Raw genomic sequence first — 56,377 nt, 5'->3', positions numbered from 1 at the left:
GTAGGTCCAGCGCTGGGCCTTGGCGACGAGAAAGTCGCGAAACGCCTGGACGCGGGCGACGGTGCGCATCTCCTCGGCGTAGACCAGATAGCTTTCCATGTGCGGCATCTCGGTCTCGCGCATCACCTGCACCAGCCCGGCCTGACCCTCCGCCGCGTAGTCGGGCAGGATCCCGATGCCGGCGCCGGTGTCGATGGCCTGCTGCAGGGCGGTGATGTTGTTGACCGTGAAATGGATCGTCCGGCGCTCCTGGCCCTCGCGGCCGACGGTGGAGAGCCAGTGCGTCGCCAGCAGGTAGGACGGCTCGTTGCCGCCGAACGAGACCAGGCGGTGATTGTCGAGGTCGGCGATGGATTTCGGTTCGCCGAAGCGCTTCACGTAATCCTGCGACGCGAAGGCGTGGTAGTGCACCGTGAACAGGCGCCGCTGGATCAGGTCCGGCTGGGCCGGGCGCCGCATGCGGATCGCCACATCGGCCTCGCGCATGGCGAGATCGAGCTCCTCGTTGGTGAGGATGAGCTCGACGCGTACGTCCGGGTAGAGGTCGAGGAATTCGGCGATGCGCTGGGCGAGCCAGGCAGTGCCGAGGCCCACCGTGGTCGTCACCTTGAGATCGCCGGTCGGCCGCTCGCTGGTCTCGACCAGGCGGGCCTTCGTGTTCTCCAGGCGCAGCTTCATGTCGCGGGCCGCGCGGAAGAGCAGGTCGCCCTGCTCGGTCAGGATCAGGCCGCGGGCGTGGCGGTGGAACAGCGGCGCCTTGAGCTCGCGTTCGAGGGCGCTGATCTGCCGGCTCACCGCCGACTGGCTCAGGCCGATGTCGTCGCCGGCCCGCGTGAAGCTGCCGGCTTCCGCGACGTTGAGGAAGATGCGGATCTTGTCCCAGTCCAAGGCGTCCACTCCCGTACGCAACCCGACGCCGGCTGACCGGGCTTCCCGTCGCGCCGAGCCGCGATCCGGACGTCCCCGCCAGGCCCGATCGACCCGACCTTTCCGGCACGCGCGGGACGCGGGACGGGCGAAGGGAGTCATGCGGGTGACGCCGACGGCGCATGCCGTCAGCGCTTAGGTTAGGGGTTCGACCTTGCGATTGTCTTGACGCTGCGCGCAAGACGCATGGCGCCGTCGTCCGCCGGAATCTTCTTATTCGGCGGCCGCTTGCTGGGGTGTTTCGCCGACTTCCAGCGCGGCTAAGTACTTCTCGGCGTCGAGGGCGGCCATGCAGCCCATGCCGGCCGCGGTAATCGCCTGGCGGTAGACGTCGTCGGTGACGTCGCCCGCCGCGTAGACGCCGGGGATCGCCGTATGGGTGGTGCCCGGCGCGGTGTCGATGTAGCCGCCGTCGCGCATGGCGAGCTGGCCCTCGAAGATCCCGGTGGCCGGCTGGTGGCCGATGGCGATGAAGACGCCATCGGTCCTGCGCTCCGTGATCTCGCCGGTGCGGGTGTCCTTCAGGCGGACATGGGTCACCGAGGGCGGCTTCTCGCTGCCGCAGATCTCCTCGACGGCGTGATGCCACACCACCTCGACGTTGGGGTGCTTGAACAGGCGCTCCTGCAGGATGCGCTCGGCGCGGAACTCGCCGCGGCGATGGACGACGATGACCTTGGAGGCGAGGTTGGCCAGGTAGAGCGCCTCTTCCACGGCGGTGTTGCCGCCGCCGACCACCACGACCTCCTTGCCCCGGAAGAAGAAGCCGTCGCAGGTGGCGCAGGCCGAGACGCCGAAGCCCTGGAACTTGGCCTCGGAGGGCAGCCCGAGCCACTTCGCCTGGGCGCCAGTGGCGATGATCACCGCGTCGGCCGAGTAGGTCTCGCCGGAATCGGCCTCGAGTTGGAAGGGCCGCACGTTCAGGTCGACCTTGGTGATGTACTCGGACACGATCTTGGTGCCGACATGCTCGGCCTGCAGGCGCATCTGCTCCATCAGCCAGGGGCCCTGGATCGCCTCGGCGAAGCCCGGGTAGTTCTCCACGTCGGTGGTGATCATGAGCTGGCCGCCGGGCTGGAAGCCCGAGATCATCAGGGGCTCGACCATGGCGCGGGCGGCATAGATCGCGGCCGTGTAGCCGGCGGGACCGGAGCCGATGATGATGAGTTTGGAATGGGTGTGCGCCATCGCTCTCGTCTCCTTCAGGCCCATCGCGCGCGGTGATCGGCATAGGCCTTGGCCATCGCGCCTGCGATGACGGGTGTCGCATCCAGGGGCTGGTAGTGAAGTTCCTCCAGGCGGCCGACGAAGGGCTTCAGGGCCCCCGCCATCGCGAGGCCGGCGAAGAGCCGCCTGTGACGGATATAGGTCTTCGGCAGGTCGAACAGGAGGACGGGGACGCCCGTGCTCACGGCCTCGCCCACCATGTTGGCGGAATCCGATGTGACGACGATCGAATCGGCGATCGCCAGCATCGGAACATAGGGATTGAGGCTGCCGCCGTCCCAGAAGAAGCCGCCCTTGGTGGCCACCATGGTCCGCAGGGCGTCGCGCAGATTCTGCGGGGTGCGCCGGGACACCGTCACCATCAGCGAACAGCCGCCGTCGGTGAGCTTGTCGAGGTCGCTCAGGAGCCGGCGCATGTCCGCCGGGCGGTAGCTGAGATGCCGGCTGTCGCCGCCGATCAGCACGGCGATGCGCGGCCAGGGCAGGGCGGACAGGCGCGGGTCCGGGTTGGCGCGGGCCTCGGCCAGGCGCTCCGGCGTGACCTGATGCGGCGGCGTCAGGGTGGTGAAGACGTTGGGGCCGCGCAGGTCGTCGTAATCCGGCACCCAGACGAAGTTCGCCGCGTCGTGCCCGATGCGCGGGTCCTTCAGGAAGGCCGTGAAGGTACGGTCCCGCGAGGCGGCGCGCACCGCCCGCAGGTAGGGCACGGACCGGCGGCCGGAGGCGATCAGCAGGTCGGGGAGGGGGCCGGCGAGGATCCCACGGGGGTTGCCCGGCCGATCCCGCGGATCGGTCGGCCCCCAGGGCGCCATCCAGCCGAAGGGCGGACGGGGTGCGATTCGACGGAGCTCGAACGGCAGGCCGAGGGTCTCGGCGAGGCCGATGCACTGGTTCTCGTCGCCCGCCTTGCCGTCGGTGACGATCCAGGTCCGTGCCTGGGTGAGTTCGGGAAGCGGCGCGGAGGCGCCGGTGGGGGAAGGCATCGCGGACGCTGCCGACATCAGGTGATCCAGGTCAATCCTCGAGCGGAATCATCCGCGGGGCCGTCCACTCAATCCTGGGGGAGGGCACGCCGCAGCCAGCCTGCATAATGCTGGGCGATGGCGGTCACCCGGCGGCGCTCGGAGGCCGGGTCGTACCAGGCGCCGCCCGAACTCGACGGCAGGGCGGAGAGCTGGGGGTGGCGTGCGAGGATCTCGCCCCGGCGCCCGACGAGCAGGGCCTCGCCGTCGAGGTAGTCGCTCTGGGTTCCACCGCCGAGGCGGCCGCGTCCCCCGTCGCCGCCGGCATAGGGATTGATCGACAGGCCCTTGATCCGCACCACCAGGACGGGACCGCGGCCGCCGAGCCGGTCGGCGAACTCGGTGCGCAGGGCGGCGAGCAGGTCCTCGCGCAAGTCGAGAGCCGGATTGCCGCCGCCGAGGGCGATCAGCGGCCGGACATCGACCTGGATGCCGGAGAGGCGCTCGCCCCCGAGACTCGGGAGGCCCTCGGCCCGGGCCGCGCCGGGCAGGGCGACGAGACCGAGCAGCGCAACCGCCGCCCGGAGAAGGCCCGGCCGCACCGGAACCTCAGCCGCCGTACTGGACGGCGACGACCTCGTAGGACTTCCCGCCACCCGGCGTCGTCACCTCGACCGTGTCGCCGACGCCCTTGCCGATCAGCGCGCGGGCGATCGGGGAGGTGATGGAGACCAGGCCGGAGCGGACGTCCGCCTCGGGCTCGCCGACGAGCTGGTAGGTCTTCTCTTCCTCGGTGTCCTCGTCGAGGAGCTTCACCGTGGCGCCGAACTTGATCTTGGTGCCCGAGAGCTTCGAGACGTCGATCACTTCGGCGCGTGAGATCATGCTCTCCAGTTCGAGGACGCGGCCCTCGTTGTGGGACTGCGCCTCCTTGGCGGCATGGTACTCGGCGTTCTCAGACAGGTCGCCGAGGGCGCGGGCCTCGGCGATGGCCTGGATGATCCGCTGGCGCTCCACCTGCTGGCGGTGCTTCAACTCCTCCTCCAGCGCTGCGTAACCGCGCACCGTCATCGGAACCTTGTCTATCGTCATCGTCTCGCGCCACAATGAATAAGCCCGGGCAGGAGCACGCCGCTCCTTCCGGGCCAGAGTAAGTTACTCCTGAACCGCCAACAACACGGCTCCCGATCGACACGGGAGCCGCGTGAGACTTCAGGCCGCGAAGTATTCCTGCAAGGCGCGGACCTTGAGATCGCCTCCGAGATAGGCCTTGATCCCTTCGGCCGCAGCCATCGCTCCTGCAAGAGTGGTGTAGTACGGCACTTTATGCAAGAGGGCGGCGCGCCGGAGGGAGCGCGAGTCCGACAGGGCACCCGCCCCCTCGGTCGTGTTGAAGACGAGCTGGATGTCGCCGTTCTTGATCGAATCGACGACGTGCGGCCGGCCCTCCAGCACCTTGTTCACCCGCTCCGTCGCCACGCCCTGATCGGCCAGGTAGCGCTGCGTGCCGCCGGTGGCGATGATGGTGAAGCCGAGCTCCGAGAGCAGGCGGATCGCCGGCAGGATGCGCTCCTTGTCGGCATCGCGTACCGAGACGAAGACCGCCCCGCCCTTCGGCACCAGGGTACCCGAGCCGAGCTGGCTCTTGGCGAAGGCGACGCCGAAGCTCGAATCGAGGCCGATCACCTCGCCCGTCGAGCGCATCTCGGGTCCGAGCAGCACGTCGACGCCCGGGAAGCGGGCGAAGGGGAACACCGCCTCTTTCACCGCGATGTGATCCAGCACCTTCGCCTTGAGGTCGAAGCTCGCGAGCGACTCTCCGGCCATGACGCGGGCCGCGATCTTGGCGATCGGGTCCCCGATCACCTTGGCGACGAAGGGCACCGTGCGCGAGGCGCGGGGGTTCACCTCCAGCACGTAGATGGTCCCGTCCTTGATCGCGTACTGCACGTTCATCAGGCCGCCGACCTTCAGGGCCAGGGCCATGGCCCGGGTCTGACGCTCGAGCTCGGCGATGATCTCCGGCGAGAGCGAGCGCGAGGGCAGCGAGCAGGCGGAGTCGCCCGAGTGGATGCCCGCCTCCTCGATGTGCTCCATAATGCCCGCGATGAAGACGTCCTTGCCGTCGCAGATGGCGTCGACGTCGATCTCGGTGGCATCCGACAGGTAGCGGTCGAACAGGAGCGGGTTCTTGCCCAGCACCGTGTTGATCTGGCCCGTCTTGTCGTTGGGGTAGCGCGCCTTGACGTCCGACGGGATCAGGCTCGGCAGGGTGTCGAGGAGGTAGTCGGCGAACTGCGCCTCGTCGCGGATGATCGCCATGGCGCGACCGCCCAGCACGTAGCTCGGGCGCACCACGAAGGGCAGGCCGAGGTCGGAGGCGATCAGGCGGCTCTGCTCCACCGAGTAGGCGATGCCGTTCTTCGGCTGCTTCATGCCGAGCTTGTCGAGGAGGCGCTTGAACTGGTCGCGGTCCTCGGCGAGGTCGATGGCATCCGGCGAGGTGCCGAGGATCGGCACGCCGGCGGCCTCCAGCGCGCGGGCGAGCTTCAGCGGGGTCTGGCCGCCGAACTGCACGATGACGCCGTGGAGCGTGCCGGCCTGGCGCTCGGTCTCGATGATCTCGAGGACGTCCTCCTGGGTGAGCGGCTCGAAATAAAGCCGGTCGGAGGTGTCGTAGTCGGTCGAGACCGTCTCCGGGTTGCAGTTGACCATGATGGTCTCGTAGCCGGCCTCGGACAGCGCGAAGCAGGCGTGACAGCAGCAATAGTCGAACTCGATGCCCTGGCCGATCCGGTTCGGGCCGCCGCCGAGGATGATGACCTTCTTGGCGTCGGTGGGCCGCGCCTCGTCCACCACCGTGCCGGCGAAGGGCGCCACGTAGGTCGAGTACATGTAGGCGGTGGGGGCCTGGAACTCGGCCGCGCAGGTATCGATGCGCTTGAAGACGGGGCGAACGCCGAGCGCCCGCCGAGCGGCCCGCACGCTGTCCTCGTCAGTTTTCGCGAGCACGGCGAGGCGGGCATCCGAGAAGCCAGCGGCCTTGAGCTGGCGCAGTGCTCCGGGGGTGTTCGGGATGCCGTGCGCCTTGACCCGGTTCTCGAGGTCGATGATCGCCTGAAGCTGTTCCAGGAACCACGGATCGATCTTGCAGGAGGCATGGACCTCCTCGTGGCTGACGCCGAGGCGCAGCGCCTGTCCGACCTTGAGCAGGCGGTCGGGGGTCGGCGTGCCGAGGGCGGCCTTGATCGCGTTGTGGTCGTCGCCCTTGCCGAGTCCCTCGATCTCGATCTCGTCGAGGCCGGTGAGGCCGGTCTCCAGGGAGCGCAGGGCCTTCTGGAGCGACTCGGCAAAGCAGCGGCCGATCGCCATGGCCTCGCCCACCGACTTCATGGCGGTGGTGAGTGTCGGCTCGGCGCCGGGGAACTTCTCGAAGGCGAAGCGCGGGATCTTGGTGACGACGTAGTCGATCGAGGGCTCGAACGAGGCCGGGGTGGCGCCGCCCGTGATGTCGTTGGCGATCTCGTCGAGGGTGTAGCCGACGGCCAGCTTGGCCGCGACCTTGGCGATGGGGAAGCCGGTGGCCTTGGAGGCCAGGGCCGACGACCGCGAGACGCGCGGGTTCATCTCGATCACGATCATCCGGCCGGTGGCCGGGTCGATGGCGAACTGCACGTTCGATCCGCCGGTCTCGACGCCGATCTCGCGCAGCACCGCCAGGGATGCGTCGCGCATCACCTGGTATTCCTTGTCGGTCAGCGTCAGGGCCGGCGCGACGGTGATGGAATCGCCGGTGTGGACGCCCATCGGGTCGATGTTCTCGATGGAGCAGACGATGATGCAGTTGTCGTTCTTGTCGCGAACGACCTCCATCTCGTATTCCTTCCAGCCGAGGACGCTCTCCTCGATCAGGACCTCGTTCGTCGGCGAGGCGTCGATGCCGCGCTCGACGATGTCCAGGAACTCCTCCCGGTTGTAGGCGATGCCGCCGCCGGTGCCGCCCATGGTGAAGGAGGGGCGGATGATCGCCGGCAGGCCGACCTCGGCCAGCGCGATCAGGGCCTGCCCGATGGCGTGCTCGCCGTAGCGCTTGCGCCGCTCGGACTCGCCCCGGTGCCAGGTCTTGTCGAAGGCCGCGAGCGCCGCGGTGCGGGCCTCGCCCTCGTTGGCCGCCTCGATGCGGGCGATCTCGGCGAGGTACTTCGCACGGTCGGCCTTCTTGGCCGCCGAGGCGTTGGCGAGCGCCGATTTGGGCGTCTCCAGGCCGATCTTGGTCATCGCGTCGCGGAAGAGGTGGCGGTCCTCCGCCTTGTCGATCGCCTCGGTGGTGGCGCCGATCATCTGGACGTCGAACTTCTCCAGCACGCCCATCTTCTTGAGCGACAGGGCGCAGTTCAGTGCCGTCTGGCCGCCCATCGTGGGGAGCAGGGCGAAGCCGCCCGGAACGACGTGGCGCTCCTTCTCGATGATCTTGGCGACGATCTCGGGGGTGATCGGCTCGACATAGGTGGCGTCGGCCATGTCCGGATCGGTCATGATCGTGGCCGGGTTCGAGTTCACCAGCACGATCCGGTAGCCCTCCTCGCGGAGCGCCTTGCAGGCCTGGGTGCCGGAATAATCGAACTCGCAGGCCTGGCCGATGACGATCGGCCCCGCACCGATGATCAGGATCGAGGATATGTCGGTGCGTTTCGGCATCGGGCGCCTTGGCTGCAAGCACGCGCGCCCGGCCAGGGCCGGTGCCGGAGAAGCGGCACGGGTCTGGGGGCGCTGGCGGCGTGGATTATCGTTGATCTTGGCACTTACACGCAGCCCGCGGCCATTGGAAGGGCGCGGGCGGACGGTGAAGCGTCGGCGGGTCTCAGAAGCCCAGGTACAGGGCCGAGACGGCGCGGTCGATGGACAAGTAGAACACCCCGAAGGCGACCACGGCCGCGGCGGCGAATTCGAGGGCCGCGTTGGAGAGGGTCTGGCTGCGGCGCAGCATCTCGCGGCCGAAATACAGGCCGATCCAGGCGAGCGTCATGACCACCGGCAGCGCGAACAGGAAGGACCAGGTGCTCTCGACGCGGTCGAGGCCGGTCATAGGGTCGATCAGCGCGCGGATGTTGCGGACCCAGGGGGCGTAGCAGGCCGAATACAGGGCGGTCATCCACGCGAGGCCGACGGCCACGCCGAGATGGAACGTGAAGAGGCGATGCAGGCGCGAGAAGTCGTCGCGCGCGTCGTCGAACGTCATGTGGAAATCCCCGGCCAGCGTCGGAATCGGCTCGGCGGCGATCTTCGAACGCCGTCCTTAGCGAGCCGTTAACGATGCCGGGATGCCCGGAAATGCCGGATTTTTTGTGACGGCAAGGGAACCATTTCGCGGTTTGCATCGCCTGCGTGCAGGTCTGGCCTGCAGGTGCCGCGACGGGCGGACGGGGTGATGGGCCCCGCCGGCCGCCGGGGATCAGTCGGCCGTGGTGACCAGGGTCTCGGGCTTGCCGGCCTTCATCAGGGCGACGAAGCGCTCGAACAGGTAGTGGCTGTCGCGCGGGCCGGGCGAGGCCTCCGGATGGTGCTGCACCGAGAAGGCCGGGCGGTCCGTCAGGGTGAGGCCGCAATTCGAGCCGTCGAACAGGGAGACATGCGTCTCGAGCGCGGTTTCGGGCAGGCTCGCCGGGTCGACGGCGAAGCCGTGGTTCATCGAGACGATCTCGACCTTTCCGGTGGTCTTGTCCTTCACCGGATGGTTCGCGCCGTGGTGGCCCTGGGCCATCTTCACCGTACGGCCGCCCAGCGCCAGGCCCATCAGCTGGTGCCCGAGGCAGATGCCGAAGGTCGGTACCTTCTCCTGCAGCAGCGCCCGGATCACCGGGACCGCGTACGCGCCGGTGGCGGCCGGGTCGCCGGGGCCGTTCGACAGGAACACGCCGTCCGGCTTCATCGCCATGATCTCCTCGGCGCTCGTCGTGGCGGGTACCACGGTGACGTCGCAGCCGGCCTCGGCCAGGAGGCGCAGGATGTTGCGCTTCACGCCGTAGTCGATCGCCACGACCTTGAGGCCGGTGCCGGGCCTGCGGTCGCCGTAGCCGGTCTTCACGCCCCAGGTGGTCTGCGACCATTCCGAACGCGCCCGGCTGGTCACCGGCGGCACGAGGTCGAGGCCTTCCATCGGCGCCAGCGCCGCGGCGCGGGCCTTCAGGGCCTCGCGGTCGAAGCGGCCCTCCGGATCGTTGGCGATGACGGCGTTCGGCATGCCGTGGTCGCGGATCAGCGCGGTCAGCGCCCGGGTGTCGACCCCGGTGATGCCGACGATGCCCCGGGCCTTCAGCCAGGAATCGAGGTGGCTCGACGAGCGCCAGTTCGACGGGTTGGTGACGGCGGAGGCGATCACGGTGCCGCGGACACCGGAGGCCGGCGCCGCGTCGAGGCTCTCGAGGTCCTCGTCGTTGGTGCCGGTATTGCCGATATGCGGGAAGGTGAAGGTGACGATCTGGCCGGCATAGGACGGATCGGTCAGGATCTCCTGGTACCCGGTCATCGCGGTGTTGAAGCAGACCTCGCCATCGGCGATTCCGGTCTGGCCGATGCCGAATCCCTCCAGCACGGTCCCGTCCGCCAGGACCAGGAGCGCGGTGGCCAGGGGCTCGGCCCAGGGAGCGGGGGGCGCGGGCACGGCAGGCGTGTGGACGCCTTCATCTTGCAGCATCGGCGTGATCTCGCTTATGTCCGGCCGATCCCGGCGCCGTGAGCGGCGCGTGCGGGCGGCTTGTCGTGCGGCGCTCATAGCGAGCGCGCCGCGTTAGGGTCAATGTGGCCCTCGCGTCGGCGCGTCTCAAGAACCCCGGTTCGCGCAGCAATTCGCAGACCACGCCATCGATCCGCCGTCCGGAATCCCGCTTTTCCCGGGATCCCGCATTTTCCAGGAGTCACACCATGCTGCGCGCCCGTCTCACCACCGAGATGAAGGAAGCCATGAAGGCCGGCGACAAGGCGAAGCTCGCCACCGTCCGGATGATCCAGGCCGCCCTGAAGGACAAGGACATCGAGGCACGCGGCCTCGGCAAGGAGCCGGCCTCGGAGGAGGAGATCCTCGCGCTCCTCCAGAAGATGATCAAGCAACGCAACGAATCGGCTGCGGTCTACGACCAGGGCGGTCGGCCCGAGCTCGCCGAGAACGAGCGCAACGAGGTCGCGATCATCGCCGGCTTCCTGCCCCAGCAGATGGACGAGGCCGAGACCCGCGCCGCCATCGAGAAGGCCGTGGAGGAGACCGGTGCGGCCGGGCCGAAGGACATGGGCAAGGTCATCGCCGCCCTGAAGGGCGCCTATGCGGGCCGCATGGACTTCGCCAAGGCGAGCGGCCTCGTGAAGGAGACGCTCAACGCCAAGGCGTGAGCGCGTCCCGGCACTGCGCTCCGGCGTTGGGGACTCCTTAAGCTGAAGCCGCTAGGATGGATGGCTGCAGAGGTCCGGTTCTTGCCGTGCGTTACCCGCCCCACATCCTCGAAGAGATCCGTGCGCGCCTGCCCGCATCCGATATCGTCGGGCGGCGCGTCCGGCTGAAGAAAGCGGGCCGCGAGTGGCGCGGCCTGTCGCCGTTCAATGCCGAGAAGTCGCCCTCGTTCTACGTGAACGACCAGAAGCAGTTCTACCACTGCTTCTCCTCCGGCAAGCACGGCGACGTCTTCACCTTCCTGATGGAGACGGAAGGCCTGAGCTTTCCCGAGGCCGTGGAGCGCCTGGCGGCGGAGGCCGGCGTGTCCCTGCCGGCGCCGAGCGCCGATGCCCGCGAGCAGGAGACTCGGCGCGCCGGAGCCTTCGAGGTCATGGAGATGGCCGCCGCCTTCTTCGAGGAGCAGCTGCGCGGCCGTGCCGGCACGGAGGCCCGCGCCTACCTCGACCGGCGCCAGCTTGGGCCCGAGACGCGGAGCCGCTTCCGCCTCGGCTACGCCCCGGGCGACCGCTATGCCCTGCGCGACCACCTCGCCGCCAAGGACGTCGACCGGGATCTGATGATCGAGCTCGGCCTGCTGGTGGCCGGCGAGGACATCCGCGTGCCCTACGACAAGTTCCGCGACCGGGTGATGTTTCCAATCTGCGATTCGCGCGGGCGCGTGATCGCCTTCGGCGGCCGGGCGATGCAGAAGGACGCCAAGGCGAAGTACATGAACTCGCCGGAGACGCCGCTCTTCCACAAAGGGCAGCTGCTCTACAACCTGCACCAGGCCCGCAAGCCCGCCCATGACCGCGGCGTGATCATCGCGGTCGAGGGCTATGTCGATGTCATCGCCATGACCCTGGCCGGCCATCCCAACGCGGTGGCGGGCCTCGGCACGGCGCTCACCGAGGAACAGATCGGCCTGCTCTGGCGCAACGCCGACGAGCCGATCCTCTGCTTCGACGGCGACGGCGCCGGCCAGCGCGCGGCCTTCAAGGCCCTCGACGTGGCGCTGCCCGGCCTGACGCCGGGCAAGTCCCTGCGCTTCGCCATGCTGCCCGAGGGCCAGGACCCGGACGATCTCCTGCGCGCCGAGGGCAAGTCCGCCATCGACCGGGTTCTCGATGCGGCCCGGCCCCTCGTGGAGGTACTGTGGTCGCGCGCCACCGATGGTGCGCCCCTCGATACGCCGGAGCGGCGGGCCGGCCTCGCCAAGTCGCTGCGCGAGATGGTCGCCTCGATCCGCGACGAGACGGTGCGGGGCTTCTACCGCGACGAGATCGAGGGCCGCCTGCGCGCCCTGTCCCCGCAGGCCGCCTCCGGACGTCGCGGTCCCTGGGAACCGCGGACGACCTCGGCGCGGCCCGCCTTCCAGCGTCAGCCCCGTCCCGGCGATCCGCCGCCCTCACCGCGAATCACCACCAAGTTCAACCCGCTCTATGCCGGCGAGACCAGCGCGTCCGGTCCGGTGGCGTTCCGCGACCGGGAGGCGATGATCGTCTCCAGCCTCCTGGTCCACCCCGAGCTGCTCGGGATCGAGGCGGAGGATCTCGCCGAACTCGAGCTCGGAGACCTGGATGCGCAGGCGCTGCGCTCCCTCCTGCTCGACAGCCACGCCGATGCGGACCGGCCCGGCCTCGAGGTTCTGGAAAGCCGGCTCAAGCGCGCCGGCCTCACCGAAGCAGCCGCCCGACTGGCCAGCCACGTGCGTCCCGGAGACCGATGGACCCTTGACGCGCATGCCGATCCTGTGCGTCTCGAAGACGCATTGCGTCAGGCCGTGATCTTGCACCGCAAGTCTGGAGCGCTAAATAGCGAACTCCGCTTGGCTGAAAGGGCCCTGGTCGAGGACGAGACGGAGGCGAACTTCGCTTGGCTGTGCGACGTGAAGGCCCGTATGGCGGTCATCGCCGGTGCGGAGGCGGACGAGGCGGTGCCGGATGCGGATGAGGCATCGACACCCTGAAACGTGCGCCGCGAATGAATTCGGCCGCCATTGGCGGCTCATGGTTAACAATCGGTCAAGCGTCTCGCTTGCATACCGGGATCTGACATCGACGCGGCTGTCACTTCGACGGTCCGCACATCACATGCATTTCGGCGTCGATGACGCGGAGTGAGCGACACGCTCCCGCGCGACGCTGACACGACAACCATAGGCGGACCATGGCGACGAAGGCAACGGAACGGGACGAGACGGATGCTGCTCCGGAGCAACAGACCGACGGGCCGCTCCTCGATCTGACGGATGCCTCCGTCAAGCGGATGGTGAAGCTCGCCAAGAAGCGCGGCTACATCACCTACGAGGAGATCAACGAGGTTCTGCCCGACGGCCAGTCCGACCCCGACCAGATCGAGGACGTGCTGTCGCAGCTCTCGGAGATGGGCATCAACGTCGTCGAGGCGGAGGAGACCGAGGAGACGACTGAGGCCAAGGCTAACGGCGAGGCCGACGACGAGGACAGCGCCGAGGGGACCGAGGTCGCCGAGATCGCGCCGACCAAGCCCGTCGCCCTGCGCGCCGAGACGACCAAGGAGCCCACCGACCGCACGGACGATCCCGTGCGCATGTACCTGCGCGAGATGGGCTCGGTGGAGCTCCTGTCCCGCGAGGGCGAGATCGCCATCGCCAAGCGCATCGAGGCCGGCCGCGAGGCGATGATCGCGGGCCTCTGCGAGAGCCCGCTGACCTTCCAGGCCATCATCATCTGGCGCGACGAGCTCGTCGACGGCCGGGTGCTCCTGCGCGAGATCATCGACCTCGAGGCCACCTATGCGGGCCCCGACGCCAAGAACGCGATGCAGATCGCCGAAGGCGCCGAGGAGGGCGAGGAGAGCGAGGGAGATACGCCGACGCCGCCCGAGGGCGACGACGAGGACGACATGGAGAACAACGTCTCCCTGGCGGCCATGGAGACCGAGATCAAGCCGCGCGTCCTCGAGACGTTCGACAACATCGCTAACAACTATCGCAAGCTGCGCAAGCTGCAGATCGAGCATGCCGAGCTCAAGGCCTCGGGCGGCACCCGCACGGCCGCACAGGAGCGCAAGCAGGACGAGCTGAAGGACGCCGTCGTCACCGACGTGAAGTCGCTCTCCCTCAACGCCAATCGCATTGAGGCCCTGGTCGAGCAGCTCTACGACATCAACAAGCGCCTCATCTCCCATGAGGGCCGCCTGATGCGCTACGCCGAGAGCCACGGCGTCGCCCGCGACGAGTTCCTGCGCCACTACCAGGGCTGGGAACTCGATCCGAACTGGATGGAGCGCGTCGGCAGCCTCGGCGGCCGCGGCTGGAAGAACCTCGTCGAGAAGGGCTCGAGCGAGGTCGCGCGCCTGCGCGAGCAGATCCTGACCCTCGCCTCGGAGACGGGCCTGGAGATCGGCGAGTACCGCAAGATCGTCAACATGGTCCAGAAGGGCGAGCGCGAAGCCCGCCAGGCCAAGAAGGAGATGATCGAGGCCAACCTGCGCCTCGTGATCTCGATCGCCAAGAAGTATACCAACCGCGGCCTGCAGTTCCTGGACCTGATCCAGGAGGGCAACATCGGCCTGATGAAGGCCGTCGATAAGTTCGAGTATCGCCGCGGCTACAAGTTCTCGACCTACGCTACCTGGTGGATCCGCCAGGCGATCACCCGCTCGATCGCCGATCAGGCCCGCACGATCCGCATTCCGGTGCACATGATCGAGACGATCAACAAGATCGTTCGGACCTCGCGCCAGATGCTGCACGAGATCGGCCGTGAGCCGACCCCGGAGGAGCTGGCCGAGAAGCTCGCCATGCCGCTGGAGAAGGTGCGCAAGGTCCTCAAGATCGCCAAGGAGCCGATCTCGCTCGAAACCCCGATCGGCGACGAGGAGGATTCGCACCTCGGCGATTTCATCGAGGACAAGAACGTCGTCCTGCCCATCGATGCGGCGATCCAGTCGAATTTGCGCGAGACCACCACGCGCGTGCTCGCCTCGCTCACGCCCCGCGAGGAGCGGGTGCTGCGCATGCGCTTCGGCATCGGCATGAACACCGACCACACCCTCGAGGAGGTCGGCCAGCAATTCTCGGTGACGCGCGAGCGCATCCGTCAGATCGAGGCGAAGGCCCTGCGCAAGCTCAAGCACCCGAGCCGCTCGCGCAAGCTTCGGAGCTTCCTCGACAACTGAGGTCTTCGAACGCGCCGGTTCGTCCCGGCGCGCCGTTCTTCCGGAAGAGCCGGCTCCTCTCGGGGGCCGGCTCTTTCGTTTCATGATCTTCGACGTCGCCGACACAGGAACGGGGTAGCATCCGACGGTGCGCGGGCGCTGGATACGCCTCCCGGCAACCAGTCGTCGACGGAACAGGGGAGGCGCGTCGCGCCACGTTGGCGTCGGTGTTCGACGCCTGGTCTGCGCGGTTGAAGCGGTCACGCCCGCACGATACTCACGAAACCCGAACGGTCGCCGTTGCCGGACGCCGCTTCTCAACCCACCTTGGCCATATGCTTGATCGAGGCCCGCCCCAGCCTTCTCCCACCGCCGAAGCCGATGGCTCCGAGGCGGCCGATGTCCCATTCGGCGCGCTTCAGGAATGCGTGGCGCTGCGCGACTGGCTGCTGAGCGAGGGCGCGCGGATGCCCAAGGCCGAGGAGCTGCTCTCGGGACTTGCCGAGCGCCTGATCCGGCTGGACGTGCCGGTGGATCGCGCCACCACGGCCATCGACGCCCTGCATTCCGAGTATTCCGGCGTCGGCCGGTTCTGGACCCGGGAGGCGGGATCCTCCGTCCGCCTGTTCCCGCACGGCGAGGCTTCCGACAAGGCCTACCGCGAGAGCCCGTTCTTCCGCGTCCACGAGACCGGCGAGTGGCTGATCCTCGACCTCGCCGAGACGCCGGACGACGCCTTCGCGGTGATCCCTAACCTGAAGGCCGAGGGCTATCGGCACTACATCGTCGCGCCGCTGTTCTTCACCAACGGCACCCGCAACGGCATCTCGTTCGCGACCCGGTCCGAGGTCGGCTTTCGCGGCGAGGACGTGGCGATCCTGCGCTTCATCATGCCGACCCTGGCCGCCGTCGTGGAGATGCGCAGCGTCAACAAGCAGCTCGACCACGTCCTGCGGATCTATGTCGGCGACGAGCCGCACAAGGCGATCCTCGGCGGCTCGATCCGGCGCGGACACGTCCAGCGCATCCGCTCGGCGATCCTGTTCGCCGACATGCGCGACTATACCCGCATCTCCGCCGACATGACGCCGGAGGAGGCGGTCGACCTCCTGAACATCTTCTTCGATTGCCTGGTGCCGGCCATCGAGCGCGAGGGCGGCGAGGTTCTGAAATATCTCGGCGACGGCCTTCTGGCGATCTTCCGCGAGCCCGGCGACGACCTGGGGGGCGCCGCCAAGGGGGCGCTCACGGCCTCGCAGAGCGCCATGGCTGCACTCGCTGAGGCCAATGCGCTCGGGCGCTTCGCCAACCCGGTGGCGGCCGGCATCGCGCTGCATCACGGCGAGGCGGCCTATGGCAACGTGGGCTCGGGCGCGCGCCTCGACTTCACCGTGATCGGGCGCGACGTGAACCTCGCGAGCCGCGTCGCCCGCCTCAACCGGACGCTGGGCGAGCCGATCCTGATGACGAAGCCCTTCGTCGACTTCCTCTGGGACATGCCGGAGCCCCTGGGCGAACACGCCCTCGACGGGTTCTCCCAACCGATGGGCGTCTACCGCCCGGTGCGCCCGCCCGCCGCCTGACGCGCCGGCGCGGCGGAGGCGCAGGCGGGGATTGACCCCGGCGCTCGGACGGCCCACATCAGGGCTGTTCCAGGGAGATCCCCGGCAAGGGGCTGAGAAACCGATGGCTGTCCGTTCGTGGATGGCGGCGCGGAAATCCTTCGAACCTGACCCGGTTCATACCGGCGTAGGGATTGGACCGCGGGTTTCTCCTCAAGCCCGGCACGCTTCACCGCTCGAAGCTGCAGCCCCACCAATCTCGTCGCCCGTTGCGGAGATTGCGTTGGACGTGACCCCGAACTCCTTCCTCAACCTGCGACGCACGCACGGCGATGCGCCCCCGGCCGCCGCCGCTCCGGCGCGCAGCGATGTGGTCGTCGTCGGCGCGGGCCTGATCGGTCTGTCGGCGGCCTGGCGCCTGGCGCAGGCCGGGCGATCCGTGGCCGTGCTGGAGCGCGACACCGTCGGCGCCGGGGCGAGCCTCGCCGCCACCGGCATGCTGGCGCCCGCGGCCGAGCACGAGCCCGGCTCCGACCCGCTGCTGCCCCTGGCGCTGGAGAGCCTGTCGCGCTGGCCGGGCTTCCGCGATGCCCTGCAGGATGCGGCCGGGCTCGACATCGACTACCGGCAGGAGGGCACCCTGGTGCTCGCCATCGGCCGCGACGAGGTCGAGCGCCTGCGCTTCCGCCACGATCTGCAGAAGCGCTCCGGGCTCGACGCGCGCTGGCTGACCAGCGCCGAGGTCCGGGCCCGCGAGCCACGCCTGCGGCCGGCCGTCACCGCCGGCCTGTACTGCCCGCGCGACCACCAGGTCGACCCCAGCCGGGTGATGGCCGCCCTCATGCGCGCCTGCCTCGCCGCCGGAATCGTCATCGTGGAAGGCTGTGCGGCGCGCTCCCTGGATTGGAGCGCTGGCCGGGTCACCGGCGTGAACACGGATCAGGGGCTGACCCGGGCCGACACCGTCGTGCTCGCCTCCGGCGCCTGGAGCGGGGAGGTGGGGCTCCTGCCCGACCATCTCGCCCTTCCGGTTCGTCCCCTGCGCGGCCAGTCCCTGGCCCTGCGGACCACCGCCCGCACCGGCACGCTCGCGCATATGGTCTGGACCGAGCAGGTCCACATGGCGCCCAAGAGCGACGGCCATCTCGTCGTCGGGGCCACAGTGGAGGATTGCGGCTTCGTGCCCGGCGTCACGGCCGGCGGCCTCTACGCCTTGCTGGAGGGCGCCCGCCGCGTCCTGCCCGGCATCGAGGAGATGGCGGTCGAGGCGGTCTGGAGCGGCTTCCGGCCGACCTCGGACGACGATGCGCCGATCATCGACACGCTGGCGCCCGGCCTCGTCGTCGCCACGGGTCACCACCGCAACGGCTACCTGCTGGCCCCCGCCACCGCCGATGCGGTCGCGGCCCTGGTCGTCGAAGGGGCGTTGCCGGACTTCGCCCGGGATTTCGGTCGCGCTCGCTTCGCGCCGGCGCCGCAGAGGGCCATCGCATGAGGCTCACGGTGAACGGCGAAGCCCGCGAGAGCGCGGCCGCCGATCTCGACGCCCTGTTCCGGGAAGAAGCCGAGGAGACCGGCATCGACAGCCCGCAGGGCATCGCCATCGCGCTGAACGGCGCCGTGATCCGTCGCCGCGACTGGGCGGCCACCGTCCTCGCCGACGGCGACCGCGTCGAGATCGTCCGCGCCATGCAGGGAGGCTAGACATGACCGAGATCGCGAACGACACCGATACGCTGACGATCGGGGGCGTGAGCCTGGGCTCGCGCCTGTTCATCGGCACCGCCGGCTACCCGACCCAGAGCATCCTGTTCGACGCGGTGGCGGCCTCCGGCGCAGAGGTGGTGACGGCCTCGATCCGCCGGGTCTCGCTGCAGGGGCACGGCTCCGACACCCTGCGCCGTCTGAAGGGCCACCGCTTCCTGCCCAACACGGCCGGCTGCGAGACCGCGCGCGACGCCATCATGACCGCCGAGCTCGCCCGTGAAGCCCTCGATACGAACTGGATCAAGGTCGAGGTCATCGGCGACCGGGAAACCCTCTATCCCGACGTGGCCGAGCTGCTGGAGGCGTGCCGCCACCTCGTCGACGACGGCTTCACCGTTCTGCCCTATTGCAACGACGATCCCGTCGTCTGCCAGCGCCTCGCCGATCTCGGCTGCGCCGCCGTGATGCCGATGGGTTCGCTGATCGGCTCCGGCATGGGCGTGGCCAACCCGGCGAACCTTGAGCTGATCTGCCGGCGCTCGCCCGTGCCGGTGATCGTCGATGCCGGCATCGGCACCGCCTCCGACGCGGTCATCGCCATGGAACTCGGCGCCGCCGGCTGTCTCCTCAACACCGCGGTCGCCAAGGCCGACGATCCGGTGCGGATGGCCCGCGCCATGCGCAACGCCGTCCAGGCGGGCCGCGACGCCTACCTCGCCGGGCGCATTCCGAAGCGGGGCCGGGCCGAGCCGTCGAGCCCGCAACTCGGTCTCGTGGGCTCGTGAGCCGGGGGACGGTCGGCGCGACCGCTCTCGGCGGCTCTGCAATGGGCGCTCCGCGATGAGCCGATTGCCGTCGCGGCTGCTGGTGGTGACGGACCGGTGCGCGACCCGCGCACCCGAGGACGCCGCCCGCCAGCTCCGCGACACCCTCGAACGCCTCCTGCGTGCCGGCGCCCGCTGGATCTGGTTTCGCGAGCGCGACCTGGCGCCGGACACGCGGCGCATGCTGGCCCGGGAGATCGCGCGCCTCGTGAAGGCCGAGGGCGGCGTTCTGACCATCGGCGCCGATGCGGCGCTCGCCGCGGAACTGGGAGCGGACGGCGTCCACCTGCCCGGCGGGGCCTCGGCAGCCGCCATCGCCGAGGCTCGGGGATACCTGCCGACGGGCTGCATCGGGGTCTCGGCGCACACGCCGGACGAGGTCGCGAGAGCGGCGCGGGCCGGCGCCGATTACGCCACCCTGAGCCCGATCTTTCCGACCCCGAGCAAGCCGGGATACGGTCCGGCCCTCGGACGGGAGGCGCTCGCGACCGCGGCCGGATTCGGCATCCCGGTGATCGCCCTCGGGGGAATCACGGTCGGCCGCGTGGATGCCTGCCGCGCTGCGGGTGCCGCGGGCGTGGCGGTGATGGGAGCGCTGATGCGCGGGCCGGATCCGGAGGCCGAGGCGCGCGCCTATCTCGCCTGCCTCGGAGCGGTCTCCGACGGGCGGTGAGGAGAGGAAGCCAGCAGATGTGGGGCCAGAACCGTTTCCTCGCGCGCGTGCCGGTGCGGCACCCGATCATCCAGGCGCCGATGATCGGGCCGAAACCGGCGCTCGCCGCCAGCGTGAGCGCGGCGGGCGGCCTCGGCTCCCTCGCCTGCGCGGCCATGACTCCGGAATCCGTGCGCAGCGAGGCCGCGGCGATCCGGGCCAGGACGGACGCCCCGTTCAACCTGAACTTCTTCTGCCACGTACCGGAGGCCCCCGATGCGGCGCGCGACGCGGCCTGGCGCCGCCGGCTGGCGCCCTACTACGTCGAGCTCGGTCTCGACCCGGCGGCCCCGATCGCGATGGCGCAGCGGTCGCCCTTCGACGCGGCGATGCTCGCGGCCGTCGCGGAGGTCCGACCGGCGGTGGTGAGCTTCCATTTCGGCCTGCCGGAGGCGGCGCTTCTCGAGCGCGTGCGAGCGCTCGGCTGCATCATCCTGTCCTCCGCCACCACCGTGCGCGAGGCGCGCTGGCTGGCCGAGCGCGGCGTGGACGCGATCATCGCGCAGGGGGCCGAGGCCGGCGGACATCGCGGCCTCTTCCTCGGCACCGACCCCGCGACGCAGGTCGGCACGATGGCACTGGTGCCCCAGGTCGTCGACGCGGTGGACGTGCCCGTGATCGCCGCCGGAGGCATCGCCGATGCGCGCGGGATCGCCGCCGCCTTCATGCTCGGTGCCTCCGCCGTCCAGCTGGGCACGGCCTATCTCCGCTGCCCCGAGGCCGGCCTCTCGGCGCCCCACCGCGAAGCTCTGCGGCAGGCGCGGGACGAGGACACGACGATCACCAATGTGCTGACCGGCAAGCCGGCGCGAGGGCTCGTGAACCGCGTCATCCGGGAACTCGGACCGTTGCGTGCCGATGCGCCGGTGTTTCCCACCGCCGCCATCGGCCTCCAGCCTCTCCGCGTCGAGGCGGAGCGGCGCGGCTCCGGAGACTTCTCGCCCCTCTGGGCGGGGCAGGGGGCGCCCCTTGCCCGCGAGACGGCGGCCGGGCGGCTGACCGCCGACCTCGCGGAGGGCGCGCTCAGCCTTCTCGGCGGCTTGCGACCCTGATCACTTCGCCGTCGCGGGCCCGTAGGGCGGTCGGGGGATCGCCCGATGCGCCGCGCGCAGGGCCGCCGACCAGCGCTCGCGCAGGTCGTGGAAGTAGCTCTCGCCGGCCTCGATCCGGTGGTTCACCTCGAGGTCGAGGGCATTGCGCCGGGCGACCGCGATGTCGATCGGAAGGCCGACGCCGAGATTCGAGCGCATCGTCGAATCCATGGAGACGAGTCCGACCTTCAGGGCGTCGTAGAGGTCCGTCTCGTACTTCACCGCCCGGTCGAGGATCGGCTTGCCGTACTTGTGCTCGCCGATCTGCAGGAAGGGCGCATCACCGCTGCACTCGATGAAGTTTCCCGCCGAGTAGATCAGGTAGAGCTTCATCGGGTCGGTGCCGATCTGGCCCCCGAACAGCAGCGAGACCGAGAAGCGCAGGTTGGCCGCCTCGAACCCCGCCTTCTCGATCTCCCGGACCTTCCGGATGGCACGTCCCACGAGCTGCGCCGCCTGGAACATCGTCGGCGCCTCGACGAGCTTCATCTTCGGCTCGCCGGCATCGCCCTCGACGCCCTCGGCCAGGAGGCTGAGGACCGACTGGGTGATGGAGAGATTGCCGGCGGAGGCCAGCATCATCACGCGCTCGCCCGGCACGTTAAAGTGGTGGAGCTTGCGGTAGGTCGAGATGTCGTCGAGCCCGGCATTGGTCCGGGTGTCGGCGATCATCACCAGGCCCTCCTCGACGAGGACACCGACGCAGTAGGTCATGGTGCGGTCTTTCTCGCACGCCCGTCCGATGTCAGGACTGGACGGATGCCTGTGCCTGCTCGACGCGCAACGTCACGTCGAGCGTTTCTGTCCCGCCGCCCATGCGGCTACCGCGGATCGGCGCGGCCCCGAGATAGTCGAGAGCCACGGCTACGCGGATATGCGCCTCGGTCGTGGCGATGCCGTGGGCGGCGTCGAATCCGATCCAGCCAAGGCCCGGCACCAGCGATTCGGCCCAGGCATGGCCCGAGCCCTGGTCCGCATCACGGTCGGTGTGATGGTAGTAGCCCGAGACGTAGCGCGTGGGAATCTCGAGGTGGCGCGCCGCCGCGATGAAGAGATGGGTGATGTCCTGGCAGACGCCCTTCTCCTGCGCAAAGGCCTGGGCCGCGTTCGTGCTGGCGCTCGCCGGGCCGGGCGCGAAGGCGACGCGCTCGTGCACGGCGGCGAGCAGCCGGTGCAGGCAGGGCAGGGGCGCCGGATCGCCGGCCGCGGCGACCTCCTGGGCGAAGGCCTGGATGGCGTCGTTGGCGAGGGCCAGGTCCGAATCGCGCAGGTAGAAGACGTCGGGCAGGCGCTCGACGGTGCCACGGACGATGCCGTGCATCTCCAGGGTATCGACCTCGCCGGTGACGCGGATCGACAGGGCCTCGGCCGGCTCGTCCGCCGTGAACCAGTGCACCACGTTGCCGAAGCCGTCCTCGCGCTCGCTCACCCGGCCGTCGACGGACGGCTCGATGCGCCAGCGCCGGACATACTGCCCGTCATGGTCGCGCGGGCGCAGGCGCAGGACCTGGATCAGACCGCGGGCGGGCTGCTCGTAGGTGTAGTTAGTCTCGTGGAAGACGCGGATTCGCATGCGGCGACCTTTGCGCGGCGTCGGGCCGGGGCCGGCCCTATACCAGATATTGCTCGATGACCGCGGCGCCGAGGCGATTGTTCTCGACGATGAACTCCGTCACGAACTCATGCAGGCCGGAGGAGAAGATGCGGTTGATGTTCTCGCCCTCCAGGCGGGCCAGGGTGTTGCTGGCCAGGCGCTGGCTCGCGCCGCGCCGCCCGTAGGCGTCGGCGATCAGGTCGAGATGCTCCACCAGCATGCCGTAGCAGTTGGTGAAGGAGCGCGGCATCTGCCGGTTCAGGATCAGCAGGTCGGCCACCAGCAGGGGCTTCACGCTCTCCCGGTAGACCCAGTGATAGGCGTTGAAGGCCGAGACCTCGCGCAGGATCGTGGTCCACTGGAAATAATCGAGACTGCCGCCGATCTTCTCCGAGGCCGGCAGCAGGATGCGGTACTTCACGTCGAGGATGCGCGCGGTGTTGTCCGCCCGCTCGATGGCGGTGCCGAGGCGCGTGAACCAGTAGGCGTCGTTGCGCAGCATCGTCCGGTAGGCCGAGCCGTCGAAGGCGAGGGAGACGCCCTTCACCCAGTCGAGGAAGCGGGTGAACTCGTCGCGGTTGAGTTCGCGTCCCTCGTAGTTGCGCAGTTCGAGCCATGCGCCGTTAATGGCGTCCCACATCTCGGTGGTGAGCGCCGTGCGCACGCTGCGGGCGTTCTCGCGGGCGGTCTCGATGCAGGAGCGGATCGAGGACGGATTGTGGGGGCTGAAGGCGAGGAAGTCGCAGACGGTCGCTTCCGTGACGCTGTCGTAGAGGGGCTTGAACACTTCCGGGTCGCCCGCCGAGGCCAGGGCGGAGGCCCATTCGTTGGTCTCGCCGCCGCCGTAGCTCGACGGGAGCGCGGCCAGCCGGAGGGCCGCATCGAGGATGCGGGCGACGAATTCCGCCCGCTCGGCGTAGCGCGAGAGCCAGTACAGGTTGTCGGCGGTCCGGGACAGCATGGGGTTCCATCGGGACGTCGGCCGGCGTCGGGAACGCAGACCGCAGGGCGGAAAGGACTATGCCGGAGGCGGCACTGGCTTGGAAAGGCACCCGGCGCGAAAGGCCGGGCCGGATGCCCGGCAATGTCTCTGACTTCGACGTCTCAGGCGTCGAGGACCCAGGTGTCCTTGGTGCCGCCGCCCTGGCTCGAATTCACGACGAGGGAGCCTTCCTTGAGGGCGACCCGCGTCAGGCCGCCGGGGACGATGCGGATCTCGTCGGAGCCGCACAGCACGAACGGACGCAGGTCGACGTGCCGGGGCGCGACGCCGGACGCGACGAAGGTCGGGCAGGTCGAGAGCGCCAGGGTCGGCTGGGCGATGAAGCCGTCCGGGGCGTGCTTCAGCTTGCGCCCGAACTCCTCGATCTCGCGCTTGGTGGCGTGCGGCCCCACCAGCATGCCGTAGCCGCCCGACCCGTTGACCTCCTTCACGACGAGGTCGCCGAGGTTGTCCATGACGTAGGCGAAGGCGTCCTTCTCGCGGCAGCGATAGGTCGGCACGTTGTGCAGGATCGGTTCCTCGCCGGTGAAGAACTTCACGATCTCCGGCATGTAGCTGTAGACAGCCTTGTCGTCGGCGATGCCGGTCCCGACCGCATTGGCGAGCGTCACGGTCCCACGCTCGTAGGCGTTCATGATGCCCGGGACGCCGAGCACCGAATCCGGACGGAAGACGAGCGGATCGAGGAAGTCGTCGTCGAGGCGGCGATACAGCACGTCGACCCGGCGCGGGCCCTCCGTCGTCCGCATGTAGACGACATCGTCCTTGGTGAAGAGGTCGGAGGCCTCGACGAGGTCGACGCCGAGCTTGTCGGCCAGGAACGAGTGCTCGTAGAAGGCCGAGTTGTAGCGGCCCGGGGTGAGCAGCGCCACGGTGGGGTCGCGCGTGGCCGTGGAGGGCGCGAGGCTGCGCAGGGTCGCGAGCAACGCGTCCGGGTAGTTCTCTACCGGCGCGACCCGGTGGCGGGAAAACAGCTCCGGGAAGAGCCGCAGCATGACCTCGCGGTTCTCCAGCATGTAGGAGACGCCCGAGGGGGTCCGGGCATTGTCCTCCAGCACGAAGAAGTCGTTCTCGCCCGTGCGGACGATGTCGATGCCGGCGATGTGGACGTAAAGGTCGTGCGGCACCCGGAAGGCGCGCATCTCCATGCGGTAATGCGGGTTGCGGTAGACGAGGTCGGCCGGGATCACGCCGGCCTTGATGCATTCCTGCGCCCCGTAGATGTCCTTCAGGAACGCGTTGATCGCGGTGACGCGCTGCTTGAGGCCCCGTTCGAGGAAGCCCCATTCGGGTTTGGTGATGACGCGGGGAATGATGTCGAAGGGGATCAGCCGCTCGGTGGATTCGTTCGCGCCGTATACCGCGAAGGTGATGCCGATGCGCCGGAACAGCATCTCGGCCTGGCTGCGGCGGGTGTTGAAATGCTCGGGCGGCGTCGTGTCGAGCCAGTGCTTTAGGCTGTCGTAGGCTTCGCGCACGGCGGGGTTGCTCAGTGCCCCGTCGGGCAGCCCGGTCATCTCGTCGAATGCAGCGAGCGCCATTCGCGTCTCCCCCTTGAACACCGTTCTTGTCCAGGCAAGAGGCGCGCCAGCGACCGGAGATCGGAGCCCGCGCACACCGCCCTTGCGTGTACGGTAGCACGTTCAGATCAACTTCAAGCCCTTGAAGCTCGCGTGTCCCTCGCGACCCAGGATGATGTGATCGTGGATGACGATGCCGAGCGGGTCCAGCACCCCGACGATCTCGCGCGTCATCCGGATGTCCGCCGCCGAAGGCGTCGGATCGCCGGAGGGATGGTTGTGGGCGAGGATGATGGCGGTGGCCGAGAGTTCGAGGGCCCGGCGCGCCACTTCGCGGGGATAGACCGGCGTGTGGTCGACGGTGCCGCGTCCCTGGACCTCGTCGGCGATGAGGTGGTTGCGGCGGTCGAGGAACAGCACGCGGAACTGCTCGCGCGCGGCGAAGGCCATGGTGGCCCGGCAATATTCCAGCACGGCGCTCCACGAGGAGAGGAGGGGACGCTCCGCGATGGCGCCCCGCGCGAGCCGGTGCCCTGCCGCTTCGATGAGCTTCAGGTCGGCGATGACCCCGGGGCCGATGCCTTCAATTTCAGCAAGTCGGGCGGGCTCCGCGCTGACCACCTCGGCAAAGCTTCCGAAGCGGCGGATCAGCGCCTTGGCCAGGGGCTTCACGTCCCGGCGCGGAATGGCCCGGAACAGGGCGAGTTCGAGGAGTTCGTAATCCGGCAGCGCGTCGGCGCCCCCTTGCGCGAAGCGGGCGCGCAACCGGTCGCGATGGCCGAGATAATGCGGTTCCGCCTCCTTCGGCGCGTCGTCCGAGGGATCGGGAGCGGACGGCGGCCGGGCGTTCACGGGAGCCGGATCAGCCGGCGGTGGGCGCAGGCTGATGCAGGCCCTTGGGCGAGAGGGTAAAGATCTCCGCTCCCGTCTCCGTCACCGCGACCGTGTGCTCAAACTGCGCCGAGAGCGAGCGGTCGCGGGTCACCGCGGTCCAGCCGTCGGACAGCACCTTCACGGCGGGACGGCCGAGATTGATCATCGGCTCGACGGTGAAGAACTGGCCGGGCTGGAACTTCACGTCGTAGCTCGGCTCGACGTAATGCAGGATGGTGGGCGCGTCGTGGTAGGTGCGCCCCAGGCCGTGCCCGCAGAAGTCGCGCACCACCGAGCAGCGCTCCGCCTCCGCATAGGCCTGGATCGCCCGGCCGATATCCGTGGTGGAGCCGCCCGGCTTGATCGCCGCGATGCCGCGCATCAGGCATTCGTGGGTGATCTCGCACAGGCGCTGGGCCTTGCGGGGCACGTCGCCGACATAGGCCATCCGGCTCGAATCACCGTGCCAGCCGTCGACGATGAGGCAGATGTCGAGATTGACGATGTCGCCCTCGCGCAGGGGCTTCTCGTTCGGGATGCCGTGGCAGACCACGTGGTTGATCGAGGTGCAGATCGATTTCGGATAGCCCCGGTAGAGCAGCGAGGCCGGGTAGGCGCCGTGGTCCATCGCGAAGGTGTAGGCGAGCTTGTCGAGATGTTCGGTGGTGACGCCGGGCGCGGTCGCCTCCATCAGCACGTCGAGCGCCTCCGCCGTCAGCCGGCCGGCCTTGCGCATGCCCTCGAAGGCCTCAGGTCCGTGAATCGGCGGCTGGGGCGCGCGGCGTCCGCTCTCGGACACGGCCTGTTCGTTCTGGGTCATGGGGACGTTTCGCGGAGGGCATCGGGGCGGGGTCACGCCTTATGTACGGTGACGCGCGCGCGAGGCCAACCCTTCGCGCCCTCCGCACTAGGCTTGCGCCGGGGGAGCGGCTAGAGACGGTTCCCGGCAGACACCGGCAACACGGATGCCCGCACGAGGACGCGTCTTCGGCGGGCCGGCAGGCAGGACGAGGCGATGGCTGACAAGGCGGTCCCGCATTTCCACAACGAGCCCGGCGTGGCGGTGATTCACGTCGGCTCGAAGGAGTTCATGTGCATCGGGGCCAAGCCCCCGTTCGACCACCCGCACATCTTCCTCGACATGGGCACGGACGACGAGACCATCTGCCAGTACTGCTCGACGCTGTTCCGCTACCGGCCGACGCTGGCGGCCGGCAATGCCGACCCGGCGATCTGCGTCTGGGACGATCGAGCCCCGGCCGCCGCCTGACCCGGCGCAGCGGCGCCGTGCCGGCCCTGAACATCGCCATCGTCGGCGCGGGAATCGGCGGCCTGACGGCCGCGCTCACCCTCGATGCCGCCGGCCATTCCGTCACCCTGATCGAGCGCCGCACCGGCTTCAGCGAGGTCGGAGCGGGCATCCAGCTCTCGCCCAATGCCAGCCGGGTGCTGATCGGCCTCGGGCTCGGCACGGCGCTGCGGCGCGCGGCGAGCGAGCCGCCGGCCGTGGTGGTGCGCGCCCTGCGGAGCGGCGCGGTCATCGGCGGCGTCGCCCTCGGCGCCGGCCTGCGCGAGCGCTTCGGTGCGCCCTACTATGTCATCCACCGGGCCGACCTTCAGACCCTGCTGCTCGACGCGCTGCGCGGGCGGCCCGGTATCCGCCTCCTCGTCGGCCGCGACGTCACCGCCCTGGCTGAGCGGCCGGACGGGGTCGACCTCACCCTGGAGAGCGGTGCCGGGACCCGGACCGAACTCTTCTCGGCCGATCTCGTCATCGGGGCCGACGGCGTCCGCTCGCGTCTGCGGGCTCATCTCGATGGACAGGACCTGCGCTCCGGCCGCGCCGCGGCGTGGCGGGCCATCGTGCCGCGCGAGGCGCTGCCGCCGGAGCTCGACGGGGAGGCGACCGGCCTCTGGCTCGGGCCGGCGCGCCACGTGGTGCATTACCCCATCCGCGGCGGCCAGCACGTCAACGTGGTGGCGGTGGTGCCCGAGCGAACGGGGAGCGAGGGCTGGGGACAGCTCGGCGAGCCGGCGGTGCTGCGGGCCCGCTTTCGCGATGCCGCCGCGCCCCTTGCGGCCCTGCTGGCCGTGCCGGATTCCTGGCTCGTCTGGTCGCTGGAGGATCGCGGCGCGGCCCGTCCCATGGCCCGTGGCCGGCTCGCGCTGATCGGCGACGCCGCCCACCCGATCCTGCCCTTCCTCGCCCAGGGCGCCGCCCTGGCGATCGAGGATGCGGCGATCCTCGCCCAGGTGCTGGACGTCTCCGGTGACGACCCCGGCACGGCCCTGGCCCGCTACACCGCCCTCCGGACGAAGCGGGTGCGACGGGTCCGCCGGGCGGCCCGGGCCAACGGCCGGACCTACCATGCGGGACCTCTCGTCGGCACCGTCCGCAACGCGGTGATGCGCCGGCTCGGCCCGGACGGCATGAACCGCCGCTACGCCTGGCTCTACGGCTGGACGCCTTGATCTGCGCCAGCCGTCCCGCTACCGCTGATCCCGGCATGCGGACGTGGCGAAACCGGTAGACGCACGAGACTTAAAATCTTGCGGCTGAAAGGCTGTGCGGGTTCGAGTCCCGCCGTCCGCACCATTGTCCCAGGTAGCTCGGTCAGTTCCAGACCTTCAGCGACGCGCCCGCCTCAGATAGGCCAGGAGCCCGAGGGCGCCGACGACGACCAGGGCGGTCAGCGCCGTCGAGGTCCGGGCCGGAAGGCCGGAAGCTTCGTCCGATCGCGCGCGTCCGTCCTGCGCGCGCCGATCGCCGAGAATCCAGGCGAACGCGTGCCTCAGCTCCGCGGTCGCGTCGCGATCGAACCATTGGCCATGGGCGAAGATGACCCGGTCCGGCGCGAAGGCCACGAGGCGCCGGGCCGCCCTCAGCGTGTCCCGATGCTTCAGACGCAGGAGAAGGCGCAGGTAGAGGGGTGCCTTGCCGTCCGGAGCGACGATTCCAAGCAGGCGGGCGAGGGGCCGCGCGAAGGCCGGCAGGAGATCGCCTTCGAGGTTGATGACGAGATCCGTCAGGAGGAGCGTCCGGCTTGGCCGATGGTAGAGGCAGATCTCCTTGAACACCGGTCCGGCGACCAGAACCTGATCGATCTCGCCCGCCCAGACGCGGGGCGGCCTGTCCGTCAGTTCGGCATCGATCTCCACCCCGGCGCGGCGGACCTGCCCTCGGTCCTCGAGCCCCGGCACCGCCCAGGTGATCGCGTCCGGGCACGCCGCCTGCCAATCCTTCAGGAACATCCAGTGCCCGATGCTCGGAGCCACGAGGTGCCCGATGCGCCCGAGCCGTTCCAGGGCGTGCTCGAGCTCGGGCCGGTAGGCCACTGGCGAGTGCAGCAGCAACTCGCCACCGGAAAGCCGTAGCACCGTCATGCGCAGGGGAAGCGGGATGCCGCCCGCGTGGATGGGTGCGGCGTCGACGATCCAGACATCCTCCGCCACCGGCTTCGGGACATTTAGGGGCGGATAGCTGAGGTCATGCGCCAAGGTTCGGCACTCCGGCTGCGCGGCGGTCTCCACCCAGAACGCCTCGGCCGGACCGGCGGGTCCCTCGCTCGACCCCCATCAGGACGGGTGGCGGGAGACGCCCGCTGCCAGCCGCCGCGCGGTCACGCCGCGCGACCTCAGGCCGAGCCGGCTCCGCCGTCCGGTTCGCCCCGCGCCGCCATGACGGCGATCAGGGCGTCGAGCGCCAGGGCCATCCGGTCCGGCAACGGGGCATCGACCGGCGGAGGAAACGAAAGGGCAAGGGCACGATCGACGCCGATCCGGAACGGGCTTCGATGGCAGTTGTCCGGACGCGGGAAGCAGAGGGACGGGTATTCGAGCTGCATCTAAAATATCGGCTACGGTGCCGTTCACTGACGGATAGCGAATCTACCCGCGAAGAATGGCAACGCGGGTGTCGCGATACGGTTGCTCCTGGCGTCGTAGATCGATAGAGGCAAGGACCGCCGGGATTTCCCTCGGGCGGCCCCTGCGCGTCGATCCGGCTACCAGCCGCCGTGCCAGCCGGGTCGGTCGCAATCGCGCCGATCACCGTAGCCGGCCCGGCGATAGCCGTAGTCGCCATATCCGTCGTCATAGGCACGGACCGCGCGCGGTCTGCGGTAGACCGGGATGTCCTCCTCGTAGCGGTGGACGACCGGCGCCGGGCGGTAGCGGACCACCGGGGCCTCGTCCTCGTAGTCGTAGACCGGCACGGGCCGGCCGTAGCCGTAGCCGTAAGCCGGCGCGGCGTGGGCCTCGGAGACGGCGGCTCCGAGGAGGGCGCCCGCCGCCAGGCCGCCGATGACGCCGGCCGCGATCGCCCCGCCATTGCCCCGGGCCTGCGCCTCGGGTGTTCCAATCGTGCCGAAAGCCACCAGCGCAGCGGCTGTCAGTGCTGCCAACGTCTTCATCGTCCATCCCCTGCTTCGTTGAGGAGGCCGGCATCGTGCGCGGTCTCGGTGGTCCAGCCGGTGTCGTTCCGGCTGTCGAGGAGGAGATTGGCAGGGTGGCGCTGCACGAATGCTGAAGCTTGCCGGCAGGATCCGTTCAGCTTCGGCGTCCGTACAGCTTTGGACGCAGACGCCGTTATCGTTGGACGCGGATGCTTTCTCCTTGAGAGATCCGGCGGGTCGGCGCAACAACGGTCGGGACAGCTCCGACGCGCCCCCTCCCTCTCGCACAGAGTCCCGCATGACCCCGGATCAAGTCGCCCTCGTCCAGGACAGCTTCACCAAGGTGCGCCCGATCGCCGATACGGCCGCCGACCTCTTCTACGGGCGCCTATTCGAGATCGCGCCCGAAGTCCGACCGATGTTTCCCGAAGACATGCGCGACCAGAAGAAGAAGCTGATGGCGATGCTCGGGCTCGCGGTGACCAATCTGCACAAGCCGGACGTGGTGGTGCCGGCCCTGCAGACCCTGGGCCGTCAGCACGTCTCGTTCGGCACCAAGGCCGCCCATTACGAACCGGTGGGGGCGGCCTTGCTCTGGACGCTGGAACAGGGCCTGGGCCCGGATTTCACGCCCGCGGTCCGCGAAGCCTGGGTCGAGACCTACGGGCTCGTCGCCGGCGTAATGATGGCGGCGGCCGCCGAAATCCGGCGCCCGGATGCCACGCCGACCGCCTGATCCCCAGGCCTACGCAGTCCGGTGGCGCGCTCGGGTGGAACCAACGCGTGCCGCAAGCGTAGGCGTACAGAATCGGTTCGCTGTCCCAAGGGCTTAAGATGCGCTCCCGTCTAACATCAGTCGTCTCCGGTCTCGCCCTGGCGACGATCCTCGCCTGTCCCGCCCTGGCGGAGGTCGTGATCGCCGTCGACAAGGACGCTCAGCGCATGACCGTCACGGTCGACGGACAGGCGCGCTACGACTGGCCTGTCTCGACCGGTGTCGACGGCTACGACACGCCGAGCGGTGCCCATCGCCCCTTCCGGATGGAGCGCACGCATTTCTCACGCGAATTCGACGACGCCCCGATGCCGAACGCCATCTTCTTCACCGGACAGGGCCACGCCATCCACGGCACGAACCACACCCGGCGTCTCGGCAGCGCGGCGTCTCACGGCTGCGTCCGCCTCGCGCCGAAGAATGCCGCGACCCTGTTCAGCCTCGTCAAGACGCAGGGCATGGGCAAGACGCGGGTCGTGATCGAGGGCAGCACGGTCATGGCTTCGCGTCGCCGGCAGGGAGACGAGGAGGACGGCGTGATGTCGGCCGGGATGCAGATGGGCCGCGAGTCCTACGGCCGTGCCTACCGGCCGGTGGCGGTCGCGCGGCCGGTGCAGCGCCGCGCTTCGGTCTACGAGATCCGCGATCCGTCCGGGTACGGCGACGCCTATTTCGTCGGCGACGGTCTCGACTGAACCGAACAGACGCCGCGCCTTCCGCTCAGATCCCGGCATCAGCCCAAGGCACCGACAGGATCCGCGTCCGAGTTGGCCGGTGCCGGCGAGACACGGACGGCCTCGACCCGGTTCCGGCCGCCGCGCTTGGCGCGGTACAGGGCATCGTCGGCGGCCTTGAGGAAGTCGGTGACGGTGACACCGAGGGCACCGAGGCTTCCATGCGCTGCTGCAACGCCGACGCTCACGGTGATGCAGGCGCCGTTCGGCAGGCCCGGATGCGGATGGGCGAGCTGCTCGATCGCCAACCGCAGGCTTTCTCCGATCGCCGCCGCTCGAACCGGCTCCGCCCCCGACAGGAACAGGATGAACTCTTCGCCACCGTAGCGTGCGACCTGGCCGCCATGACGGATCGCAGCCGCCTCGAGCGCCTGCGCCACCTGCTTCAGGCAATGGTCACCGGCCGGATGGCCGGCGGTATCGTTGAGGCGCTTGAAGGAATCGATGTCGATAAGGGCGAGCATGGCCCATTCGCCCCGGTCGCAGGCGTCTGCCCAGCCCGTCTGCAACTGGGCCGTGGCGCTGCGCCGGTTGCGCAACCCGGTGAGGCTGTCCGTCTCGGACAGGATCGTCAGGCGCGCATTGGCGGCGGCGAGGTCGACGTCGCGCGCCGACTTCTCGAGCGTGAGCAGGAACGCTTCCTTGGAGGTCCATTCGCGCGAGTAGGCGAGCTTGATCGGCACCAGCGTGAGGCTGGCGATCAGCAGCGGCAGGCCGGTCGCCGCGCTGTGCGGCAGGACGAAGCCCACCACGTAGGCGGCGTAGAGCCCGAAGGCACTGCCGCACAGAACGAGGCTGTGTCGGAAGGACAGGGGTGCGATCATGCCGACGGCCATCGGCACGATCACCGCGAGGATGAGGTAGGTGTCCGCATGGATGGCCGGCGCGATCCGGGCACTGTTCAGCACGATGGCCATGTCGAGCAGCGAGATTCCCGTCACGATCCAGGCCTGCCGCCGGGTGCTGGTGACGCCGTGCAGCGCCAGGATCGACAGAAGCCCGGCGGGAAGGAATACACCCAAGGTCAGGAAGGCCGGCACCACGAAATGCTCCGGGCCGAACAGGTCGAAGTCCATCTTCAGCGAGATTACGTTGAAGACAATGAAGACGAGAAGCCATGATTGAAGGTAGGTGCCCCGAGATCGACTGGTCGTTTCAGCGAACTGAGCTTCGAGGTCTGCCGGCAGGTGCAGGCGATACCAGGGCCTGTGGCGGGCGGCCTCGATCAGACTTGGACTTGCTTCTGGCATAGGCTCGATTCACCGACAACCCTTGCACAGTAGACGAGGTGTGCTTGCAGGCGTGTAAACCGCTGCTGCGTCTTCCAGTGTGCCGGGTCCACCCTGCCGACGTCGATGCCCTCCATTGCATCGTGGCGCGATCCTGCTAAGACCCGACCCATGCTGAAGGATCGAGCCAGATTGTACGCACGGCTGACGCCGCCGTAGCCACCGCTCTCCCGAAGTCTGTCTTCTTCCCCGAGACCCCGTCATGCCCGGCCCGCACCGGTGCCGGGATTCCCGATTCGATTCCCTGCAGCCGTGAGTGGCGCGGGGACGATTGGATGTCCGTACCCATGTCCCTGACCAACCTGCGGAGCCAGTGGGCTCCCGATATCACGCGCGAAATCCTGGCCGGCACCGTGGTCGCCCTGGCCCTGATCCCGGAAGCCATCGCCTTCTCGCTCATCGCCGGCGTGGATCCGAAGGTCGGACTCTACGCCTCGTTCTGCATCGCGGTGATCACTGCCTTCGCGGGCGGTCGGCCCGCGATGATCTCCGCCGCCACCGGGGCCATGGCCCTGGTCATGGTGAGCCTCGTCAAGGATCACGGCCTCGGTTATCTCTTCGCCGCCACGATCCTGACCGGGGTGCTGCAGATCGGCGCCGGCGCCCTGCGGCTCGGCAACCTGATGCGCTTCGTCTCGCGCTCCGTGGTCACCGGCTTCGTCAACGCGTTGGCGATCCTGATCTTCCTGGCACAGATGCCTGAACTGATCGGGCAGGGGACCACCGTCTACCTCATGACGGCGGTCGGCCTCGGGCTGATCTACGGGCTTCCCTACCTCACCAAGGCAGTGCCGTCGCCGCTGGTCACCATCCTGGTCCTGACCGCGGTCTCGATGACCATGGGCCTGCCGATCCACAAGGTGGGCGACATGGGCGCTCTACCCACCGAGCTTCCAGTCTTCGCCCTGCCGCAGGTGCCGCTCACCTGGGAGACCCTTCGGATCATCCTGCCCTACGCGCTGACGCTGACCATGGTCGGCCTGCTGGAGAGCCTGATGACCGCCGCGATCCTCGACGAGATGACCGATACGGGGTCGGACAAGAACCGCGAATGCGCCGGTCAGGGCCTCGCGAACATCGGCGCCGGCTTGTTCGGCGGGATGGCGGGCTGCGCGATGATCGGCCAATCGGTGATCAACGTCTCGTCGGGCGGCCGCGGCCGGCTCTCGACGCTCTGGGCCGGGGCGTTCCTGCTCTTCCTGATCGTGGTGCTCGGGCCCTACGTGGCGCAGATCCCCATGGCGGCGCTGGTGGCGGTGATGATCATGGTCTCGATCAACACCTTCCAGTGGGGATCGCTCAAGACCCTCGCGACGCATCCGAAGAGTTCGAGCCTCGTGATGGTCGGAACCGTCGCCGTGGTGGTGGCGACCCACGACCTCGCCAAGGGCGTCCTCTTCGGCGTCGTGCTCAGCGGCCTCTTCTTCGCCCACAAGGTCACGCGCTACGTTTCGGTGGCATCGGAGCGAAGCGGCACGGTCAGGACCTACCGCGTCACCGGGCAGATCTTCTTCGCCACGGCGGAGGCTTTCCACGGCGCCTTCGACTTCCGCGAGACCGGACTGACGGGAATCGTCGTCGACCTGACGGCGGCGCATTTCTGGGACGTCACCGCCGTGAACGCTCTGGATCGGATGGTCCTCAAGTTCCGCCACCACGGTATCGCGGTGGAGATCGTGGGCATGAACGACGCCACCGCCACGATGGTGGAGCGCCTCGGCACCCATCACAAGCCGGGAGCGGCCCTGGCGGCCGGTGGCCACTGAGGCATAGGCTGGCCCGCAAACTGCAGCGCCCCCTGCAGCGGATGCGGGCCAGCACGGCGCCCAGATGCCATTGACCGCACGAGGTCCGGACCGAAATCAGGCCACGCCATCGCGCATCCGTCGCGCTGGCACGATAGGTAGATGCTGGCGCGAGCGGCCGCCCCTGGCGCAAGCTAGGAGCGGACTTCGCCTGGATGCGAGGAGAGATTGGCCATGAGCGCGCTTCACCCGGAAATCGCCGCCGTCACGGCGCGCGTGGTCGAACGCTCCGGACCGACCCGGAAGGCCTATCTCGACCTGATCTCACGGGAGCGCGACTCGGGCGTCCACCGCCCGATGCTGAATTGCGGCAACCTCGCGCACGGCTTCGCCGCTTCGGGCGAGGACAAGGCGGTCATCAAGTCCGGCCGGGCGATGAACATCGCCATCGTGACCGCCTACAACGACATGCTCTCCGCGCATCAGCCCTACGGCCGCTACCCGGAGCAGATGAAGCTGTTCGCCCGGGAGGTCGGGGCCACCGCGCAGGTGGCCGGCGGCGTGCCGGCCATGTGCGACGGGGTCACGCAAGGCCAGCGCGGCATGGAGCTGTCGCTGTTCTCGCGCGACACCATCGCCCTTTCCACCGCCGTGGCGCTCAGCCACGGCATGTTCGATGGCGCGGCGCTGCTGGGCATCTGCGACAAGATCGTTCCCGGCCTGCTCATCGGCGCGCTGCGCTTCGGCCACCTGCCGATGATCCTGATCCCGGCCGGGCCGATGCCTTCTGGCCTGGCCAACAAGGAGAAGCAGCGCATCCGTCAGCTCTACGCCGAGGGCAAGGTCGGCCGCGACGAGCTGCTGGAGAGCGAATCCGCTTCCTATCACGGGGCCGGGACCTGCACCTTTTACGGCACCGCCAACTCGAACCAGATGATGATGGACGTGATGGGCCTGCACATGCCCGGCGCCTCGTTCATCAACCCGGGCACGAAGCTCCGTCAGGCCGTCACCCGCGCGGCCGTGCATCGCCTGTCCGAGATCGGCGCCAACGGCAACGATTACCGTCCCCTCGGCCGCTGCATCGACGAGAAGGCCATCGTCAATGCGGTGGTCGGCCTGCTGGCCACGGGCGGCTCGACCAACCACGCCATCCACCTGCCTGCCATCGCGCGGGCGGCGGGTATCGTCCTCGACTGGGCGGATTTCGACCGGCTCTCGGCGGTGGTGCCGCAGGTGGCCAAGGTCTATCCGAACGGCTCGGGCGACGTGAACCATTTCCATGCGGCCGGCGGCATGTCCTACGTCATCGCCAGCCTGATCGACGCCGGGCTGCTGCACGACGACATTCTCACGGTGGCGGGCACAAGGCTGCACGATCACGCCCGTGATCCGAAGTTGATCGACGACGCCCTCGTCTTCGAGGATGCGCCCGAGCGCTCGCATGACGAGACCATCCTGCGCAGCCCCGCCAATGCCTTCCAGCCCGATGGCGGCATGCGGCTGGTCAAGGGCAATCTCGGCCGGGCCACCTTCAAGACCAGCGCCGTCGATCCCGCGCGCTGGACCATCCAGGCTCCGGCCCGCGTCTTCGACGATCAGGACGACGTCATGGCGGCCTTCAAGGCCGGCGAGCTGGAGCGCGACGTGGTGGTGGTGGTGCGCTTCCAGGGGCCGCGCGCCAACGGTATGCCCGAACTGCACAAGCTCACGCCGCAGCTCGGTGTGCTGCAGGACCGCGGGTTCCGCGTCGCCCTCGTCACCGACGGGCGGATGTCGGGCGCCTCCGGCAAGGTGCCGGCGGCGATCCATCTCAGTCCCGAAGCCCTTGGCGGCGGCCCACTGGCCCGGATTCGCGATGGGGACATGGTGCGCCTGAGCGCGGAGGACGGCACCCTGGAGGCTCTGGTCGATCCGGCCGAGTGGGAAGCCCGCGAGGAGGCAACCGCGCCGCCGCCGGCCTTCGGCACGGGGCGCGAGCTCTTCGCCTTCATGCGCCATGGTGCCGATGGTGCCGAGCAGGGCGCCTCGGCCATGCTCGCCGCCGCCGGTCTCTGATCCTCCCGCCTCCGCTGCCAAGGATGCCGCCCATGACCACCACCATCGACACCCTGATGCGATCCGTCCCCGTCATCCCGGTGCTGGTGGTGGAGGACGTAGCCCAGGCCGAGCCGATCGCCCGTGCCCTGGTGGCGGGCGGGCTGACCGCCCTCGAGGTCACCCTGCGGACCCCGGCGGCGCTCGACGTGATCCGCGCCATGTCTCGGGTGGAGGGCGCCGTGGTGGGGGCCGGCACGGTGCTCAACCCGCGCGATCTCGACGCGGCCATGGGCGCCGGCGCACAGTTCATCGTCAGCCCCGGCCTGACTGATCCGCTGACCCGCGCCGCTCTCGCCCGTGGCGTTCCTTATCTGCCAGGGGTCGCGAACGCGGCCGACATCATGCGCGGCCTCGACCATGGCCTCGACCGGTTCAAGTTCTTCCCCGCCGAGGCCGCCGGTGGCATCAAGGCGCTCAAGGCTCTCGCCGGCCCGTTCGGGCAGGTCCGGTTCTGCCCGACCGGCGGCATCTCCGAAGCGACCGCGCCGGATTGGCTGGCCCTGAAGCCGGTGCTCTGCGTCGGCGGAAGCTGGGTCGTCCCGTCGGGCGTGCCGGAACCGGATCTCATCCGGCGCTCGGCCGAGGCGGCGAGTCGTCTCCGGGCCGCCTGAGGGCCGCTGAAGCGGCCCGACCCCACCGGAGGCCCCGCTTGATTGTGGCGGGAAAAGGGCTAGCGTCTCCTGACGAGCGCTGGAAGCGGCACGTCGCGGCCCGGGGTTTTAATCCTCGGATCGCCTGCGTGCCCTCAAGTCTGGCATGCCTCGTGCAGACCTGCTCAAGCTGAACCAGGCTCCTGGTTGCCAGAGCGGAGCGTCATCGGACGCGGCGGTGGGGGGAAGCGATGCAGTCCAGGCTCACCACGTACATCTTCGTCGGCATGCTGCTTGGAATCTTCGTCGGCTATCTCTGCAACATCACCTGGCCGGACCCACAGACCTCCAAGGAGATTTCAGGATACATCGCGCTGATCAGCGACGTTTTTCTGCGTCTGATCAAGATGATCATCGCGCCGCTGGTGTTCTCCACCCTCGTCGTCGGCATCGCCCATATGGGCGATACCGCCTCGGTGGGTCGCGTCGGAGGCAAGGCGATGCTCTGGTTCGTCGGCGCTTCCCTGTGCTCGCTGCTTCTCGGTCTGGTGATGGTCAACATCCTCCGGCCCGGCGATAATCTGAACCTGCCGCTGCCCGATGCCGGGGCGACCACGAACCTGAAGGCCGCGTCCCTCTCCCTGAAGGAGTTCGTCACCCACCTCGTGCCGAAGAGCCCGGTCGAGGCGATGGCCAACAACGAGATCCTGCAGATCGTCGTGTTCTCGATCTTCTTCGGCGTAGCCCTGGCGGCTCTCGGCGAGAAGGGCAAGCTGCTCGCGCAAGGCATCGAGGGCCTCGCCGACGTGATGCTCAAGATCACGGGTTACGTGATGGGCTTCGCGCCGATCGCCGTCTTCGCCGCGATCGCGGCCACGATCACGACCCAGGGGATCGGGGTGCTCGTCACCTACGGCAAGTTCATGCTGGAATTCTATTTCAGCCTGGCGATGCTGTGGTGCCTTCTCGCCCTCGCCGGTTTCGCCCTCGTCGGATCGGCGATGAAACGCCTCCTCGACCTGATCAAGGAGCCGTTCCTCCTGGCCTTCTCCACCGCCTCCAGCGAGGCGGCCTATCCGAAGACCCTGACCAATCTCGAGCGCTTCGGCGTCCCGAACAAGATCACCTCGTTCGTGCTGCCGATGGGCTACTCGTTCAATCTCGACGGATCGATGATGTACTGCACCTTCGCGGTGATGTTCATCGCCCAAGCCTACAACATCCCCCTGACCCTCGGGCAGCAACTGACGATGCTGCTGCTGCTGATGGTGACCTCGAAGGGGATGGCGGGCGTCCCGCGCGCCTCCCTGGTGGTGATCTCGGCGACGCTGACCACCTTCCAGATCCCGGAAGCCGGGCTGCTCCTCATCATCGGCATCGACCAGTTCCTCGATATGGGGCGCTCGGCCACCAACGTCCTAGGCAACAGCGTGGCGACCGTGGCGGTGGCCAAGTGGGAGGGGCAGCTGACGCTCAGCGACCAGCGCCTGGATCGCGATGTCAGCCCCTTGCCGGAGCCAGCGGAGTAGCGGATCGGCGTGTGAGCGTCGCTCCGCTGCCGTCGCCGTCGACCGAGTTCCGTTTCACGTCGAGGTCGGACATGCCAGCAAGTCGCGTCATCATCGGGCTCCTGGCGGGACTGGGCCTCCTGGCCGGGGGCGCTCCGGCCTCGGCGATCGACGTCCTGGCCGGTACGCTGAAGACGATCGGCCAGACCGGCACCGTGCGGCTAGGCTATCGCGAGAGTTCCCTGCCGTTCTCGTTCAAGGACGGCGCCGGGCAGCCGGTCGGCTACGCCCTCGACCTCTGCCTGGAGATCGTGGACGACATCGGCAAGGAACTCGGACGCAGCGACCTCAAGGTACAGTACGAGCCCGTGACGTCGGAGACCCGGATCGAGGCGCTGACGTCCGGCCGGATCGATTTCGAATGCGGCTCGACCACGGCCAATGCCGAGCGGCGCAAGCTGGTGGCGTTCTCGCCCGTCACCTACTTCAGCGCCACCAAGCTTCTGGTGAAGCGCGGCGCCTCGGTCGATTCGTTCCGCGACCTCGCCGGGCGCACCGTGGCGGTGACCGCCGGCACCACCAACGAGGTCGCCCTGCGCGCGCTGTTCGCCCGCCTCGGCATTCCTGCTACCATCGTCACCGGGCACGACCATGCCGAGTCCTTCGCGATGGTCCGGGACGGGCGGGCCGATGCTCTCGGCCTCGACGATGTCCTGCTCTACGGCCTGATCGCTGCCGCCGGTCCCGACGGCTCGGCCTACACCGTGCTGCCGGACAAGCTGTCCTTCGAACCTTACGGGCTGATGTTCCGCAAGGACGATCCCCAGATTGCCGGCCTCGTCACCACGACCTTTCAGCGCCTCGCCGGATCCCGCGAGCTGCGCTGGATCTACGACCGCTGGTTCCTGAAGCGTCTTCCCAACGGTATCCGCCTCAACGTGCCGATGTCGGACGAGCTGCACACCAACTTCCAGGTGATCGGCCTTCAGGATTGATCTCCGAACCTTTCGAGCGACGATCGCGATGGGTTCCGTCCCGGCGCAGATCGTTCGAGGGGGGTGCGTTTCGCCTATCGCCCCCACATTTCGATTCGTCCTTGACAGCCATGGAGCCCGTCCGCCGGCGGGATCGCTAGCAGTTATCCCTGACGGGCTCGTCGCACAGGCCTGACACGAATGTAGCGACGTCTGCCGCTAGCTTGACCACGACATCCTATCGTCGAGAGCCGAACCAACCCGCGTAATGTATCAAAAATCACAGATTATTCCGTATTTCCTTGGACTTGACACCACGCTCCGACCGTGGGGGCAGATGGTCCGCCGCCTCAGACCCGCGAAATCCTGCCCTCTAAACAGTCACTTAGCCACCTGTCGAACGTTGCAACGCCGCAACAGCGCCTTGGAACCGCCTCGCCGATCACGATTCCGAGTTGCTCCCCGGAACCGCCTCGCACAGAGTGATCCTGCGCTGAGGGCGACCTCAGTGCGCCAAGACAATTTCCAGCGAGCAACGTCTGGTTATTCAAAAACAAAGGGCCAAGCGATATCGAGATCCATAGAGATCTCGAGCGCAGTAAGCCTTCCCTCGGGTCTCGAAGCTTTTGGAGATATCAATGAAGCTCTTGAAGAGCTCGCTTCTCGCCTCCGCGGCAGGGTTCGCTGCGGTCGCCGGAGCACAGGCAGCCGACCTCCCGGTCAAGAAGGCTGTTCCGATCGAGTACGTCCGCGTCTGCTCCGCCTACGGTGCCGGCTTCTTCTACATCCCGGGTACCGACACCTGCATCCGTCTCTCCGGCCGCGCCCGCATCGACGTTGGCTATCAGCCGACCGATAGCCGCTCGGGCTCGAACGGTGACACCACCGGCTACATCGGCCTCGCCCGCATCAACGTCGATGCCCGCACGCAGACCGCTTACGGCACCCTGCGCGCCTTCGTGCGTCTCCAGTTCGCCTCGCGCACCGGCGCCACCGGCGGCCTGCGCTCCGGAACACAGGAGCGCATCGGCAACGCTTTCGGTGCCACCGGTCAGGACCAGAATGGTCGCGCCCAGCAGTTCGTGAACACCGACAAGGCGTTCATCCAGTTCGCCGGCCTCACCGCCGGTCGCGCCTCCTCGTTCTTCGACTTCTACGCCCACGACTTCGAGTTCGCCGGCGCCACCGCCAACTCGGACCTGCAGTCCACCAACCTGCTCGCCTACACGAGCAAGCTCGGCGACAGCGGTCTCTCGGCCACGGTCTCGATGGAAGACCCGACCTTCCGCCGCAACACGATCTACTCGCAGGTGTTTGGCGCCAACACGACGTTCACCCCCGCTGGTTCGCAGGTTGGCATCAACGTCGCCAACACTGGCGCACCGTCGCCGATCTTCACGGGTGCTGGGTTCGCTAACGTTGACGTTGCTCAGCGTAACCGCATGCCCGATTTCGTTGGTGTGCTGCGCTACGATGCAGCCTGGGGCTCAATGCAGCTTTCTGCCGCCGTCAAGGAGTTGAACACCGGTAACTTCATCTCGGGCGCTGCTCTCGGCGCCAACGGTGTTGCGCTGAATCCGAACCTCGCTCTTGCCGGCTTCGGCGGTCTGCCTGGCACGACCGTGCGGCCCGCCAGCGAGTACGGCTGGGCGGTGCAGGCTGGCGCGAAGATCAACCTGCCCTTCATCGCCCCGGGTGACACCCTTTACCTGCAGGGCGCCTACGGCGAGGGCGCAACCCTCTACACCGGCTACTCCTCGTACAACGGCAGCTACGCCTCGCGCGCCAGCACGATCAACGGTGCTGCGTTCGACCCCTACATGTCCGATGCGACGCTCAACCCGTTCACGGGCAAGATCGAGCTGTCCACCAGCTTCACGGTGGTCGGTTCGCTGCTACACTACTGGTCGCCTGAGTGGCGTTCGGCCGTGTTCGCCAGCTACGGTGAGCTGAACTTCGCCCGGGGCGCACGTGCCGCCAACGCTGCCGTCTTCCAGACTCTCGGCTCCACCGGTCAGTTCACGGGTATTCCCGGTCAGACGTCCTTCAACGTCAGCCCTGTGCTGCGTGACAACTACCAGATCGTTGCCGGTGGAAGCATCATCTGGTCCCCGGTCAAGGACCTCGATATCGGTCTTGAAGGCTTCTACACCAAGGTCGGAGTCCAGAACGGGCGTGTCGTTGATATGACCCGCTCCGTTGGCAATGTCAGCGATGCCACGATTGCCAGCGGTGCGGTCCGCACCGTCACCTCCTCGGACACTTTCCAGATCCGCGGCCGCGTCCAGCGCGACTTCTAAGCCGACGGAGCGGCACGATCCGGGCTCCCCGCGAGCCCGGATCTCAACAGATCCGAACCTTCGAGACATGCGATTTGGCCCGGCTGAAAAGTCGGGCCTTTTTGCATGGGCGATGCTCTCCTGGCGTGCAGCGAGGAACGAGGACTACGCAGCGTTTCCCTTCGGCACGGTGTTTGCCAGGGGCGAGGGCGCTGTCGTCTTGGACAGCGCGAAAACAACGATTGCGGCGGCCCGCACCGCTGCTACGTTGCCCACCTCAGTCCCGTCGATCATTGTGACGATCGACCTCCCGGAGCCAGCCCGCAGATGCGTTCGTGCCACCAGAGATCCACCCTGTCCGCCGTCGCTGTCAGCCTCGCGCTGTCGGTGGTCGCTGCAGGGAGCGCCCAGGCGCAAGAGCTCGCCGGAACCTTGAAGAAGATCAAGGAAACCAATGCGATCACCATCGGGTATCGGGACGCGTCGGTGCCGTTTTCCTACCTGGACGGCGATCAGAAGCCGGTCGGCTACGCCCTCGAAATCTGTCAGAAGATTGCCGAGGCGGTGAAGACGAATCTCAAGCTGCCGAATCTCGAGGTCAAGCTAAACCCGGTCACCTCGGCGACCCGCATTCCGCTGATCGCCAACGGCACCATCGACCTCGAGTGCGGTTCGACGACGAACAATGCCGACCGCCAGAAGCAGGCGTCCTTCACCAACACCCACTTCCTGACGGCCACGCGGTTCGTCGCGAAGAAGTCGGCCAAGCTCGATAAGATCGACGATCTGAAGGGCAAGACCGTGGTCTCGACCTCGGGCACCACCAACATCCGCCAGATCAACGAGGCCAACACGGCGCGCAATCTCGGCCTGACCATCCTTCCCGCCAAGGATCATGCCGAGGCCTTCCTGATGGTCGAGACCGGCCGTGCCGTCGCCTTCGTCATGGACGACGTGCTGCTCGCCTCGCTCGCCGCCAGCTCGAAGGAGCCGGGCGCCTACGCGATCTCCAGCGAAGCGCTGTCCAAGCCCGAACCCTACGGCATCATGCTTCGCAAGGACGATGCGCCCTTCAAGGCCGTGGCCGATGAGGCCACCGCCAAGCTCTACAAGAGCGCCGAGGGCAAGGCGCTCTACGACAAGTGGTTCACGAAACCGATCCCGCCGCGCGGCATCAACCTGAACCTCCCGATGAGCGAGGCCATGGCGAAGCAGTTCGCCTCGCCGAGCGACAGCGCCGACCCGGCCGCCTACTGAGCTGACCGAACCGTCTTCGGTGCCCGGACGCCTCGCCCCTCACGGGGCGGGGCGTTCTGCCATTGAGGGCAGGGCGCCGGCTTGATCCGTCGGCGTGACCCGTACGATGAGCCGCTCCATGGTGGCGAACAGCACCGGCCACTCGATCGGCTTGGCCACATGGGCATCCATGCCCGCGGAGCGGCAGCGCTCTATCTCCTCGGGCATGGCGTTGGCGGTGAGGGCGATGATCGGCGTCCGCGGACGACCTTCCTCCCGTTCGCGGACGCGAATCGCCTGTGTCGCCGCGAGGCCGTCCTGCCCCGGCATCTGCACGTCCATCAGGATCAGGTCCGGGCGTTCCGCTTCGAAGGCCGCCGTCACGGCGCGCTCGCCGTCATCCACCACAGTGACCGAATGTCCTTTCTGGCGCAGCACCGTGCCGATGATCTCCTGGTTGATGGAATTGTCCTCGGCCAGCAGGACGCGCCAGGGCACGGTGGAGGGCTTCTGAAGTGTCGCGCGTTGCGTGAGCCCGGCCGCTGACTCATCCTCGGCTCCGGCCAAGCGCAGCGGTACCTCGAACCAGAACGTAGAGCCCTCGCCGATGTGGCTTTCCGCGCCGATCTCGCCCCCCATCAGGTGCACGAGTCGCTTGCAGATCGTCAGGCCCAGACCGGTGCCGCCGTACTGGCGGGAGGTCGAGTGGTCGGCCTGGGTGAAGCGCTCGAACAGGTGCGGCAGCACGTCCGGTGCAATGCCGATTCCCGTATCGACGACCTCGATGCGAAGGGTCGACGGCCGAAGCGGCATGGTCTTTAGGGCCGGCTGCCATCGCACCCGCAGGGTGACGGAGCCGTGCGGCGTGAACTTGATCGCATTGGTGGTCAGGTTGAGGATGATCTGCCGCAAGCGCGTCGGGTCGCCGAGAACCCGGTCCGGAACGTCCGCCTCGATATCGGTGGCGAGGCGAGATTCGCGGCCCTGCACGAACTCGACGCTGAGTTCTCGGCAGCTCTCGATCAGTGCGGTCAGGCTGAAGGGCAGAGACTCGATCACGAGACGACCGGCTTCGATCTTCGAGAAGTCGAGAATGTCGTTGACGATCGTCAGCAGCGAGCGCCCCGATTCCTGAGCGAGCGCGACGAGCCGCGTCTGGGCCGGGCCAAGGGAGGCGTCGTCCCGCAGGAGGTCGTGCACGCCGAGAATGCCGGCCAGCGGTGTCCGCAATTCGTGGCTCATGTTGGCCAGGAACTCGGCCTTCGCCCGCACGGCAGTCTCGGCGGCGACGCGGGCGCGGTGAAGGTCGACCTCCTGTTCGTGACGCTGAGAGACGTCGCGGATCGCGTGAATGATCTGAATCTCGCCCTGATCCTCGATGCACCGGAAGGCGGCCTCGACCCAGAGATCGTGGCCGGCTCGATGCCGCATCCGATAGACCACCGAGCCTGTCGGCTGTTTCGGTTCGAGAGCGCGCAGCGTGGCCGACAGGTTGGCGATGTCCTCGGGGTGAACGAGGGTGCGCAGGCCGATGCGGTTCGCCTCCTCGATGTCGTAGCCGAGCATGCTCGTCACGGCAGGTGAGATGTAGAGATGGCGCCCGTTGGCATCGTCCAGGACGATGAGGTCCGAGGTATAATCGGCCAGGAGACGATAACGCGCCTCGCTCTCCCGAAGGCGCTCGTCGGCGCGGCGCCGCTCGGTCACGTCCGTGAGGGTCTGGACATGGCCGTCGCCCACCAGCATCGGCACAGAGCGCGTCTCGATCACGCGGCCATCGGTTCGGTTGCGTTCCAAACGGAGTTCGGTTGTGCGCCGCTCGTCGTCGAGGCGCCAGACGCTCGGAGCTTCGACGGCCGTCCCCCAGGTTCCACTCTCACGCAGGTGCCGGCGGAGGGTCCGGTAGTCCGGGCCGGCGGCGATCACCTCGGGCGAGACGTCCAAGAGTTCGATGGCGCGCCGATTGATGATCGGAATGCGGCCCTTGCCGTCGATCATCAGGAGGCCTTCATCCATGCTCTCCAGGGTGGCTTCTAGCAGGGCGGATTTCTCGGCGAGAGCCCGCTCGACCGATTTCAGCTCGGTGACGTCGGCGAAGACGCCGAAGATGGACCCGCGAACGGCTGTCTGCGTGGCCATTCCCGTTTCGCCCCGGCAACTGCCGCGAACCTGAACTTCTCGGATCTCCCCCGAGGGACGCACCAGCCGCAGGGCGACGTCGAAACCCTCGCCCCGACGGATCGCACCTGCGATCCGTCGCGAGACGGTGGCGCGGTCGTCGGGATGGCAGGCGGCGATACTGCCCTGGATCGTCGGAGCGAAGGTCTGCGGATCGAGCCCGTGGATGCGGTAGACCTCTTCGGACCATGTCAGCGCGCGCGAGGGGATATGCAGGTGCCAGTGGCCCACATGGGCCACATTCTCGGCCATGACGAGGAGACGGTTCGCTTCCCGCGCTTCGGCATCGGCAAGCTTCAGGTGACGGAGGTCGCGCAGGCTGACATGGACTCGTCGCACGGCACCGGTACCCGGCTCCGGCAACGGGACGAAGACCATTTCCGTAGCGCCGGCGGCGGCCGGACCGGTCTGATGATCCTGGGTTCGCAGACCTGTACCCGTGGCGGCCGCACGTTCCATCCCAGCGCGCAGTTGTACCACCTCCGACGCAGGCAGCAGGGCAGCGAGTTCGGAGCCGATCGCGTCGTCCCCACGGCCGACGGCTCTGGCGGCTGCCGCATTCCAGGCCGCAAGATGAAATTCGCCGCCGGGCGAACGCGTGAAGACGAATTGTCGATCCGGTGAGGCCTCGAACAGTGCCTGCAGCGCATCGCCCGCGGCGAAACCCGCCGTTCCAGCGCCGCCTAGCCCGCCGCGCAGGAGCGCACGCCCGATCCGCCCGATCCGCCCGATCATACCGAGCCACGGCAGGCGTACCGTCATGCAACGCCTCCCGCTCGCGCGTTCCGTTTCCGCGCGAGGATCTGCGCGATGCCGACCACGAGCATCGCAGCCAATGCGCCGGCGATCTCGGTCGCATGGGGGATCGGTGCGGTCGTACCGAGGATCAGCGGGTCGGTGGCGATCATCTCTCCGGCGATCCAGCCGAGAAGCGCGGCTCCCGCCCAGAGGACGAGCGGAAAGCGGACGAGCAGGGCGGTGATCAGGGAGGCGCCCATGATGATCAGCGGGATCGACAGCAGGAGCCCGAACACGAACAGAATCGTATGACCCTTCGCGGCAGCGGCCACGGCGACCACGTTGTCGAGGCTCATCACCGCGTCGGCGATGGCGATGGTCCGGACCGCCCGCCAAAGCGTCGTGCTCTCGGCCACCGTCGGATCGGCCTCGTCTTCGCCGACCGCGAGTTTTACCGCGATGACGAGGAGAAGGATGCCTCCGAAGATCCGCAGCAGTGGAATCGCCAGCAACGACGAAACCACCAGCGCGAACACGATGCGCAGGAGAACCGCGGTGCCAGCGCCCAGCAGGATCCCGGTCCGCCGATGCGTTTCGGGAAGAGACCGGCAGGCGAGGGCGATGACGACCGCATTGTCGCCCGAGAGCAGCAGGTCGATCCACACGATCTGGAGGACGGCCAGGAAGAACTGCGGATCGCTCACGTCCATCGCATCTCTCGGCATTGTCGGCCTGACGGAACGGCCAAGCAATACCGGGTCGGTTAGCGCATCCGGACGGTTCCGCACAGGCGGCAAAAGGCGGATGTCACCACCATGCGATACAACTTCCAGGCGTGTATATTAAATCGGTGATACCGTCACGAGGGTGGTGCGGCCGGGCAGGGCTTCGAGTCGGCGCCTGACCCTCGGATGTCGGCGGGATGGATCACGCAAGCTGCAGATCCTCCATCCGCGTTCGGTGATATCCTTCCTACTTCGTTGGCCCGTACACCCCACCACGAGCGCATGGCATGGGACTGACCCACGGGCCCTGATCGCTTCGGCGCATGCCTCCTGTGGTCTTCCTGCGCCACCGCCGAAACGAGGGCGCGGCAGCAATGGAAACCGCGCATTCTGAAAGGCTTCGCGCCTTGACTTCGGGTGACGCGGGGTCGCATTGCACAAACATGGGGGATGGTGCTTCCGTCCCGCCGGGCTGACATTCCTTTGAAAGCCTCTAAGGTCCCGCCGGCCCTTGCCGCACGGGTGGGATCAGGGTCACCCGGCGCAATCATGCTTGGAGTTTGACACTTGGCGAACACGGCAGCCGATCCCGACAGCTCCCACGGCGCGCCGGACGGCACGCGTCGCGATTTCATGTTTCTCGCGACGGGGGCGGGTCTCGCCGTCGGTGCCGGTGCCCTGGCCTGGCCCTTCGTGGCCTCGATGGCGCCGGATGCCGAGACGATCGCGGCCGGCGCTCCCCTGGAGGTCGACCTGACGCCGATCCAGGAAGGCCAGATCGTCAACGTGTTCTGGCGCGGCAAGCTCATTTTCGTGCGCAGTCGCTCGGAGAAGGAGATCAAGGAAGCTTCCGAGGTGAAGCTGTCCGACCTCATCGATCCGCAGCCCGACTCGGCCCGCGTGAAGCAGGGCCACGCCAAGTGGCTCGTGGTCTATGGCAACTGCACGCATCTCGGCTGCGTGCCGATCGGTCATCAGGGACAGTACGAGGGCTGGTCCTGCCCTTGCCACGGCTCTCTCTACGACACGTCCGGCCGGGTGCGCCGCGGTCCCGCCCCGACGAACCTGCCTATCCCGCCCTACGTCTTCGAGTCGGATTCCAAGATCCGGATCGGAGAAGAGGGCGGAAAGGCCGTCGCCTGACACCCTGAAACAGGATTTGGAGCGGGTCGCCCCATGAGCGGACACGGCAATACCTACGTTCCCAAGAGCGCCTTGGCGAAGTGGTTCGAATCGCGCCTGCCCCTGATCGGGCTGGTGCATTCCTCCTTCGTTTCCTTCCCGGTGCCGCGGAACCTCAACTACTTCTGGACCTTCGGCGCGATCCTCATCGCCATGCTGGTGTCGCAGATCGTCACCGGCGTCTGGCTGGCGATGCACTACGATCCCTCCGCCGCCAACGCGTTCAACTCCGTCGAGCACATCATGCGCGATGTGAACTACGGTTGGCTGCTGCGCTATATGCACGCCAACGGCGCGTCGATGTTCTTCGTCGCCGTCTACGTCCACATCTTTCGGGCTCTGTACTACGGATCGTACAAGGCGCCCCGCGAGGTGCTCTACATCCTCGGTGTGATCATCTACCTGCTGATGATGGCGACGGCCTTCCTCGGCTACACCTTGCCGTGGGGCCAGATGAGCTTCTGGGGTGCGACCGTCATCACCAACATCCTGGCGGCGATCCCGGTTGTGGGCGACACCATCCAGAGTCTGCTCTGGGGCGGCTACTCGGTCGGCAACCCGACCCTGAACCGCTTCTTCTCGCTGCACTACTTGCTGCCCTTCATGATCACCGGCGTCGTGATCCTGCACGTCTGGGCACTGCACGTGACGGGCCAGAACAACCCGGCCGGTATTCCGATCAAGTCGGGCAAGGACGCTGTCGCCTTCACGCCCTACGCCACGATCAAGGACGTCTTCGCCTCGGTCGTGTTCTTCGCCTTCTTCGCCTACTGGATCTTCTACCAGCCGAACTATCTCGGTCACGCTGACAACTACGTCCCGGCCAACCCGGCCGTGACGCCCGCCCACATCGTCCCGGAATGGTACTTCCTGCCGTTCTACGCGATCCTGCGCGCGGTGCCGGACAAGCTCGGCGGCGTTATTCTGATGTTCAGCGCTGTCCTGATCCTGGCCCTGGCGCCGTGGCTCGACACCTCGCGGGTCCGCTCGTGCAACTACCGCCCGATCTACCGGCAGTTCTTCTGGCTGTTCGTGGTGGTGTGCATCGTGCTCGGCTGGCTCGGTGCCAAGCCACCCGAGGGTGGCTACGTGATCGCGGCGCGGATCTGCACGGCCTATTACTTCCTGCACTTCCTTCTCGTCATGCCGCTCGTCGGCCTGTTCGAGACGCCTAAGGCTCTTCCCGGCTCGATCCTCGAGACCGTGACGGGGCCCGGCAAACAGGTTGGCGGGTCCGGCATGCCGGTGGGTGCCGCGGCCGCACCGTCGTCCAAGGGTTGAGGGCAGGGGACTTTTGAGAACCATGAAAACGACCCGTCTCCTGGCTGCGTCCCTGCTCGCGGCCGTCCTGAGCGTCACCGTCGCGTCCGCGGATGAGGGAACACCTCACCCGCCCCGCGAGAAGTGGAGCTTCGCCGGAACCTTCGGTCGGTTCGACCAGGCTCAGCTCCAGCGCGGCTTTCAAGTCTACAAGGAAGTCTGCTCGAGCTGTCACAGCATGAGCCTCGTGCGATTCCGCAACCTCTCGGAGGAGGGTGGCCCCGGCTTCACCACCGGGCAGGTGAAGGAGCTCGCCGCCCAGTACAAGGTGAAGGAACAGAACGATGCGGGTGAGGACGTCGATCGGCCCGCCCGCGCCGCCGACGCCTTCCCGTCGCCCTTCCCGAACGAGAAGGCGGCGGCAGCTGCCAACGGTGGCAAGGCGCCGCCCGACTTCTCGGTGCTCGCCAAGGCCCGCACCTACGAGCGCGGCTTTCCCTGGTTCGTGTTCGACGCGATGCCCTTCATCGGCTTCTCCGAACAGGGCGTGGACTACATCCACGCACTCCTGAACGGCTACGAAGATCCGCCGGAAGGCAAGGAGATCCCGGCGGGAACGTACTACAACAAGTACTATGCCGGACATCTCATCGCGATGCCGAAGCCGATCAGCGACGGCCAGGTGACCTACGCCAAGAACGACAAGGGCGAGCCGGTCGTGCCCGAGACGGTCGACCAATATTCCCGTGACGTCGCGGCGTTCATGGCCTGGGCTGCCGAGCCGCACATGATGGCGCGCAAGGCCCTCGGCCTGCGGGTGATCCTGTTCCTGCTCGTGCTATCGGGTCTGCTCTACTACGTGAAGAAGAAGATCTGGGCGAAGGTCGGCGGCGAGGTCCACGGCCTCCAGCCGGAACTGCACAAGACCTACTGATCCGGTACGGGCGGTCCGCCGGGCCGCCCGCCCTTCGTTGACACGGCCAGCGCCGGCGCCCCAAGGAGGGGCGACCGGCGCGAATGTTATGGAGAGCAGGATGACGGCAGCGGTGCTCGGCGTGATGGGCGGGTCCGGGGTCTACGACCTGCCCGGACTCGAGGATGTCCGCGAGGAGCGGATCGCGTCCCCCTGGGGCGAGCCCTCCGACGCCCTGCGCATCGGCCGCATCGGCGAGACCAAGGTGGTGTTCCTGGCCCGCCACGGACGCGGCCACCGCTTTTCGCCCTCGGGCATCAATTACCGCGCGAACATCGACGTCCTGAAGAGAGCCGGCGTCACCGACCTCGTCTCGCTCTCGGCCTGCGGCTCGTTCAAGGCCGAGCTTCATCCCGGCCTGTTCGTCCTCGTCGACCAGTTCGTCGACCGGACCCATGGCCGTGCGGCGTCGTTCTTCGGCGATGGCTGCGTGGCCCACGTCTCCCTGGCCCATCCGGTTGGCCCAGGCCTGCAGGCCCGCATCGCGGCGGCGGCGCAGGCCGAGAACATTGCGGTCCACCGCGACGGAACCTACGTCTGCATGGAGGGGCCGCAATTCTCCACCTACGCCGAATCCACCACCTACAAGGCGCTGGGTTACGACGTGATCGGCATGACCAACATGCCGGAGGCCAAGCTCGCCCGCGAGGCCGAGATCACCTACGCGACGATCGCGATGGTAACCGACTTCGACTGCTGGCATCCAACCCACGATGCGGTCGATGTCGCGGCCGTCGTCGCAGTGGCGCGTGCCAATGCCGACAAGGCCGCCCGCCTCGTCGCACGCCTCGCCCGCGACTTCCCGGCCGAGCGCGAGCCGTGCCCCGTCGGCACCGAGCGTGCCCTGGACGGCGCGATCATGACCGCTCCGGCGCAACGCGATCCGGCCCTTCTCGCGAAGCTCGACGCCGTGGCCGGACGGGTCCTGAATCGCTGAGCGGGCTGGAGCGCCGGTGAATTCGGCGCGACCTGCCCTTCCCGGGACCCGGTCTTCCCTCTAGAAGGCGGGATCGTCCCTGTACCGGAACCGTCCCGTGACCCAAGAGGCCCAGCGCGCCGCCCGCATCAGCCGCAAGACGGCGGAGACCGACGTGCAGGTCGCGCTCGACCTCGACGGAACGGGGCGAGCCCAGGTCTCGACGGGGGTCGGCTTCTTCGACCACATGCTCGAGTTGTTCGCGCGCCATGCGCTGTTCGACCTCGACGTAGCGGTCACGGGCGACCTCCATGTCGACCATCACCACACGGTGGAGGATACCGGCATCGCTCTCGGACAGGCCTTCGCCCAGGCGCTCTCCGACAAGCGCGGCATCGGCCGCTACGCCGATATTCATCTGCCCATGGACGAGGCCCTGACCCGGGTCGCCATCGATATTTCCGGTCGGCCCTTCCTCGTCTTCCGGACGGAGTTCCGGGTCGAGAAGATCGGGCAGTTCGACACCGAGCTCGTACGCGAGTGGTTCCAGGCCTTCGCGATGAATGCCGGCATCACACTGCATGTCGAGACGCTGTACGGCGACAATGCCCACCATATCGCCGAGAGCTGCTTCAAAGGCTTGGCCCGCGCCTTGCGGCAGGCGGTGGCGATCGATCCCCGCGAGGGTGGCCGCGTTCCCTCGACGAAGGGATCACTCTGATCCGCATTCCGGGTCGGAAGGGAGGATGCGAGACGTGATGCGCACCTATACGTTGCACCCCGCGCGGGGCGCCCTTGTCGGCGAGGCCCATGGTCTCGAGCGGGCGCACCTGGTGCCGGACGGCTTCTCCTGGCCGGCCTTCGCCTTCGGTCCGCTCTGGTTCTTCTTCCATCGCCTCTGGCTCGCCGGTCTCGGCGTGCTGGCGCTGCTCGCCCTCCTGGCGTTCGGGGGGCGCTTCCTGGGGCTCACCCCCATTGCCGCCTCCGTCATGACGCTCCTGGTGTCGATCCTGATCGGCCTGGAGGCTTCGTCCCTTCGACGCTGGACCTATGCCCGGGCCGGACGTCCGGTGCGCGATGCGGTCACCGCCACCAATGCCGAGGAGGCCGAGATGAAGGCCGCCGCGCGCTGGCTCGACGGTTCACCCATCGCGCGGACGGGACCGGCACCTCACGTCGGCGTCTCCGTGCCGCCGAGTGATCTCGCCATCGGCATGTTCCCCTTCAGCGAGGGCCGACGGTGAGCGTGGAGACCGTCGCGATCATCGATTACGGCTCTGGCAACCTGCATTCGGCAGCCAAGGCCTTCGAGCGGGCGGCCCGCGAGGCCGGCCTCGACGAGACCCGCATTGTCCTGACCAGCGAGGCCGACGCGGTCGCCGGCGCCGACCGGGTGGTGCTGCCCGGTGTCGGTGCCTACGCCGATTGCCGCCGCGGCCTCGATGCTGTGACCGGCATGGTCGAGGCCATGACCTACGCGGCGCACACCCGTGGGCGTCCATTCCTGGGTATCTGCGTCGGCATGCAGCTGCTGGCGACCCGCGGGCTGGAGCACGACACCACCAGAGGGCTCGACTGGATTCCCGGCGACGTCGGACCGATCCAGCCGGCCGATCCTGGCCTCAAGGTTCCCCACATGGGCTGGAACACCCTCGAAATCGACCGGCCGCATGCGCTCCTGTCGGATATTCCGACGGGCGAGGGCGGTCTGCACGCCTACTTCGTGCACAGCTACGCGCTGTCGCCGGAGCGAGCCGAGGATCGAGTCGCTCATAGCGACTACGGTGGCCCCGTCACCGCGATGGTGGCGCGCGACAACGTCGCCGGCACCCAGTTCCACCCGGAGAAGAGCCAGCGCCTCGGCCTCGCATTCCTCGCAAACTTTCTGCGCTGGCGCCCCTGAGGCGCGGACCCCACCTTTGACCCGTCCCACCTGAAAGCGAACCGACGCGTGATCCTGTTTCCGGCCATCGATCTCAAGGAAGGGCGCTGTGTCCGCCTCGTGCAGGGCGACATGGCCCAAGCCATCGTGTTCAGCGACGATCCGGCCGCCCAGGCCGCGGTCTTCGAGGAGCAGGGCTTCTCCTGGCTCCACGTGGTCGATCTCGATGGCGCTTTCGCGGGTGCGCCCATGAATGCCGGTGCCGTCGATGCGATCCTGGCGCGGACCAAGCTGCCTGTGCAGCTCGGTGGCGGCATCCGCGAGATGCGCACCCTGGAGGCCTGGATCGCCAAAGGCGTCAGCCGGGTCATCATCGGCACTGCCGCTGTGCGCGATCCCGCCTTCGTCCGCGAAGCCGCCCGCCTCTACCCGGGCAAAATCGCCGTCGGCATCGATGCGAAGGACGGCCGCGTCGCCGTCGAGGGCTGGGCCACAACCTCCAGCATGACGGCGGAGGAACTCGGCCGCCGGTTCGAGGATGCCGGGGTCGCGGCGATCATCTACACGGACATCGCCCGGGACGGCATCCTGAAGGGCCTCAACATCGAGATGACCCTCGGCCTCGCCCGGGCGGTGACGATCCCGGTGATCGCCTCCGGCGGCCTCGCCTCGATCGAGGACGTCCACCGCATCCTGGAGCCCGATTGCGCGCTGCTGGCCGGCGCCATCACGGGACGCGCCCTGTATGACGGCCGGATCGATCCGCGCGAAGCCCTGACCGCGATTCGGCGCGCCACCAGCGGTACCGACGCCGCCCCGGCGGCCTGACCCCTTTCAGAGGCCGCCCGTGCTCAAGACCCGCATCATCCCCTGTCTCGACGTCAAGGACGGTCGCGTCGTGAAAGGTGTCCAGTTCCTCGAACTGCGCGATGCCGGCGACCCCGTCGAGGCGGCCAAGGCGTACGACGCGGCGGGCGCCGACGAACTCTGCTTCCTCGACATCACGGCAAGCCACGAGGATCGAGGGACGCTCCTCGACGTCGTCAGCCGCACGGCAGAGGCCTGCTTCATGCCCCTCACCGTCGGCGGCGGCATCCGCACGGTGGCGGATATCCGTACCCTCCTGCTGGCCGGGGCCGACAAAGTCTCGATCAACACGGCGGCCGTGAACGACCCCGACTTCGTCGCCCGCGGGGCGGAGAAGTTCGGCAGCCAATGCATCGTCGTGGCGATCGACGCCAAGCGCACCTCCGGGCCCGACGAACCCGCGGAATGGCAGATCTTCACCCATGGTGGGCGCAAGCCGACCGGGATCGACGCCATCGCCTTCGCCCGCACCGTTACTGCCCGCGGTGCCGGCGAATTGCTCGTGACCTCGATGGATCGTGACGGCATGCGCTCCGGCTACGATATCGGTCTGACGCGAGCCATCTCCGATGCCGTTTCCGTACCGGTCATCGCATCGGGCGGCGTCGGCGGCCTCGACGATCTGGTGGCGGGCGTGCGCGAAGGCGGCGCAAGCGCGGTGCTGGCAGCTTCGATCTTCCATTTCGGGCAGCACAGCGTTTCCGAAGCCAAGGCTCACATGGCCGCGGCCGGCCTTTCCATGCGCCTCGATCTCTGAGGCCGACTTCCGCACCCCTTGCGTCATGATCCATCGTGCCGCACGGTCGGGTGCATGGCACGATAGGCCCGGTTTTCCCGGGACCAGGATGGTATGACCCAGTTCACGCTCAGCGATCTTGAAGGGCTCGTCGCCGACCGCGCGGCCGCCTCGCCCGAGGCATCCTACACGGCAAAGCTCCTCGCCGGCGGCCCGGCCAAAGCCGCCAAGAAGCTCGGCGAGGAAGCGGTCGAGGCGGCGATCGCCGCCGTGCAAGGCGACCGCGCCGGTCTCGTCAGCGAGGCGGCGGACGTCCTGTATCACCTCATGGTCGTCCTGCGGGGCGGCGAGGTTTCCCTGGACGAGGTGCTGGCGGAACTTGAGCGGCGCACGAGGCAGAGCGGGATCGCCGAGAAGGCCTCCCGGAGCCCTGCGTGAACGCCGAGCCACCTTTCGCCGCGTCGCCCCTGGCCGTGACGTCTGTGCCGACGGCTCGGACCGAGCGGCCAGTCGCCAAGGGCCAGGACCCGGTGACCGGAGAGGGCTCCGAGCGGCTGTCGCCCTACCGCCTGTTCACCCGCGAAGAATGGGCGCAACTGCGTGCCGATACGCCCCTGACGCTCGCGGCGGAGGAGGTGGCGCGCCTGCAATCCCTCAACGATCCGATTTCGGTCGAGGAGGTGGAGGCGATCTACCTGCCGCTCTCGCGGCTGCTCTCGCTGTACGTCGCGGCCACCCAGGGACTGTTCAAGGCGACCCAGCGCTTTCTGCTCGCCGAGCACGAGACAAAGGTCCCCTACATCATCGGTCTCGCCGGCTCGGTCGCCGTGGGCAAATCGACCTCCGCCCGGGTGCTCGCCGCCCTGCTGGCGCGCTGGCCGAACACACCGAAGGTCGATCTCATCACCACCGATGGGTTCCTGCTGCCCAATGCCGAGCTGAAGCGCATGGGCGCGATGGAGCGGAAGGGCTTTCCCGAGAGCTACGACACCGCCGCGCTGCTGCGTTTCCTGACCGATATCAAGGCCGGCAAGAAGCGGGTCGCGGCCCCTCTCTATTCCCACCTCGTCTACGATGTGGTGGAGGGAGAGGAGCGCATCATCGAATCTCCCGACATCCTCATCGTCGAGGGCCTGAACGTGCTGCAGCCGGCACGCCTGCCGCGCGACGGCACCGCGATCCCGTTCGTCTCGGATTTCTTCGATTTCTCGATCTACCTCGACGGCCACGAGGACGACCTGCACCGCTGGTATGTCAATCGCTTCCTGCGCCTGCGCCAGACGGCCTTCCGGGATCCCCTGTCCTACTTCCGCAAATATGCCGAGGTGACGGAGGCCGAGGCGATCGAAATCGCCGATACGCTGTGGACGACGATCAACCTGCCGAATCTGCGCGACAACATCCTGCCGACCCGGCAGCGGGCCGGCCTGATCCTCGCCAAGGGGGCCAGCCACCGCATCGAGTCGGTGGCCCTGCGGCGCCTCTGAGATCGCCTGGCGTCCGGCTCCTAACCCAGCGGATAGGCCGCTTCGACCACGTAGGGACCGCCGCCTTTCGATTCCCGGGCCGAGAACAGCGCGACGCGGTCAGCCGTGAACGTCAGCGGTGCGAAAAGGCCGCGCTCGCCGAGATAGCCGGCGACATCCTCGGCACCGGCCTCGCGGCGCAGGCGGGCGAGGGTGACGTGCGGCGTGAACTTGCGGCGCTCCGGCTCCGCCCCGGCTTCGC

At 68.2% G+C, this 56,377-nt stretch carries 52 protein-coding genes, 1 tRNA gene and 1 riboswitch (2 of these 54 running past the window's edge); of the genes, 32 read left to right on the top strand and 21 right to left on the bottom strand.

The genetic code is table 11. The features are described from left to right. From ACXJY8_RS14940 to carA, 8 genes are all read right to left on the bottom strand, one after another. Nucleotides 1-888, bottom strand: the 5' portion of a protein-coding gene (locus ACXJY8_RS14940) for a LysR family transcriptional regulator (RefSeq protein ID WP_463770167.1). The gene continues 3 nt to the left of window position 1, outside the view; only the first 888 of its 891 coding nucleotides appear in the window; its start codon is at nucleotides 886-888; the stop codon falls past the left edge of the window. Between the two features lie 252 nt (nucleotides 889-1,140). Then, nucleotides 1,141-2,115, bottom strand: a complete 975-nt coding sequence (gene trxB, locus ACXJY8_RS14935; protein WP_463770165.1) for a thioredoxin-disulfide reductase — start codon at nucleotides 2,113-2,115, stop codon at nucleotides 1,141-1,143. Nucleotides 2,116-2,129: 14 nt separating this feature from the next. Beyond that, on the bottom strand, nucleotides 2,130-3,155 hold the full coding sequence (locus tag ACXJY8_RS14930; RefSeq protein ID WP_463770163.1) for a mitochondrial fission ELM1 family protein: 1,026 nt from the start codon (nucleotides 3,153-3,155) through the stop codon (nucleotides 2,130-2,132). A gap of 50 nt (nucleotides 3,156-3,205) precedes the next feature. Further along, on the bottom strand, nucleotides 3,206-3,718 hold the full coding sequence (locus ACXJY8_RS14925; protein ID WP_463770161.1) for a hypothetical protein: 513 nt from the start codon (nucleotides 3,716-3,718) through the stop codon (nucleotides 3,206-3,208). Nucleotides 3,719-3,725: 7 nt separating this feature from the next. Next, on the bottom strand, nucleotides 3,726-4,202 hold the full coding sequence (gene greA, locus ACXJY8_RS14920) for a transcription elongation factor GreA (protein WP_181017364.1): 477 nt from the start codon (nucleotides 4,200-4,202) through the stop codon (nucleotides 3,726-3,728). 126 nt (nucleotides 4,203-4,328) lie between these two features. Then, the gene (gene carB, locus ACXJY8_RS14915) at nucleotides 4,329-7,814 is read right to left on the bottom strand and encodes a carbamoyl-phosphate synthase large subunit (protein WP_463770159.1); all 3,486 of its coding nucleotides are present in this window, start codon (nucleotides 7,812-7,814) and stop codon (nucleotides 4,329-4,331) included. Nucleotides 7,815-7,977: 163 nt separating this feature from the next. Continuing rightward, nucleotides 7,978-8,355: a hypothetical protein gene (locus ACXJY8_RS14910; protein ID WP_463770157.1), complete on the bottom strand. Its 378-nt coding sequence runs from the start codon at nucleotides 8,353-8,355 to the stop codon at nucleotides 7,978-7,980. A gap of 213 nt (nucleotides 8,356-8,568) precedes the next feature. Then, the gene (carA, locus tag ACXJY8_RS14905; RefSeq protein ID WP_463770155.1) at nucleotides 8,569-9,810 is read right to left on the bottom strand and encodes a glutamine-hydrolyzing carbamoyl-phosphate synthase small subunit; all 1,242 of its coding nucleotides are present in this window, start codon (nucleotides 9,808-9,810) and stop codon (nucleotides 8,569-8,571) included. A gap of 227 nt (nucleotides 9,811-10,037) precedes the next feature. Here carA and ACXJY8_RS14900 point away from each other — a divergent pair, with 227 nt between their 5' ends. The 9 genes from ACXJY8_RS14900 (at nucleotide 10,038) to ACXJY8_RS14860 (ending at nucleotide 20,539) form a co-directional block, all read left to right on the top strand. After that, nucleotides 10,038-10,499: a GatB/YqeY domain-containing protein gene (locus tag ACXJY8_RS14900; protein ID WP_463770153.1), complete on the top strand. Its 462-nt coding sequence runs from the start codon at nucleotides 10,038-10,040 to the stop codon at nucleotides 10,497-10,499. An 86-nt stretch (nucleotides 10,500-10,585) separates the two neighbouring features. Continuing rightward, on the top strand, nucleotides 10,586-12,508 hold the full coding sequence (gene dnaG / locus ACXJY8_RS14895) for a DNA primase (RefSeq protein WP_463770151.1): 1,923 nt from the start codon (nucleotides 10,586-10,588) through the stop codon (nucleotides 12,506-12,508). A gap of 200 nt (nucleotides 12,509-12,708) precedes the next feature. After that, nucleotides 12,709-14,703, top strand: coding sequence for an RNA polymerase sigma factor RpoD (rpoD, locus tag ACXJY8_RS14890; protein WP_463770149.1), 1,995 nt, complete (start codon nucleotides 12,709-12,711; stop codon nucleotides 14,701-14,703). A gap of 314 nt (nucleotides 14,704-15,017) precedes the next feature. After that, complete coding sequence (locus tag ACXJY8_RS14885) at nucleotides 15,018-16,265, top strand: adenylate/guanylate cyclase domain-containing protein (RefSeq protein WP_463770147.1); 1,248 nt, start codon at nucleotides 15,018-15,020, stop codon at nucleotides 16,263-16,265. A gap of 62 nt (nucleotides 16,266-16,327) precedes the next feature. Further along, nucleotides 16,328-16,456, top strand: a riboswitch (TPP riboswitch). 77 nt (nucleotides 16,457-16,533) lie between these two features. Beyond that, on the top strand, nucleotides 16,534-17,739 hold the full coding sequence (gene thiO / locus ACXJY8_RS14880) for a glycine oxidase ThiO (protein WP_463770145.1): 1,206 nt from the start codon (nucleotides 16,534-16,536) through the stop codon (nucleotides 17,737-17,739). Continuing rightward, on the top strand, nucleotides 17,736-17,948 hold the full coding sequence (thiS, locus tag ACXJY8_RS14875; RefSeq protein WP_463770143.1) for a sulfur carrier protein ThiS: 213 nt from the start codon (nucleotides 17,736-17,738) through the stop codon (nucleotides 17,946-17,948). Before thiO ends, thiS begins: the two co-directional genes overlap by 4 nt. 2 nt (nucleotides 17,949-17,950) lie before the next feature. Next, nucleotides 17,951-18,736 carry a thiazole synthase gene (locus ACXJY8_RS14870; protein WP_463770141.1) on the top strand — a complete coding sequence of 262 codons (786 nt, stop codon included), beginning with the start codon at nucleotides 17,951-17,953 and terminating at the stop codon, nucleotides 18,734-18,736. A gap of 55 nt (nucleotides 18,737-18,791) precedes the next feature. Then, nucleotides 18,792-19,448 carry a thiamine phosphate synthase gene (locus tag ACXJY8_RS14865; RefSeq protein ID WP_463770139.1) on the top strand — a complete coding sequence of 219 codons (657 nt, stop codon included), beginning with the start codon at nucleotides 18,792-18,794 and terminating at the stop codon, nucleotides 19,446-19,448. 17 nt (nucleotides 19,449-19,465) lie between these two features. Further along, nucleotides 19,466-20,539 carry an NAD(P)H-dependent flavin oxidoreductase gene (locus tag ACXJY8_RS14860; RefSeq protein WP_463770137.1) on the top strand — a complete coding sequence of 358 codons (1,074 nt, stop codon included), beginning with the start codon at nucleotides 19,466-19,468 and terminating at the stop codon, nucleotides 20,537-20,539. On the opposite strand, the gene ACXJY8_RS14855 is transcribed toward ACXJY8_RS14860, so the two are convergent. From ACXJY8_RS14855 to map, 6 genes are all read right to left on the bottom strand, one after another. Beyond that, entirely contained in the window at nucleotides 20,540-21,292 is a 753-nt protein-coding gene (locus ACXJY8_RS14855; protein ID WP_463770135.1) for a proteasome-type protease, read from the bottom strand. A gap of 31 nt (nucleotides 21,293-21,323) precedes the next feature. Beyond that, entirely contained in the window at nucleotides 21,324-22,151 is an 828-nt protein-coding gene (locus ACXJY8_RS14850; protein ID WP_463770133.1) for a transglutaminase family protein, read from the bottom strand. Between the two features lie 37 nt (nucleotides 22,152-22,188). Beyond that, nucleotides 22,189-23,133, bottom strand: coding sequence for an alpha-E domain-containing protein (locus ACXJY8_RS14845; RefSeq protein WP_463770131.1), 945 nt, complete (start codon nucleotides 23,131-23,133; stop codon nucleotides 22,189-22,191). A 143-nt stretch (nucleotides 23,134-23,276) separates the two neighbouring features. After that, nucleotides 23,277-24,716: a circularly permuted type 2 ATP-grasp protein gene (locus ACXJY8_RS14840; protein ID WP_056467379.1), complete on the bottom strand. Its 1,440-nt coding sequence runs from the start codon at nucleotides 24,714-24,716 to the stop codon at nucleotides 23,277-23,279. 102 nt (nucleotides 24,717-24,818) lie between these two features. Continuing rightward, a complete protein-coding gene (gene radC / locus ACXJY8_RS14835) occupies nucleotides 24,819-25,547 on the bottom strand; it encodes a RadC family protein (RefSeq protein ID WP_463770129.1) in 729 nt (242 codons plus the stop codon). Nucleotides 25,548-25,557: 10 nt separating this feature from the next. Further along, the gene (gene map / locus ACXJY8_RS14830; protein WP_463770127.1) at nucleotides 25,558-26,388 is read right to left on the bottom strand and encodes a type I methionyl aminopeptidase; all 831 of its coding nucleotides are present in this window, start codon (nucleotides 26,386-26,388) and stop codon (nucleotides 25,558-25,560) included. Between the two features lie 195 nt (nucleotides 26,389-26,583). On the opposite strand from map, the gene ACXJY8_RS14825 reads away from it, so the two are divergent. The 3 genes from ACXJY8_RS14825 (at nucleotide 26,584) to ACXJY8_RS14815 (ending at nucleotide 28,164) form a co-directional block, all read left to right on the top strand. After that, entirely contained in the window at nucleotides 26,584-26,838 is a 255-nt protein-coding gene (locus ACXJY8_RS14825; RefSeq protein WP_463770125.1) for a zinc-finger domain-containing protein, read from the top strand. A 17-nt stretch (nucleotides 26,839-26,855) separates the two neighbouring features. Continuing rightward, nucleotides 26,856-28,040: an FAD-dependent monooxygenase gene (locus ACXJY8_RS14820; RefSeq protein ID WP_463770123.1), complete on the top strand. Its 1,185-nt coding sequence runs from the start codon at nucleotides 26,856-26,858 to the stop codon at nucleotides 28,038-28,040. A gap of 37 nt (nucleotides 28,041-28,077) precedes the next feature. After that, nucleotides 28,078-28,164: transfer RNA gene (locus ACXJY8_RS14815), tRNA-Leu, on the top strand. 32 nt (nucleotides 28,165-28,196) lie between these two features. On the opposite strand, the gene ACXJY8_RS14810 is transcribed toward ACXJY8_RS14815, so the two are convergent. The 3 genes from ACXJY8_RS14810 to ACXJY8_RS14800 all read right to left on the bottom strand — a co-directional run bounded on the left by ACXJY8_RS14810 (nucleotide 28,197) and on the right by ACXJY8_RS14800 (nucleotide 29,980). Further along, nucleotides 28,197-29,066, bottom strand: coding sequence for a DUF4336 domain-containing protein (locus ACXJY8_RS14810; protein WP_463770121.1), 870 nt, complete (start codon nucleotides 29,064-29,066; stop codon nucleotides 28,197-28,199). Nucleotides 29,067-29,203: 137 nt separating this feature from the next. Further along, on the bottom strand, nucleotides 29,204-29,413 hold the full coding sequence (locus ACXJY8_RS14805) for a hypothetical protein (RefSeq protein ID WP_463770119.1): 210 nt from the start codon (nucleotides 29,411-29,413) through the stop codon (nucleotides 29,204-29,206). A 159-nt stretch (nucleotides 29,414-29,572) separates the two neighbouring features. After that, nucleotides 29,573-29,980: a hypothetical protein gene (locus ACXJY8_RS14800; RefSeq protein ID WP_463770117.1), complete on the bottom strand. Its 408-nt coding sequence runs from the start codon at nucleotides 29,978-29,980 to the stop codon at nucleotides 29,573-29,575. A 280-nt stretch (nucleotides 29,981-30,260) separates the two neighbouring features. On the opposite strand from ACXJY8_RS14800, the gene ACXJY8_RS14795 reads away from it, so the two are divergent. After that, nucleotides 30,261-30,698: a globin family protein gene (locus ACXJY8_RS14795; protein WP_463770115.1), complete on the top strand. Its 438-nt coding sequence runs from the start codon at nucleotides 30,261-30,263 to the stop codon at nucleotides 30,696-30,698. Between the two features lie 98 nt (nucleotides 30,699-30,796). Beyond that, nucleotides 30,797-31,432: a L,D-transpeptidase gene (locus ACXJY8_RS14790; RefSeq protein WP_463770113.1), complete on the top strand. Its 636-nt coding sequence runs from the start codon at nucleotides 30,797-30,799 to the stop codon at nucleotides 31,430-31,432. Nucleotides 31,433-31,470: 38 nt separating this feature from the next. On the opposite strand, the gene ACXJY8_RS14785 is transcribed toward ACXJY8_RS14790, so the two are convergent. Further along, nucleotides 31,471-32,547 carry a GGDEF domain-containing protein gene (locus ACXJY8_RS14785; protein ID WP_463770111.1) on the bottom strand — a complete coding sequence of 359 codons (1,077 nt, stop codon included), beginning with the start codon at nucleotides 32,545-32,547 and terminating at the stop codon, nucleotides 31,471-31,473. A 500-nt stretch (nucleotides 32,548-33,047) separates the two neighbouring features. Here ACXJY8_RS14785 and ACXJY8_RS14780 point away from each other — a divergent pair, with 500 nt between their 5' ends. From ACXJY8_RS14780 to ACXJY8_RS14750, 7 genes are all read left to right on the top strand, one after another. Then, nucleotides 33,048-34,526 carry a SulP family inorganic anion transporter gene (locus ACXJY8_RS14780; RefSeq protein WP_463780666.1) on the top strand — a complete coding sequence of 493 codons (1,479 nt, stop codon included), beginning with the start codon at nucleotides 33,048-33,050 and terminating at the stop codon, nucleotides 34,524-34,526. A 213-nt stretch (nucleotides 34,527-34,739) separates the two neighbouring features. Further along, nucleotides 34,740-36,563, top strand: a complete 1,824-nt coding sequence (gene edd / locus ACXJY8_RS14775; protein WP_463770109.1) for a phosphogluconate dehydratase — start codon at nucleotides 34,740-34,742, stop codon at nucleotides 36,561-36,563. Nucleotides 36,564-36,595: 32 nt separating this feature from the next. Further along, nucleotides 36,596-37,216 carry a bifunctional 4-hydroxy-2-oxoglutarate aldolase/2-dehydro-3-deoxy-phosphogluconate aldolase gene (gene eda / locus ACXJY8_RS14770; RefSeq protein ID WP_463770107.1) on the top strand — a complete coding sequence of 207 codons (621 nt, stop codon included), beginning with the start codon at nucleotides 36,596-36,598 and terminating at the stop codon, nucleotides 37,214-37,216. Between the two features lie 230 nt (nucleotides 37,217-37,446). Further along, nucleotides 37,447-38,724, top strand: coding sequence for a dicarboxylate/amino acid:cation symporter (locus ACXJY8_RS14765; RefSeq protein ID WP_463770105.1), 1,278 nt, complete (start codon nucleotides 37,447-37,449; stop codon nucleotides 38,722-38,724). Between the two features lie 71 nt (nucleotides 38,725-38,795). Then, nucleotides 38,796-39,698 (top strand): amino acid ABC transporter substrate-binding protein, encoded by a 903-nt coding sequence (locus ACXJY8_RS14760; RefSeq protein ID WP_463770103.1) that lies wholly within the window; start codon nucleotides 38,796-38,798, stop codon nucleotides 39,696-39,698. Nucleotides 39,699-40,315: 617 nt separating this feature from the next. Next, entirely contained in the window at nucleotides 40,316-41,977 is a 1,662-nt protein-coding gene (locus ACXJY8_RS14755; protein WP_463770101.1) for a porin, read from the top strand. 306 nt (nucleotides 41,978-42,283) lie between these two features. Further along, nucleotides 42,284-43,213, top strand: a complete 930-nt coding sequence (locus ACXJY8_RS14750; protein WP_463780664.1) for an amino acid ABC transporter substrate-binding protein — start codon at nucleotides 42,284-42,286, stop codon at nucleotides 43,211-43,213. A 39-nt stretch (nucleotides 43,214-43,252) separates the two neighbouring features. Here ACXJY8_RS14750 and ACXJY8_RS14745 read toward each other — a convergent pair whose 3' ends face one another. Both ACXJY8_RS14745 and ACXJY8_RS14740 read right to left on the bottom strand, forming a co-directional pair. Then, nucleotides 43,253-46,132: an ATP-binding protein gene (locus tag ACXJY8_RS14745; protein WP_463770099.1), complete on the bottom strand. Its 2,880-nt coding sequence runs from the start codon at nucleotides 46,130-46,132 to the stop codon at nucleotides 43,253-43,255. After that, nucleotides 46,129-46,818 (bottom strand): TerC family protein, encoded by a 690-nt coding sequence (locus ACXJY8_RS14740; protein WP_463780661.1) that lies wholly within the window; start codon nucleotides 46,816-46,818, stop codon nucleotides 46,129-46,131. The genes ACXJY8_RS14745 and ACXJY8_RS14740 overlap by 4 nt, the downstream gene beginning before the upstream one ends. 582 nt (nucleotides 46,819-47,400) lie before the next feature. Here ACXJY8_RS14740 and petA point away from each other — a divergent pair. From petA to coaA, 11 genes are all read left to right on the top strand, one after another. Beyond that, nucleotides 47,401-47,976, top strand: a complete 576-nt coding sequence (gene petA, locus ACXJY8_RS14735; protein WP_103709775.1) for a ubiquinol-cytochrome c reductase iron-sulfur subunit — start codon at nucleotides 47,401-47,403, stop codon at nucleotides 47,974-47,976. Between the two features lie 33 nt (nucleotides 47,977-48,009). After that, entirely contained in the window at nucleotides 48,010-49,296 is a 1,287-nt protein-coding gene (locus tag ACXJY8_RS14730) for a cytochrome b (RefSeq protein ID WP_108034914.1), read from the top strand. Between the two features lie 22 nt (nucleotides 49,297-49,318). Beyond that, nucleotides 49,319-50,209 carry a cytochrome c1 gene (locus tag ACXJY8_RS14725; RefSeq protein WP_463770096.1) on the top strand — a complete coding sequence of 297 codons (891 nt, stop codon included), beginning with the start codon at nucleotides 49,319-49,321 and terminating at the stop codon, nucleotides 50,207-50,209. A gap of 100 nt (nucleotides 50,210-50,309) precedes the next feature. Continuing rightward, nucleotides 50,310-51,185, top strand: a complete 876-nt coding sequence (locus tag ACXJY8_RS14720; RefSeq protein WP_463770094.1) for an S-methyl-5'-thioadenosine phosphorylase — start codon at nucleotides 50,310-50,312, stop codon at nucleotides 51,183-51,185. A gap of 97 nt (nucleotides 51,186-51,282) precedes the next feature. Next, a complete protein-coding gene (gene hisB / locus ACXJY8_RS14715; protein WP_463770092.1) occupies nucleotides 51,283-51,885 on the top strand; it encodes an imidazoleglycerol-phosphate dehydratase HisB in 603 nt (200 codons plus the stop codon). A 37-nt stretch (nucleotides 51,886-51,922) separates the two neighbouring features. Further along, complete coding sequence (locus ACXJY8_RS14710; RefSeq protein ID WP_463780659.1) at nucleotides 51,923-52,408, top strand: DUF2628 domain-containing protein; 486 nt, start codon at nucleotides 51,923-51,925, stop codon at nucleotides 52,406-52,408. After that, entirely contained in the window at nucleotides 52,405-53,067 is a 663-nt protein-coding gene (hisH, locus tag ACXJY8_RS14705; RefSeq protein ID WP_463770090.1) for an imidazole glycerol phosphate synthase subunit HisH, read from the top strand. Before ACXJY8_RS14710 ends, hisH begins: the two co-directional genes overlap by 4 nt. A 48-nt stretch (nucleotides 53,068-53,115) precedes the next feature. Next, nucleotides 53,116-53,874: a 1-(5-phosphoribosyl)-5-[(5-phosphoribosylamino)methylideneamino]imidazole-4-carboxamide isomerase gene (hisA, locus tag ACXJY8_RS14700; RefSeq protein WP_463770088.1), complete on the top strand. Its 759-nt coding sequence runs from the start codon at nucleotides 53,116-53,118 to the stop codon at nucleotides 53,872-53,874. Nucleotides 53,875-53,893: 19 nt separating this feature from the next. Beyond that, entirely contained in the window at nucleotides 53,894-54,670 is a 777-nt protein-coding gene (hisF, locus tag ACXJY8_RS14695; protein ID WP_463770086.1) for an imidazole glycerol phosphate synthase subunit HisF, read from the top strand. Between the two features lie 93 nt (nucleotides 54,671-54,763). Next, nucleotides 54,764-55,087, top strand: a complete 324-nt coding sequence (locus ACXJY8_RS14690; RefSeq protein WP_463770084.1) for a phosphoribosyl-ATP diphosphatase — start codon at nucleotides 54,764-54,766, stop codon at nucleotides 55,085-55,087. 44 nt (nucleotides 55,088-55,131) lie between these two features. Beyond that, nucleotides 55,132-56,136 carry a type I pantothenate kinase gene (gene coaA / locus ACXJY8_RS14685; protein ID WP_463780657.1) on the top strand — a complete coding sequence of 335 codons (1,005 nt, stop codon included), beginning with the start codon at nucleotides 55,132-55,134 and terminating at the stop codon, nucleotides 56,134-56,136. 20 nt (nucleotides 56,137-56,156) lie between these two features. Here coaA and thpR read toward each other — a convergent pair whose 3' ends face one another. Beyond that, on the bottom strand, nucleotides 56,157-56,377 hold the 3' end of the coding sequence (thpR, locus tag ACXJY8_RS14680; RefSeq protein WP_463770082.1) for an RNA 2',3'-cyclic phosphodiesterase. 319 nt of this gene lie beyond the right edge of the window; only the last 221 of its 540 coding nucleotides appear in the window; its start codon lies off the right edge, out of view; it ends in the stop codon at nucleotides 56,157-56,159.

It is taken from the genome of Methylobacterium sp. TK31, assembly GCF_055361545.1.
The sequence above is the reverse complement of the archived record's forward strand: the minus strand, read 5'-3'. Positions and strand labels throughout refer to the sequence as shown.

What these genes read in the sequence shown, in the direction of transcription:
- ACXJY8_RS14860 (WP_463770137.1), top strand. Translation starts at nt 19,466, where the DNA reads ATGTGGGGCCAGAACCGTTTCCTCGCGCGCGTGCCGGTGCGGCACCCG.
- ACXJY8_RS14740 (WP_463780661.1), bottom strand. Translation starts at nt 46,818, where the DNA reads ATGGACGTGAGCGATCCGCAGTTCTTCCTGGCCGTCCTCCAGATCGTG.
- ACXJY8_RS14825 (WP_463770125.1), top strand. Translation starts at nt 26,584, where the DNA reads ATGGCTGACAAGGCGGTCCCGCATTTCCACAACGAGCCCGGCGTGGCG.
- ACXJY8_RS14755 (WP_463770101.1), top strand. Translation starts at nt 40,316, where the DNA reads ATGAAGCTCTTGAAGAGCTCGCTTCTCGCCTCCGCGGCAGGGTTCGCT.
- ACXJY8_RS14710 (WP_463780659.1), top strand. Translation starts at nt 51,923, where the DNA reads ATGCGCACCTATACGTTGCACCCCGCGCGGGGCGCCCTTGTCGGCGAG.
- thiS (WP_463770143.1), top strand. Translation starts at nt 17,736, where the DNA reads ATGAGGCTCACGGTGAACGGCGAAGCCCGCGAGAGCGCGGCCGCCGAT.
- ACXJY8_RS14790 (WP_463770113.1), top strand. Translation starts at nt 30,797, where the DNA reads ATGCGCTCCCGTCTAACATCAGTCGTCTCCGGTCTCGCCCTGGCGACG.
- ACXJY8_RS14725 (WP_463770096.1), top strand. Translation starts at nt 49,319, where the DNA reads ATGAAAACGACCCGTCTCCTGGCTGCGTCCCTGCTCGCGGCCGTCCTG.
- rpoD (WP_463770149.1), top strand. Translation starts at nt 12,709, where the DNA reads ATGGCGACGAAGGCAACGGAACGGGACGAGACGGATGCTGCTCCGGAG.
- carA (WP_463770155.1), bottom strand. Translation starts at nt 9,810, where the DNA reads ATGCTGCAAGATGAAGGCGTCCACACGCCTGCCGTGCCCGCGCCCCCC.
- trxB (WP_463770165.1), bottom strand. Translation starts at nt 2,115, where the DNA reads ATGGCGCACACCCATTCCAAACTCATCATCATCGGCTCCGGTCCCGCC.
- ACXJY8_RS14720 (WP_463770094.1), top strand. Translation starts at nt 50,310, where the DNA reads ATGACGGCAGCGGTGCTCGGCGTGATGGGCGGGTCCGGGGTCTACGAC.
- ACXJY8_RS14900 (WP_463770153.1), top strand. Translation starts at nt 10,038, where the DNA reads ATGCTGCGCGCCCGTCTCACCACCGAGATGAAGGAAGCCATGAAGGCC.
- ACXJY8_RS14870 (WP_463770141.1), top strand. Translation starts at nt 17,951, where the DNA reads ATGACCGAGATCGCGAACGACACCGATACGCTGACGATCGGGGGCGTG.
- ACXJY8_RS14750 (WP_463780664.1), top strand. Translation starts at nt 42,284, where the DNA reads ATGCGTTCGTGCCACCAGAGATCCACCCTGTCCGCCGTCGCTGTCAGC.
- ACXJY8_RS14795 (WP_463770115.1), top strand. Translation starts at nt 30,261, where the DNA reads ATGACCCCGGATCAAGTCGCCCTCGTCCAGGACAGCTTCACCAAGGTG.
- ACXJY8_RS14930 (WP_463770163.1), bottom strand. Translation starts at nt 3,155, where the DNA reads ATGTCGGCAGCGTCCGCGATGCCTTCCCCCACCGGCGCCTCCGCGCCG.
- ACXJY8_RS14745 (WP_463770099.1), bottom strand. Translation starts at nt 46,132, where the DNA reads ATGACGGTACGCCTGCCGTGGCTCGGTATGATCGGGCGGATCGGGCGG.
- edd (WP_463770109.1), top strand. Translation starts at nt 34,740, where the DNA reads ATGAGCGCGCTTCACCCGGAAATCGCCGCCGTCACGGCGCGCGTGGTC.
- ACXJY8_RS14850 (WP_463770133.1), bottom strand. Translation starts at nt 22,151, where the DNA reads ATGCGAATCCGCGTCTTCCACGAGACTAACTACACCTACGAGCAGCCC.
- ACXJY8_RS14865 (WP_463770139.1), top strand. Translation starts at nt 18,792, where the DNA reads ATGAGCCGATTGCCGTCGCGGCTGCTGGTGGTGACGGACCGGTGCGCG.
- ACXJY8_RS14800 (WP_463770117.1), bottom strand. Translation starts at nt 29,980, where the DNA reads ATGAAGACGTTGGCAGCACTGACAGCCGCTGCGCTGGTGGCTTTCGGC.
- ACXJY8_RS14840 (WP_056467379.1), bottom strand. Translation starts at nt 24,716, where the DNA reads ATGGCGCTCGCTGCATTCGACGAGATGACCGGGCTGCCCGACGGGGCA.
- ACXJY8_RS14785 (WP_463770111.1), bottom strand. Translation starts at nt 32,547, where the DNA reads ATGGACTTCGACCTGTTCGGCCCGGAGCATTTCGTGGTGCCGGCCTTC.
- ACXJY8_RS14730 (WP_108034914.1), top strand. Translation starts at nt 48,010, where the DNA reads ATGAGCGGACACGGCAATACCTACGTTCCCAAGAGCGCCTTGGCGAAG.
- ACXJY8_RS14690 (WP_463770084.1), top strand. Translation starts at nt 54,764, where the DNA reads ATGACCCAGTTCACGCTCAGCGATCTTGAAGGGCTCGTCGCCGACCGC.
- eda (WP_463770107.1), top strand. Translation starts at nt 36,596, where the DNA reads ATGACCACCACCATCGACACCCTGATGCGATCCGTCCCCGTCATCCCG.
- ACXJY8_RS14885 (WP_463770147.1), top strand. Translation starts at nt 15,018, where the DNA reads ATGCTTGATCGAGGCCCGCCCCAGCCTTCTCCCACCGCCGAAGCCGAT.
- map (WP_463770127.1), bottom strand. Translation starts at nt 26,388, where the DNA reads ATGACCCAGAACGAACAGGCCGTGTCCGAGAGCGGACGCCGCGCGCCC.
- ACXJY8_RS14855 (WP_463770135.1), bottom strand. Translation starts at nt 21,292, where the DNA reads ATGACCTACTGCGTCGGTGTCCTCGTCGAGGAGGGCCTGGTGATGATC.
- carB (WP_463770159.1), bottom strand. Translation starts at nt 7,814, where the DNA reads ATGCCGAAACGCACCGACATATCCTCGATCCTGATCATCGGTGCGGGG.
- ACXJY8_RS14760 (WP_463770103.1), top strand. Translation starts at nt 38,796, where the DNA reads ATGCCAGCAAGTCGCGTCATCATCGGGCTCCTGGCGGGACTGGGCCTC.
- ACXJY8_RS14765 (WP_463770105.1), top strand. Translation starts at nt 37,447, where the DNA reads ATGCAGTCCAGGCTCACCACGTACATCTTCGTCGGCATGCTGCTTGGA.
- ACXJY8_RS14805 (WP_463770119.1), bottom strand. Translation starts at nt 29,413, where the DNA reads ATGCAGCTCGAATACCCGTCCCTCTGCTTCCCGCGTCCGGACAACTGC.
- ACXJY8_RS14910 (WP_463770157.1), bottom strand. Translation starts at nt 8,355, where the DNA reads ATGACGTTCGACGACGCGCGCGACGACTTCTCGCGCCTGCATCGCCTC.
- ACXJY8_RS14780 (WP_463780666.1), top strand. Translation starts at nt 33,048, where the DNA reads ATGTCCCTGACCAACCTGCGGAGCCAGTGGGCTCCCGATATCACGCGC.
- ACXJY8_RS14845 (WP_463770131.1), bottom strand. Translation starts at nt 23,133, where the DNA reads ATGCTGTCCCGGACCGCCGACAACCTGTACTGGCTCTCGCGCTACGCC.